Source organism: Curtobacterium phyllosphaerae (assembly GCF_049341865.1).
GTDB lineage: Bacteria > Actinomycetota > Actinomycetes > Actinomycetales > Microbacteriaceae > Curtobacterium > Curtobacterium phyllosphaerae.
The window spans coordinates 173,015-230,685 of the sequence record NZ_JBMPIU010000005.1 but is presented as its reverse complement, the minus strand read 5'-3'; the positions used below and the strand labels follow the sequence as shown (position 1 = coordinate 230,685).

At 71.2% G+C, this 57,671-nt stretch carries 49 protein-coding genes (2 of these 49 running past the window's edge); 5 read left to right on the top strand and 44 right to left on the bottom strand.

The window, feature by feature from the left end:
• The 9 genes from aroB to ACO0E0_RS11045 form a co-directional block, all read right to left on the bottom strand.
• Positions 1-323 carry the 5' portion of a 3-dehydroquinate synthase gene (gene aroB / locus ACO0E0_RS11085; protein ID WP_422871615.1) on the bottom strand. Its footprint begins 775 nt before the window's first position, so 323 of the gene's 1,098 nt are visible here — the first part of the coding sequence; it begins with the start codon at positions 321-323; its stop codon lies beyond the left edge, outside the window.
• Between the two features lie 11 nt (positions 324-334).
• A complete protein-coding gene (locus ACO0E0_RS11080; RefSeq protein ID WP_422871614.1) occupies positions 335-856 on the bottom strand; it encodes a shikimate kinase in 522 nt (173 codons plus the stop codon).
• Between the two features lie 62 nt (positions 857-918).
• A complete protein-coding gene (gene aroC / locus ACO0E0_RS11075; protein ID WP_422871469.1) occupies positions 919-2,154 on the bottom strand; it encodes a chorismate synthase in 1,236 nt (411 codons plus the stop codon).
• Between the two features lie 36 nt (positions 2,155-2,190).
• Entirely contained in the window at positions 2,191-3,492 is a 1,302-nt protein-coding gene (gene mltG / locus ACO0E0_RS11070; protein ID WP_422871468.1) for an endolytic transglycosylase MltG, read from the bottom strand.
• A gap of 416 nt (positions 3,493-3,908) precedes the next feature.
• Positions 3,909-4,397, bottom strand: coding sequence for a Holliday junction resolvase RuvX (gene ruvX, locus ACO0E0_RS11065; RefSeq protein WP_422871467.1), 489 nt, complete (start codon positions 4,395-4,397; stop codon positions 3,909-3,911).
• An 8-nt stretch (positions 4,398-4,405) separates the two neighbouring features.
• Positions 4,406-7,063 carry an alanine--tRNA ligase gene (alaS, locus tag ACO0E0_RS11060; protein ID WP_422871466.1) on the bottom strand — a complete coding sequence of 886 codons (2,658 nt, stop codon included), beginning with the start codon at positions 7,061-7,063 and terminating at the stop codon, positions 4,406-4,408.
• A gap of 112 nt (positions 7,064-7,175) precedes the next feature.
• Positions 7,176-7,370 (bottom strand): hypothetical protein, encoded by a 195-nt coding sequence (locus ACO0E0_RS11055; protein WP_422871465.1) that lies wholly within the window; start codon positions 7,368-7,370, stop codon positions 7,176-7,178.
• 182 nt (positions 7,371-7,552) lie between these two features.
• Positions 7,553-8,182 carry a 30S ribosomal protein S4 gene (gene rpsD, locus ACO0E0_RS11050; protein WP_422871464.1) on the bottom strand — a complete coding sequence of 210 codons (630 nt, stop codon included), beginning with the start codon at positions 8,180-8,182 and terminating at the stop codon, positions 7,553-7,555.
• 819 nt (positions 8,183-9,001) lie between these two features.
• On the bottom strand, positions 9,002-10,378 hold the full coding sequence (locus ACO0E0_RS11045) for a replication-associated recombination protein A (protein WP_422871463.1): 1,377 nt from the start codon (positions 10,376-10,378) through the stop codon (positions 9,002-9,004).
• A gap of 92 nt (positions 10,379-10,470) precedes the next feature.
• Between ACO0E0_RS11045 and ACO0E0_RS11040 the strand changes: the two genes are divergently transcribed.
• Together ACO0E0_RS11040 and ACO0E0_RS11035 are read left to right on the top strand one after the other, a co-directional pair.
• Positions 10,471-11,292, top strand: coding sequence for a peptidylprolyl isomerase (locus ACO0E0_RS11040; protein ID WP_422871462.1), 822 nt, complete (start codon positions 10,471-10,473; stop codon positions 11,290-11,292).
• 109 nt (positions 11,293-11,401) lie between these two features.
• The gene (locus tag ACO0E0_RS11035) at positions 11,402-12,634 is read left to right on the top strand and encodes a DUF349 domain-containing protein (RefSeq protein WP_422871613.1); all 1,233 of its coding nucleotides are present in this window, start codon (positions 11,402-11,404) and stop codon (positions 12,632-12,634) included.
• A gap of 240 nt (positions 12,635-12,874) precedes the next feature.
• Here the strand turns inward: ACO0E0_RS11035 and ACO0E0_RS11030 are convergent, their stop codons facing one another.
• The 5 genes from ACO0E0_RS11030 to ACO0E0_RS11010 form a co-directional block, all read right to left on the bottom strand.
• Positions 12,875-13,834 carry a bifunctional riboflavin kinase/FAD synthetase gene (locus ACO0E0_RS11030; protein ID WP_422871461.1) on the bottom strand — a complete coding sequence of 320 codons (960 nt, stop codon included), beginning with the start codon at positions 13,832-13,834 and terminating at the stop codon, positions 12,875-12,877.
• A 2-nt stretch (positions 13,835-13,836) separates the two neighbouring features.
• Entirely contained in the window at positions 13,837-14,355 is a 519-nt protein-coding gene (locus ACO0E0_RS11025) for a hypothetical protein (protein ID WP_422871460.1), read from the bottom strand.
• Between the two features lie 71 nt (positions 14,356-14,426).
• Positions 14,427-14,789, bottom strand: a complete 363-nt coding sequence (locus tag ACO0E0_RS11020; RefSeq protein WP_422871459.1) for a hypothetical protein — start codon at positions 14,787-14,789, stop codon at positions 14,427-14,429.
• Positions 14,786-15,733, bottom strand: coding sequence for a tRNA pseudouridine(55) synthase TruB (truB, locus tag ACO0E0_RS11015; RefSeq protein WP_422871458.1), 948 nt, complete (start codon positions 15,731-15,733; stop codon positions 14,786-14,788). Before truB ends, ACO0E0_RS11020 begins: the two co-directional genes overlap by 4 nt.
• 25 nt (positions 15,734-15,758) lie before the next feature.
• Complete coding sequence (locus ACO0E0_RS11010) at positions 15,759-16,235, bottom strand: nucleoside/nucleotide kinase family protein (RefSeq protein WP_422871457.1); 477 nt, start codon at positions 16,233-16,235, stop codon at positions 15,759-15,761.
• A 49-nt stretch (positions 16,236-16,284) separates the two neighbouring features.
• On the opposite strand from ACO0E0_RS11010, the gene ACO0E0_RS11005 reads away from it, so the two are divergent.
• Positions 16,285-17,190 (top strand): HhH-GPD family protein, encoded by a 906-nt coding sequence (locus ACO0E0_RS11005; protein ID WP_422871612.1) that lies wholly within the window; start codon positions 16,285-16,287, stop codon positions 17,188-17,190.
• A 4-nt stretch (positions 17,191-17,194) separates the two neighbouring features.
• Here ACO0E0_RS11005 and rbfA read toward each other — a convergent pair whose 3' ends face one another.
• The 11 genes from rbfA to ACO0E0_RS10950 form a co-directional block, all read right to left on the bottom strand.
• Positions 17,195-17,671: a 30S ribosome-binding factor RbfA gene (gene rbfA, locus ACO0E0_RS11000; protein WP_422871456.1), complete on the bottom strand. Its 477-nt coding sequence runs from the start codon at positions 17,669-17,671 to the stop codon at positions 17,195-17,197.
• A gap of 114 nt (positions 17,672-17,785) precedes the next feature.
• Entirely contained in the window at positions 17,786-20,623 is a 2,838-nt protein-coding gene (gene infB / locus ACO0E0_RS10995) for a translation initiation factor IF-2 (protein ID WP_422871455.1), read from the bottom strand.
• A 72-nt stretch (positions 20,624-20,695) separates the two neighbouring features.
• Positions 20,696-20,989: a YlxR family protein gene (locus tag ACO0E0_RS10990; RefSeq protein ID WP_422871454.1), complete on the bottom strand. Its 294-nt coding sequence runs from the start codon at positions 20,987-20,989 to the stop codon at positions 20,696-20,698.
• Between the two features lie 76 nt (positions 20,990-21,065).
• On the bottom strand, positions 21,066-22,058 hold the full coding sequence (gene nusA / locus ACO0E0_RS10985; RefSeq protein WP_422871453.1) for a transcription termination factor NusA: 993 nt from the start codon (positions 22,056-22,058) through the stop codon (positions 21,066-21,068).
• Positions 22,059-22,233: 175 nt separating this feature from the next.
• Positions 22,234-23,985, bottom strand: coding sequence for a proline--tRNA ligase (locus tag ACO0E0_RS10980; protein ID WP_422871452.1), 1,752 nt, complete (start codon positions 23,983-23,985; stop codon positions 22,234-22,236).
• 64 nt (positions 23,986-24,049) lie between these two features.
• Positions 24,050-25,198: a flavodoxin-dependent (E)-4-hydroxy-3-methylbut-2-enyl-diphosphate synthase gene (gene ispG / locus ACO0E0_RS10975; protein WP_422871451.1), complete on the bottom strand. Its 1,149-nt coding sequence runs from the start codon at positions 25,196-25,198 to the stop codon at positions 24,050-24,052.
• A 76-nt stretch (positions 25,199-25,274) separates the two neighbouring features.
• Complete coding sequence (locus tag ACO0E0_RS10970; protein ID WP_422871450.1) at positions 25,275-26,774, bottom strand: purine-cytosine permease family protein; 1,500 nt, start codon at positions 26,772-26,774, stop codon at positions 25,275-25,277.
• Positions 26,775-26,811: 37 nt separating this feature from the next.
• Positions 26,812-28,140, bottom strand: a complete 1,329-nt coding sequence (locus ACO0E0_RS10965; RefSeq protein ID WP_422871449.1) for a M50 family metallopeptidase — start codon at positions 28,138-28,140, stop codon at positions 26,812-26,814.
• 72 nt (positions 28,141-28,212) lie between these two features.
• Positions 28,213-29,406: a 1-deoxy-D-xylulose-5-phosphate reductoisomerase gene (locus ACO0E0_RS10960; RefSeq protein ID WP_422871448.1), complete on the bottom strand. Its 1,194-nt coding sequence runs from the start codon at positions 29,404-29,406 to the stop codon at positions 28,213-28,215.
• A 2-nt stretch (positions 29,407-29,408) separates the two neighbouring features.
• Positions 29,409-30,362, bottom strand: coding sequence for an FKBP-type peptidyl-prolyl cis-trans isomerase (locus ACO0E0_RS10955; protein ID WP_422871447.1), 954 nt, complete (start codon positions 30,360-30,362; stop codon positions 29,409-29,411).
• 170 nt (positions 30,363-30,532) lie between these two features.
• Positions 30,533-31,018, bottom strand: coding sequence for an OsmC family protein (locus ACO0E0_RS10950; protein WP_422871446.1), 486 nt, complete (start codon positions 31,016-31,018; stop codon positions 30,533-30,535).
• A 32-nt stretch (positions 31,019-31,050) separates the two neighbouring features.
• On the opposite strand from ACO0E0_RS10950, the gene ACO0E0_RS10945 reads away from it, so the two are divergent.
• Both ACO0E0_RS10945 and ACO0E0_RS10940 read left to right on the top strand, forming a co-directional pair.
• Positions 31,051-32,049, top strand: coding sequence for an asparaginase (locus tag ACO0E0_RS10945; RefSeq protein WP_422871445.1), 999 nt, complete (start codon positions 31,051-31,053; stop codon positions 32,047-32,049).
• Between the two features lie 350 nt (positions 32,050-32,399).
• Positions 32,400-32,951, top strand: coding sequence for a hypothetical protein (locus tag ACO0E0_RS10940; RefSeq protein WP_422871444.1), 552 nt, complete (start codon positions 32,400-32,402; stop codon positions 32,949-32,951).
• 118 nt (positions 32,952-33,069) lie between these two features.
• Here the strand turns inward: ACO0E0_RS10940 and ACO0E0_RS10935 are convergent, their stop codons facing one another.
• The 19 genes from ACO0E0_RS10935 to ACO0E0_RS10845 all read right to left on the bottom strand — a co-directional run.
• Positions 33,070-35,028, bottom strand: a complete 1,959-nt coding sequence (locus ACO0E0_RS10935; protein ID WP_422871443.1) for a zinc-ribbon domain-containing protein — start codon at positions 35,026-35,028, stop codon at positions 33,070-33,072.
• Positions 35,025-37,457, bottom strand: coding sequence for a transglutaminase-like domain-containing protein (locus ACO0E0_RS10930; RefSeq protein WP_422871442.1), 2,433 nt, complete (start codon positions 37,455-37,457; stop codon positions 35,025-35,027). Before ACO0E0_RS10930 ends, ACO0E0_RS10935 begins: the two co-directional genes overlap by 4 nt.
• Positions 37,454-38,896: a DUF58 domain-containing protein gene (locus ACO0E0_RS10925; protein WP_422871441.1), complete on the bottom strand. Its 1,443-nt coding sequence runs from the start codon at positions 38,894-38,896 to the stop codon at positions 37,454-37,456. Before ACO0E0_RS10925 ends, ACO0E0_RS10930 begins: the two co-directional genes overlap by 4 nt.
• Before the next feature lie 19 nt (positions 38,897-38,915).
• Complete coding sequence (locus ACO0E0_RS10920; protein ID WP_422871440.1) at positions 38,916-39,887, bottom strand: AAA family ATPase; 972 nt, start codon at positions 39,885-39,887, stop codon at positions 38,916-38,918.
• A 91-nt stretch (positions 39,888-39,978) separates the two neighbouring features.
• Complete coding sequence (locus ACO0E0_RS10915; RefSeq protein ID WP_422871439.1) at positions 39,979-45,828, bottom strand: Ig-like domain-containing protein; 5,850 nt, start codon at positions 45,826-45,828, stop codon at positions 39,979-39,981.
• Complete coding sequence (locus ACO0E0_RS10910) at positions 45,829-47,235, bottom strand: serine/threonine-protein kinase (protein WP_422871438.1); 1,407 nt, start codon at positions 47,233-47,235, stop codon at positions 45,829-45,831.
• 201 nt (positions 47,236-47,436) lie between these two features.
• Positions 47,437-48,267 carry a PP2C family protein-serine/threonine phosphatase gene (locus ACO0E0_RS10905; protein WP_422871437.1) on the bottom strand — a complete coding sequence of 277 codons (831 nt, stop codon included), beginning with the start codon at positions 48,265-48,267 and terminating at the stop codon, positions 47,437-47,439.
• Positions 48,264-48,944 (bottom strand): FHA domain-containing protein, encoded by a 681-nt coding sequence (locus ACO0E0_RS10900; RefSeq protein WP_422871436.1) that lies wholly within the window; start codon positions 48,942-48,944, stop codon positions 48,264-48,266. Before ACO0E0_RS10900 ends, ACO0E0_RS10905 begins: the two co-directional genes overlap by 4 nt.
• Before the next feature lie 42 nt (positions 48,945-48,986).
• Positions 48,987-49,544, bottom strand: coding sequence for a hypothetical protein (locus ACO0E0_RS10895; RefSeq protein ID WP_422871435.1), 558 nt, complete (start codon positions 49,542-49,544; stop codon positions 48,987-48,989).
• Positions 49,545-49,653: 109 nt separating this feature from the next.
• Positions 49,654-50,442 (bottom strand): YaaA family protein, encoded by a 789-nt coding sequence (locus tag ACO0E0_RS10890; protein WP_422871611.1) that lies wholly within the window; start codon positions 50,440-50,442, stop codon positions 49,654-49,656.
• Positions 50,439-50,717 (bottom strand): F0F1 ATP synthase subunit epsilon, encoded by a 279-nt coding sequence (locus ACO0E0_RS10885; RefSeq protein WP_422871434.1) that lies wholly within the window; start codon positions 50,715-50,717, stop codon positions 50,439-50,441. The genes ACO0E0_RS10890 and ACO0E0_RS10885 overlap by 4 nt, the downstream gene beginning before the upstream one ends.
• 2 nt (positions 50,718-50,719) lie before the next feature.
• On the bottom strand, positions 50,720-52,177 hold the full coding sequence (gene atpD, locus ACO0E0_RS10880; protein ID WP_422871433.1) for a F0F1 ATP synthase subunit beta: 1,458 nt from the start codon (positions 52,175-52,177) through the stop codon (positions 50,720-50,722).
• Between the two features lie 56 nt (positions 52,178-52,233).
• Entirely contained in the window at positions 52,234-53,136 is a 903-nt protein-coding gene (locus ACO0E0_RS10875) for a F0F1 ATP synthase subunit gamma (RefSeq protein ID WP_422871432.1), read from the bottom strand.
• Between the two features lie 49 nt (positions 53,137-53,185).
• A complete protein-coding gene (atpA, locus tag ACO0E0_RS10870) occupies positions 53,186-54,823 on the bottom strand; it encodes a F0F1 ATP synthase subunit alpha (RefSeq protein WP_422871431.1) in 1,638 nt (545 codons plus the stop codon).
• Positions 54,824-54,953: 130 nt separating this feature from the next.
• Entirely contained in the window at positions 54,954-55,745 is a 792-nt protein-coding gene (locus ACO0E0_RS10865; protein WP_422871430.1) for a F0F1 ATP synthase subunit delta, read from the bottom strand.
• Between the two features lie 2 nt (positions 55,746-55,747).
• Positions 55,748-56,302, bottom strand: a complete 555-nt coding sequence (locus tag ACO0E0_RS10860; protein ID WP_422871429.1) for a F0F1 ATP synthase subunit B — start codon at positions 56,300-56,302, stop codon at positions 55,748-55,750.
• 8 nt (positions 56,303-56,310) lie between these two features.
• Positions 56,311-56,547: an ATP synthase F0 subunit C gene (gene atpE / locus ACO0E0_RS10855; RefSeq protein ID WP_058729232.1), complete on the bottom strand. Its 237-nt coding sequence runs from the start codon at positions 56,545-56,547 to the stop codon at positions 56,311-56,313.
• 74 nt (positions 56,548-56,621) lie between these two features.
• The gene (atpB, locus tag ACO0E0_RS10850; protein WP_422871610.1) at positions 56,622-57,437 is read right to left on the bottom strand and encodes a F0F1 ATP synthase subunit A; all 816 of its coding nucleotides are present in this window, start codon (positions 57,435-57,437) and stop codon (positions 56,622-56,624) included.
• A gap of 158 nt (positions 57,438-57,595) precedes the next feature.
• Positions 57,596-57,671: the end of a Cg1360 family ATP-synthase-associated protein gene (locus ACO0E0_RS10845; protein WP_422871428.1), read on the bottom strand. Its footprint extends 476 nt past the window's final position; only the last 76 of its 552 coding nucleotides appear in the window; the start codon falls outside the window, past its right edge; the stop codon is at positions 57,596-57,598.

The following is a 57,671-nucleotide window of genomic DNA, read 5'->3' as shown; positions in this document are numbered from 1 at the left end:
AGCCCGATCACCGCGTCGGTCCTCGTGAAGTCGGCCTGCCCCATGATCTGCCAGCAGAACGCCGCGACCTCGACCCGCTTGCCGGCCTCGGCATCCGGGACCTCGGCGATGAGCGCCTGGTAGCCGGCCGCTCCGAGATCGTCGCGGAGCGCCTCGGCCCGGGCACCCATCGGCCCGGCGTGGACGATGAGCACCTTGGCGACGGTGCGTCCGAGCACTGCCGGGACGGCACCGAGCAGACCATGTCCGACCGACACCGTGTACCCGTCGGGGCCGCCGGAGCGCAGACCGCCGACGAGGATCTCGGTCGTCCCGGGTGGCATCTCGACGGTGTTCACGGTTCCTCCAGTGGGTGGTCGGGGTGGGCGGATCCCGCGGACGGCGCGTCCTGGCCGCGACGGACCCAGGTGACGACGTCGTCGACGACGTGCGACATCGGCCGACGTGACGTGTCCACGACGACGTGCGCGAGCGACGCGTAGGTCGCGGCGCGTTCGTCCGCGATCGTCGTCCAGGTATCGAGGCCACCGGACGCGAGCAGCGGCCGGTCGGTGCCCGCGATCCGTTCGGCGACGGCCTCGGGTGAGACGGTGAGCAGCACGACACGGCTGCCGGCCATCGCGGCACGGGTGTCCGGGTGCATGACGGCACCCCCGCCGACCGCGACGACCCCGCCGACGTGCAGCGCATCGGCGACGGCGGCGGCCTCGAGTGTGCGGAACGCGGGCTCGCCGCGCGTCGAGAAGATCGCGTCGATCGGTCCGTGCGACCGGACGATCGTCCGGTCCGTGTCCGTGAAGGGGACACCGAGCGCCTTGGCGACCCTCCGGCCGACGCTGGACTTGCCCGCACCCATCGGCCCGATGATCACCACGGCGGGGCTGTCGGCCGTGCCGGACACCGAGGTCGGGGTGGTGCTCACCAGGCGGACGTGTGGGACGCCGGAGCCGCGGTCGATGCCGCACGACGCGTCTGCAGCGTCGCCGGGATCGACGCGAGGTAGGCGTCCATGTTGCGCTTGGTCTCCACGACGTTGTCGCCGCCGAACTTCTCGAGCACCGCGTCCGCGAGCACGAGGGCGACCATGGCCTCCGCCACCACGCCGGCGGCGGGCACGGCGCACACGTCCGAGCGCTGGTGGTGCGCCGCAGCGTCCTCGCCCGTCGCGACGTCGATGGTGTGGAGCGCATGCGGGATCGTCGCGATCGGCTTCATGCCGGCGCGGACGCGGAGCACCGTCCCCGTCGACATCCCACCCTCGGTGCCGCCGGCACGGTCGGTCGTCCGCGTGATCTCGCCGTCCTCGCGGTACAGCTCGTCGTGCGCCGCGGACCCCCGGCGTCCGGCCGTGGCGAAGCCGTCCCCGACCTCGACGCCCTTGATGGCCTGGATGCCCATGACGGCGGCGGCGAGCCGAGCGTCGAGCCGGCGGTCCCAGTGCACGTGCGAACCGAGCCCCGGTGGGACGCCGTAGAACAGGACCTCGACGACGCCGCCGAGCGTGTCGCCGTCCTTCTTCGCGGACTCGACCTCGACGACCATCCGCTCGCTCGTGGTGGAGTCGAAGCACCGGAGCTGGTCGTCGTCGAGACGGTCGACGTCGTCCGGCATCGGCAGGGCGGCGTCGTCCGGGACCCGGACCGTGCCGACCTGCAAGGTGTGGCTGACCGAGCGGATGCCGAGCTCGGCGAGGAACGACTTGGCGACCGCACCGAGCGCGACGCGGGCCGCCGTCTCGCGAGCCGACGCACGCTCGAGGATCGGCCGGGACTCGTCGAAGCCGTACTTCTGCATGCCGACGAGGTCTGCGTGCCCTGGGCGCGGACGGGTGAGGGGTGCCGAGCGGCCACGCGACATGTCGGTGGTCTCCTCGACGGGTTCCGGGCTCATCACCTCGACCCACTTCGGCCACTCGGTGTTCCCCACGCGGATCGCGATCGGACTGCCGAGGGAGAACCCGTGCCGGACACCACCGGAGAGGTGCAGTTCGTCCTGCTCGAACTTCATCCGGGAGCCGCGCCCGTACCCGAGCTTCCGGCGCGCGAGGTCCGCGCGGACCTGGTCGTACGACACCGGGACGCCGGCGGGGAGACCCTCGAGCACGGCGATCAGTTCGGGGCCGTGGGACTCACCTGCGGTCAACCAATGAAGCATGGGTCCATCCTCCCACAGCGCCGGGATGCACCGACCTCACTGGTACTCGGGGTGCGCCCGGAGCCAGGCCTGGAACTGCTTCACCGCCACCTGGTGCTCGGCGTAGGTGTCGGAGAACGTCGTCTCCCCCGTGTCGAGGTTCACCGTGACGAAGTACAGCCACGAGCCGTCGGCCGGGTGCATCGCGGCGTCGATCGCGATGGTCCCCGGGTTCGAGATCGGTCCGGGCGGCAGGCCGAGGTGCTGGTACGTGTTGTACGGGTCGGACGCGTCGGCGCGCTCGGCGTCGGTGGTGGTCACCCGGTCGGTGTGTCCGGTGCCGTAGGCGACGGTGGCGTCGGACTGCAGTGGCATGTTCTGGTCGATGCGGTTCTGGAACACCCGCGCGACCTTGGGGTAGTCCGCGGCGAGACCGGCCTCCTTCTGGATCAGCGACGCGAAGGTGACGATGTGCGCGCGCTGGTCGACCGGGACCCCGGCGGCGTCGAGCTTGCCGTACATCGTCGTCACCATGTACTGGAAGTACTGCTTCGCGGTCCACGACGGGTTCACCGGGTACGTCGCGGGGAACAGGTAGCCTTCGAGGCTCGTGACCCCGGCGGGCAGCCCGTACGCGCCGACGTCGCTCGCCGCTGCCTGCACGTCGGCCTGCGACAGGCCCGCCTTCGCCACGAGCGAGGCCTCGACGTCCTTCAGCACCGCGCCCTCCTGGACGAGGATGGACGCGGTCACCTTGTTCTTGCTGTCCTGGAGCGCCGACAGGGCGTCCTTCGCGCTCATCTGCTTCCGCAGTTGGTACGACCCGGGCTGGAACTGGACGTCCGGGCTCGCCAGCAGGAGCTTGTAGAACACCTGGGAGCTCTTCACCACGTCGTCGCGCTGGAGGGTCTTCGCGACGTCGGAACCGATGTCGCCCTCCTTGATCGTGATCGTCGCCGTGCCGTGTCCGGACCCGGTGTAGTCCTCGGGCGCCTGGTGCCCGGTGAGCTTCGCCACGACGGCCTGCACCTTCGGTGTCACGAAGACCGCCGCGCCCGCGCCCCCGGCGAGGACCACCGCGACGATGACGATGCCGGCGACGAGCGCGCCACGGGAGCGCTTGCGGCGCGGCTCCCGGGGCGGTCTGGAGGCTCGGCCACGCCCGCCACGGCCCCCGCCTCCGTCACCGGGACCGCCCGACCCGCCGGGGCCGTCGCCCCCGGGACCACCGGTCCCGGAGCCGCTGCCGCTGCCGCCCGTGCCTCCGGGGGCAGCGGCGACACCGTCGGCCGACGCCGCACCAGCACCCGTACCCGCACCCGGGACGAGTTCGTGCAGCTCGACGTGCTCCGCGTCCATCGCGCCTTGCAGCACGGCAGGGGCACGACCGAGCCGGCCGCCGGAACGCGCTGGGCGGCCTGTGGTGCCGTCCGTGGCGGCCGCGGCACGGGCCTCCCGTCTGGTGCGCGGGCGATCTCCGGAACCCGACCCGACATGCGCGTCCGCCGGCGTCGGGTGCGACGGCACCGATCTGGCGTCCGTGTCGGTCCGGGAGTCGGTGCTCGTCCGGGGGTCGCTGCTCGTCCCGGAGTCGGTGCTCGTCCGGGGGGCGGCGCTCGTCCGGGGGTCTGCGCTGGATCGGGGGTCTGTGGGAGGCGGCACGTCCGCTGCCCGACGCCCGCGCGCGGGGTCGGACTTGGCGGCGTCGTTGCCGGGCGCGATGATGTCGTGCCAGTCCAGCTCGTCTGCCAACGGTCCTCGAAGTCTCTCGGGTTCTACGGGAGCGCCGACCCGGGTGGTCCGCCTCCCGCACGCTCTCGGTCGAGCGCATGTTGCAGAATGATAACAGCGGCGGCCTGGTCGATCACGGACCGGGACTGCTTGGTGTTCCGGCCCGCCTGTCGCATGCCACGCTGCGCCGAGACCGTCGAGAGTCGCTCGTCGACCATCCGCACCGGCACGTGTTCCGCAATCCGGGCCGCGAAGTCCCGAGCGTCCTGTGTCGACGGGGTGTCGTTGCCGGACAACGAGATCGGCAGCCCGACGACGATCTCGAGGACGTCGTACTCGGCTGCGATCTCGAGGATGCGCGGGACGTCGCGGTCGTCGTCACGAGCCACGGTCTCCACCGGAGTCGCCAGGAGGCCTTCCCGATCGCACACCGCGACACCGATCCGGGCGCGACCGACGTCGACGCCGAGCCGACGCCCGGGCCGGACGCGCGGCGCATCCGGGACGTCGGACACCGTCGGTCGGTCGGCCATCGGCGCGTTCAGCCGGCGACCCGAGCGGTGACCGCCCGGAGCGCCGCCGGGAGCGCCGCGACGTCGGTCCCGCCACCCTGCGCGAGATCCGGCTTGCCGCCACCGCCGCCGCCGAGGATGCCGGCGGCCTCCTTGGCGAGCGGACCCGCCTGGATGCCGGCACGCCGAGCGGCGTCGTTCGTGACGACGAGGACGACCGGCTTGTCGTTCACGACGGCGCCGAGCACCACGACCGCCGCACCGTCGCCGAGCTGAGCACGGACGCCCGTCGCGAGGCTCCGCAGGTCGTCCGAGGACTGGACACCGGACACCGACTCGGCGACGACGGTCGTCGAGCCGACGGTGCCGGCACTCTTGACCAGCGCCGGGATGCGCTGCTGCAAGGTCGCCGATTCGTACTCGGCGATGCGCTTCTCTGCTGCATTGAGGTCGGACAGGAGCGTGGCCACCCGTGCCGGGACGTCCTCGCGCGGCGCCTTCAGCGTGCTCGAGAGCTGCGACAGGATCGTCCGCTCCGTCGCGAGGTCCCGGAAGCCCTCGATGCCGACGAGGGCCTCGACGCGGCGGTTCGTCGAACCGACACTGCCTTCGCCGACGAGGTTCACCAGCCCGACCTGCGCGCTCGACGCGACGTGGATGCCACCGCAGAGCTCGCGGGACCACGGGCCGCCGATGTCGACCATCCGGACCGTCGAACCGTACTTCTCGCCGAACAGCGCCTGGGCACCGAGCGCGCGGGCCTCGTCGATGGGGAGCACGCGCGTGTCGACCTGCAGGTCCGAGCGGATGGCGGTGTTCACGACGTCCTCGATCTCCGAGCGCGTGTCGACCGAGATCGGCTGGCTCCAGGAGAAGTCGAGGCGCATGTAGCCGGCCTTGTTGTACGAGCCGGCCTGCAGTGCCTCCGGGCCGAGGATCTCGCGGAGCGCGGCGTTCACCAGGTGCGTCGCGGAGTGGGCCTGGGTGGCTCCGCGGCGGTAGTCCGGGTCGACGACGGTCGTCGCCGCGGCACCGACCGAGACCTCGCCGGAACGCACCTGGACCGTGTGCGCGAACAGGTTCGGCACGGGCTTCTGGACGTCGAGGACCTCGAGGTCGAACCCGTTGCCGATGATCGAGCCCTGGTCCGCGTCCTGGCCACCGGACTCGGCGTACAGCGAGGTCTCGGTCAGGATGACCTCGGCGATGTCGCCCACCACCGCCCGGTCGACGCTGACGCCGTCCACGATGATGCCGAGCACCGTCGACTCGGTGTCGAGGGTGTCGTAGCCGGTGAACACCGTCTCGCCGACCGCACGGAACGCGCTGTAGACGCTGAGGTCGGCGATGGCGCGCTTCTTGTTCTTGGCGTCGGCCTTGGCTCGGGAGCGCTGGTCGGCCATGAGCGTGTCGAACGCCGCGCGGTCGACGTGCAGGCCGGCCTCCTCGGCCATCTCCAGCGTGAGGTCGATGGGGAACCCGAACGTGTCGTGCAGCAGGAACGCGGTGTCGCCGCCGATCGGTGTGCCGCCGTCGTCCTTCGCGCGCTCGACCGCGACGTCGAGGATCGTGGTGCCCTGCGCGAGCGTGCGGAGGAATGTCTCCTCCTCGGCGTAGGCGATCCGGGAGATCCGCGCGAAGTCGGTCTCGACCTCCGGGTAGGCGGCCTTCATGGCGTCACGGGACGCCGGGAACAGCTCCGGGAACGTCGGTCGTTCGACGCCGAGGAGCCGCATCGAGCGGACCGTCCGTCGCAGCAGCCGACGGAGGATGTACCCACGACCCTCGTTCGACGGGCTGACGCCGTCGGAGATGAGCATCAGGGCGCTCCGCACGTGATCGGCGATGACGCGCATCCGGACGTCGTCCTCGTGCACGGCGCCGTACGCCTTGCCGGAGAGCTCCGCAGCGAGGTCGAGGACCGGGCGGACCTGGTCGATCTCGTACATGTTGTCGACGCCCTGCTTGAGGAACGCGACGCGCTCCAGTCCCATGCCGGTGTCGATGTTCTTGTTCGGCAGCTCCCCGACGATGTCGAAGTCGACCTTGGAGCGGACGTTCTCGATCTGGTACTGCATGAACACGAGGTTCCAGATCTCGACGTAGCGGTCGTCGTCGGTCACCGGCCCGCCGTCGATCCCGTACGCCGGTCCGCGGTCGAAGAAGATCTCCGAGCAGGGTCCCGCCGGGCCGGGCTGACCGGTCGACCAGTAGTTGGAGTCCTTGCCGAGCCGCTGGATGCGCTCGTCGGGCAGTCCGGCGATCTGCTTCCACAGGGCGATCGCCTCGTCGTCGTCCTCGTACACGGTGACCCAGAGGTCCGCTCGGTCGAAGCCGAGACCGCCGTCGGCTTCGCTCGTGGTGAGCAGCTCCCACGCGTACGTGATCGCCTGCTCCTTGAAGTAGTCGCCGAAGGAGAAGTTCCCGTTCATCTGGAAGAACGTGCCGTGGCGGGGAGTGCGCCCGACTTCCTCGATGTCGTTCGTGCGGATGACCTTCTGCACGCTCGTCGCGCGCGGGTACGGCGCGGGGACCAGACCGGTCAGGTACGGGATGAACGGCACCATCCCGGCGACGGTGAACAGCAGCGACGGGTCGTCCGAGACGAGCGACGCGGACGGGACGACGGTGTGGCCGCGGTTCCCGAAGAACTCGAGCCAGCGGCGGCGGATCTCAGCGGTCTGCATGGTGCTTCCCTGTTCAGGAGTGGGTGTGGTGCGCGTGCGGGTGGTCGTGCGGGTGCGCGGTGGTCGGGCGGGTGCGGGTGCTCGTATGGTGCGCCGTGGTCAGGCGTCGGGGTCAGGCGTCGGGGTCCGGGCGGGCCCGGAGCTCCGCCTCGCGCGACCGGTAGCCGTCGAGGATCGCGCTCCGGAAGGCCTTCGTCCGGGTGTCGAGCTCGACGAGGAACCGCCGCCCGCCCGTCGTGGCCGTGACCCGGGAGGCGACGAGGGCTCCGATGACGACGCCGACAGCGACGAAGAACACTGGTTTCACGCGGAGCCTCTCCCTCTGGCGCACGACCCCCGTGCACGCCCGACAAGCCTACCGCCAGCACCACGCGCCCATCGGTAGCCGTCCACAGGTGGTGATCCGGGCCTCCCGTCCGTCCGGGACGCGGCCAGGAACGACCGAAGGCGGCCCACCGGAGAGGTGGACCGCCTTCGGGCGAACGGGACTCAGCGAGCCGCGTAGTACTCGACGACGAGCTGGACTTCACAGGTCACGGGGACCTCGGCGCGCTTCGGGCGGCGCACGAGGCGGGCCTGGAGCTTGTCGATCTCGACCTCGAGGTATCCCGGGACCTTCGGCAGGATGTCCACGTGACCACCGGCGGCGGCGACCTGGAACGGCTCCATCGACTCGGAACGGGCCTTGACGTGGATCATCTGGCCCTCCTTGACGCGGAAGGACGGGCGGTCGACGAGCTTGCCGTCGACGAGGATGTGACGGTGCACGACCATCTGGCGAGCCTGCGCCGTGGTGCGGGCGAACCCGGCACGGAGCACGAGGGCGTCGAGACGCTCCTCGAGGAGCTCGACCAGGTTCTCACCGGTCAGGCCCTTGGCCTTGCGGGCCTCTTCGAAGACGATCCGCAGCTGCTTCTCGCGGATGCCGTACTGGGCGCGCAGACGCTGCTTCTCACGGAGACGGACGGCGTAGTCGCTGTCCTGCTTGCGGCGGGTACGACCGTGCTCGCCGGGGCCGTAGGGGCGCTTCTCGAGGTAGCGGGCCGCCTTCGGCGTCAGCGGGATGCCGAGCGCGCGCGAGAGGCGGGTCTTGCTGCGTGAACGTGACTTGGTAGACACAGGGTCCTTTTCTGTACTGAATGAACGGATCGTGGCCCGCCACCGTGCGCACACGGGGACCAGGGACGCTCGCGTCGCGAGCACCACGAAGGAATTCAGAGGGATGAGCCTGTGGGATCGGACGGCTACAGTCCGAACCTCTGACACGAGTCTTCAACAGCAGCCGCGCGTGAGGACCTGGTCGTAGGCCCGTCAACGATAGCAGGAATCGCGGGGCGTCGGGGAACCCGGTGGCGGTCGGCGTGCGTGCGCGTGTGGTCGGCCCATGCACACGCATCAAGCGACATCGTTGCCGGAAAACGACGTCGCAATCGGGCGGGAATGTCGCCCCATGCCCATGCATCCTGTGCGGACGCATCGAGGGACACCACTGCGCGAAAGCGACGTCGCAACCGGGCGGGAATGTCGCCTCATGCCCACGCATCGAGCGACACCGTCCTCGTGAGCACGACGTCCTAGCAAGGCGGGAATGTCGCCCCATGCTCACGCATCCTGTGCGGACGCATCGAGCGACACCGTCCCCTGAGCACGACGCCTTAGCGAGGCGGGGATGTCGCCCCGTACCGAGACGCCCCATGCGCATGCATCGAGCGACATCACGGCGCCAGAACGACGTCGGAAAGCCGGGGCGATGCCGGAAAGCCGGGCGATGTCGCTCCATGTCGGCGCATGATGCGACCTCCCGGCGGGCGGACCCACACCGGACCCACACCGGACCCACGGAGACCCCGCGTCGAGTCCCGGACGCACGACCGCCGCCGGTCTGGAGGCACGGATCGCGCTGGACCCGAACGGCCACGAACGCGCGGGGCCGGCTGACTACTCCCCGCGGATGATCCGTCGGAGACGTTCGAGCCGCGGGCCGACCTCGCGTTCGTTGCCGTTCGCGGTCGGCGAGTAGTACTCGGTCCCGTCCAGTGCTTCGGGGAGGTACTGCTGCCGCGCCACCCCGTGGTCGGCGTCGTGCGAGTAGACGTAGCCCTTGCCGTGGCCGAGCCGCTTGGCACCCGGGTAATGGGCGTCGCGCAGGTGGTTCGGCACCACACCCATCCGCCCAGCCCGGACGTCGGCGATCGCGGCGTCGATGCCGTTGTAGGACGCGTTCGACTTCGGCGCGGTCGCGAGGTACACCACCGCCTCGGCCAGCGGGATCCGCCCCTCGGGCATCCCGATCAGCTGCACGGCCTGGGCGGCGGCGACGGCGATCGGGAGCGCCTGCGGGTCGGCCATCCCGATGTCCTCGGACGCCGAGATGATGATGCGCCTGGCGATGAACCGCGGGTCTTCGCCGGCCTCGATCATCCGGGCGAGGTAGTGCAGGGAAGCGTCGACGTCGCTCCCCCGCACGGACTTGATGAAGGCGCTGATGACGTCGTAGTGCTCGTCGCCCTGCCGGTCGTAGCGGAGCAGGGCGCGGTCGACGGCGACGGCGATCGTCTCCGCCGTGATCACCGGGACGGTGTCGTCGTCGTCGTCCTGCGCGGCCGCCGCGGACTGGGCGGCGGCCTCGAGCGCGGTCAGCGCCCGCCGTGCGTCACCGGAGGCGAGCCTGATGAGGACGGCGCGGGCTTCGTCCCCGAGGACCACCGAACCACCGAGGCCGCGCTGGTCCTCCACCGCTCGGTCGACGAGCAGCCCGAGGTCGTCGTCGGTGAGCGGCTTCAGCGTCAGCAGCAGGGACCGGGAGAGCAGCGGCGAGATGACCGAGAACGACGGGTTCTCGGTCGTCGCGGCGATCAGGATCACCCAGCCGTTCTCGACCCCCGGCAGGAGCGCATCCTGCTGGGCCTTGCTGAAACGGTGGATCTCGTCGAGGAAAAGGACGGTCGTGGAACCGTAGAGGTCGCGGTGGGCCAGGGCGCGCTCCATGACCTCACGGACGTCCTTGACCCCGGCCGTGACCGCGCTGAGCTCGACGAACTCCCGCCCCGACGACCGGGCGATCGCCTGCGCGATGGTGGTCTTGCCGGTACCGGGCGGACCCCAGAGGATCACGGACACACCGCCCGGCCGTTCGGCGTCGCCGGTCGCGAGCGAGACCAACGGCGATCCACGGCCGAGGAGATGCCCCTGCCCCGCGATCTCGTCGAGCCCGGTGGGCCGCATCCGCACGGCGAGCGGTACGGACCCGGTGGCGAGGCCCCTGGCGGACCCACTCGTGGGTGCCTGCTGCTCCCTCGATCGACCCGCTGCCATGTCGGCCACTGTATTCGCCGCCGCCGACACCACCCGCATGCGCGTTCCACTACCATGCCGCAGGGACCGTCGCACGAGAGGCAGATCGACACGTGGCACCGAAGAACCAGGCCCGGCAGGCCCGCGAAGCGCGCGAACGCCTCCGGCTCTACCAGGCCCGCCAGGGACTGCACGACCGTCGGCGCAAGCGTCGCGTCCGGGACAACATCGTGGCCGCGGGCGTCCTGGTCGTCGTCGCCGGGCTCGCCACCGGGTCGCAGCTCGTCCACGCCAGCCAGAGCACCCCCGCCGCATCGGCGTCCGCGTCGGCGTCCGCGGGAGCGACCCCGTCCAGCACGCCGAGCCCGACCGCGACGGACGCGGACACCGGCGACGTCCCGAGCAAGTCCATCGCCGACAACGCCACTTGGGACGGCACCCTGACACTGAACAAGGTCGTCACGCTCGGCATCGAGCTCGACGGCGCGAAGGCACCCCAGGCCACGAGCGTCGAGATCGACCTCATCCGCAAGTCGTTCTACGACGGCACGAACTGCCACCGCCTGTCCGTGTCCGAGGGCGCGAAGTTCCTGCAGTGCGGCTCGGCGAACGGCGACGGCACGGGCGACGCCGGGTTCCAGTACGGCCCGCTCGAGAACGTCCCGTCGGACGGCTCCTACCCCGCCGGCACCATCGCGATCGCCCGCGGCTCCTCGCCGTACTCGCAGACGACCCAGTTCTTCATCGTCTACGGCGACACCACGCTCGACGGCTCGACCGGCGGGTACACCGTCGTCGGCAAGGTGACGAGCGGGCTGGCGGACCTCGAGCGGACGATCACGTCGAAGGGCATCGCCGCGGCCGGGGACGACGGTACGGGCGAGCCGAAGGTCCCGACGACGATCACCGGCGCGACCATCGCCGAGAAGAAGTGACGGAGTTCTCCACAAGCGGTCGTCGCACCGCTCGGCCGGTGCAATAGGCTTGCGTCCTGACCGGCCGACGGCGACGTCGGTGAGCACGACCACGATCGAGGCGAGACCTGTGGGAACTGACGAAGCAACGACCTGGGGGCGGGTGGACGAGACCGGGACGGTCTACGTCCGCTACGGCGAGTCCGAGCGCGCCGTGGGCGAGTACCCGGACGCGAGTGCCGCAGAAGCCCTGGCGTACTACTCCCGCAAGTTCGCGGACCTCGAAGGCCAGGTGCGGATCGCCGAGCAGCGCGCCCAGCGGGGAGCGTCGGCCACCGACATCGGTCGGACCGTCGAGCACCTGCAGGCGACACTGGCAGACGCGAACGTGGTGGGCGACATCAAGTCCCTCGAGGACCGGGTCGCCGTGCTCGGCGAGCAGGTCGGTTCGCTCAGTCGGGAACAGGCCGCCAAGGCGGAGGAAGCCCTCGCCGAAGCCCTCGCTCACCGGCTGGCCCTGGTCGAAGAGGCCGAGGCCCTCGCCGCGGTGGACCCCGCCCGCGCGCAGTGGAAACAGATCACCGCGCAGCTCGACGACGTCTTCGCCCGGTGGCAGGCGCACCAGCACGACGGCCCGCGCATCCCCAAGAACGACGCCAACGACCTCTGGAAACGGTTCCGCACCGCGCGCTCGACGGTCGACCAGCACCGGCGCGCGTTCTACGCCGAGCTCGATTCGCAGCACCGTGACGCCCGGACCCGCAAACAGGAGCTCGTCGACCGGGCCGAGGCGCTCGCGCCGAACGGTGCGGACGGCATCACGGCGTACCGCCAGCTCCTCGACGACTGGAAACACGCCGGTCGCGCCGGCAAGCGCTACGACGACGCACTGTGGGCCAAGTTCAAGGCCGCCGGTGACACCCTCTTCGCGCAGAAGCACCAGGAAGTCGCGGTCGAGAACGAGGAGTTCTCCGCGAACCTCGTCGCGAAGGAGTCCCTGCTTACCGAGGCCGAGCCGCTGTTGCAGCTGACCGACCGTGTCGCGGCCCGCAAGACGCTCACCGACATCCAGCGCCGGTGGGACGAGATCGGCAAGGTCCCCCGCGACGCGGTCCGCCGGATCGAAGACCGTCTCCGCGCGGTCGAGAGCCACGTCCGCAGCATGGAGGACGACCACTGGAAGCAGTCCGACCCCGAGCGCAAGGCCCGGGCGACCGGGCTGGCGAGTCAGCTCGAGGACGCCATCGGCAAGCTCGAGGCCGAGCTCGCCGCCGCGGAGGCGACCGGTGACGCCCGCAAGATCAAGGACGCCCGCGAGGCGCTCGACGCCCGCCGCATCTGGTTGGACGCGCTCGGGTCCTGACGCGCTCGGGTCCTGACCCGCACGGGTCCTGACCCGCTCTGGTCCTGACCTGCGCGCGAGGGTCCGGGGGACGGACAGACGGGAGGTCCGGTGCCAGCTGGTACCGGACCTCCCGTCCGTCACATGTCCCGCGGGTCCGTGTCCCGTCCGTCCGTGCCCCGTCCGTCCGTTTGCCGCGGGTCGGTGTCCGGCGGGTCAGAGTCCTGCGGGTCAGTGTCCTGCGGGTCAGTGTCCTGCGGGTCAGCGCTGTGTGACGCCGAGCACCATCCGGATGTCGCGATCGTCCTGCTGCATCTGCGCAGCGAGCTCGGCCATCGACCCGAACGCCACCATGCCGCGGACCCACGCCGTGAACAGGACCGAGATGGTGTCCCCGTACAGGTCGATGTCGACGTCGAGCAGATGCGCCTCGATCTGCTTCGCCGGGACGCCCTCGAACGTCGGGTTGTTGCCGACCGAGACGGCGGCCGGGTAGAGCGTTCCCTCGTGGAGCACCCGTGCTGCGTAGACGCCGTCCGCAGGGACGAACCCCTCCGGCGCCGGGTCCAGGTTCGCGGTGGGGTAGTTCATCGCCCGCCCGCGTTCCTTCCCGTGCACGACCGTGCCGCGGACGGCATGCTCCCGACCGAGGAGACGTGCAGCCTCGGCGACCCGTCCGTCGGAGAGCAGCTCCCGGATCCATGTGCTCGACACGCGGCGCTCACCTGCGGGTCGGACGTCGTCGACGAGGTCGACGTCGTCGATGAGTCGGACCTCGAACCCGTGCTGCTCCCCCATCCGGCGGAGCAACTCGACGTCGCCCAGTCCCTTCGCCCCGAACCGGAAGTCGCTCCCGACGAACAGCAGCCGCGCGGCGAGCGTCTCGACGAGCACGCGGCGGACGAACTCCTCGGCAGCGAGACCCTGCAGCTGCTCGTCGAACCGCAGGAGCAGGGTGGCCTCGACGCCGGCGTCCCGGAGCAGCTCGCGGCGTTGGGTGACGCTCGTCAGGGCGGGCGGGACGTGGGACGGGTCGATGACGGTGAGGGGGTGACGGTCGAAGGTGACGACGGTCGGGACGAGATGGTGCTCGGCTGCGGCGCGTTCGAGACGACCGATCACGGCGCGGTGTCCGACGTGCACGCCGTCGAACTTGCCGATCGTGACCGCACTCGGCCCGAAGCCCCGGGGAACGTCGAGGAGGTCCTCGTAGTACTCCACGCCTACTCCCCTGTGACCTGCGCCGGAGCCGCGGCGTCCGGACCGGCGGACCCGGCGCCGTCGGCCGGCGTCCCGGCCGTGGCAGCGCTGGCGGCAGTGCCGTGGGAGCCCGTGGACAGCGCCGCCGTGCGGTGGAACCGGAGCAGCCACCAGAGGCCGGCGATCGGCAGGACCAGCGGCACCCAGTAGTACCCGGCCCCGAACCCGGACCAGACGGTGTCGTCGGGGAACAGCCCGTGGTCGAACAGCGACAGGGACCCGATGACGAGGACGCCGACCATCTCGAAGCTGATCGTGACCCACGCCACGCGGTACCACGCACGGCCCGGGACGATGAGGGCGATCATCGCGACGATGTACACCACCGCGGAGACGGCACTCAGCGTGTAGGCGAACGGCGCGTGGGAGAACTTCTCGATGATCTGGACGACGCTCCGCCCCGTCGCTGCTAGCGCGAGGATGCCGTAGACGGCGATGAGGACACGACCGATGCCGGTCGCGCGGGAGGACTTGGTCGCCATTGTCCCGATTCTACAGACCGGGAGGCCCCTCCCGCGTCCGGCGAGGAGCGCGCGACCGGCGACGGACGACGTCAGTGGGCGAACCAGATCTCCTGCATCCGGTACACCATCACCGCGACCGTGAGGGCTCCCGCGCCGAGGACGACCGTCGACCACCGCGAGCGGTCCACGAGCGCCCAGACGACGGTCGCCGGCGGGACGAGGAGCACCGAGACCGCGTACACACCGAACGTCAGCGCACTGCCGGACGGCGGGTTCCCGACGGCGGGCTGGACGAGGGCGACGACGCCCTGCGCGAGGAGGAGCAACTCGATGAGGACGAGCGACCCGACCGTGTAGTCGTTCGGCTTCCAGCCGATGAGACCGACCACGACCGCGAACACGCCCGCGACGACCGCGAACCCGACCTGGACCCAGGTGAACCAGTCGATCACCGAGGGACCTCCGCCTGCGGGGCCGGGAAGTTCGTGATGACCCGGAGCTGTCCGCGACGCACGGCGACGAGTCCCACGAGCCGGTCCGACCGGGACGCGATGGCCGCCACCGGGCCGTCGGTGTCCGGGAGCTCGACGGCCACCCGTTTGCCGTCGGTCAGGTCCTTCGCCGCCGGAGCGTCGAGCACCACGGTGGGGAACAGCCGGCGCGCGACGTCGCTCGGCTGGAGTGCCGCGGCGACGACGTCCACCGAGTCGTCCTCGAGGTCGACGGCGTCGTCCACCGCGAACGGACCGACGGCGGTACGACGGAGCGCAGTGAGGTGCGCACCCGTGCCGAGGGCGGCGCCGACGTCCCGGGCGAGGGCGCGGACGTAGGTGCCGGAGGTGCAGGACACCACGACGTCGACGTCGAGCACGGGGATGCTCGACCCGTCGACGTGGGCGGTCATCGCGCGGCGACCGAGGACGTCGAAGCGGGTGACCGTGACACGCCGCGGTCGAAGCACGACCGTCTCACCGCTCCGGGCCAGCGCGTACGCCCGGCGGCCGTCCACCTTGATGGCGCTGACGGTGCTCGGGACCTGGTCGATCGGACCACGCTGCGCACCGACCGCTGCGTCCAGGGCGTCGGCGGACACGGCGTCCGGCAGCACTCCTGGCCACGCGGTGGGGGTGCCATCGGCGTCGTCGGAGTCCGTCGTCACGCCGAGCCGCATCGTGGCCGTGTACGTCTTGTCGAGTCCGACGAGGTGGGTGAGCAACCGGGTCGACGGTCCGATGCCGAGCAGCAGGAGGCCCGTCGCCATCGGGTCCAGTGTACCGGCGTGCCCGATCTTCCGGGTCCCGAACCGACGCCGCGCGATCGACACGGCACGGTGGCTCGAGATGCCCTGCGGCTTGTCGACGAGGATGATGCCACTGGGGGCTGCCGGATCGAGCACCGCAGCAGGTTAGCAGCCGCCTCGGTCAGCAGGCGTCGTTCCAGTTCCGGCGCGGATGGTCCGGATCGGCGACGTCGAGGACCGCGGAGGCGTGCGCCTTCGGGTCGTCACGCCGGAGGTAGTCCGCGAAGGCCTGGTCGTCCGTCACCTGCAGCTCGGGGTCACGCTCCGCCCACAGCGACCACCGCCAGAGCGGACGCAGCCGCTCGGCGAGCAGCTTCTCGCCCGTGACGACGAGCACGCCGGCCGCCGTGCCCGTGGTCCGGAACGGATCGACCAGTTCGGCGCGGATCGTGTCCGGGTCGGTCGCGGTCGTCGCGGCGCGGAGGGCCGGGACGCCATCGGCCCCGAACGCCCGGACGAGACCGTCCGCGATCCGTTCGAGGTCGACGCCGGGCTGCCCGTCCACCGCGATCACGGTCCGCGCCGTGCCCTGGTTCGCCGCGACCTCGGTCGCGAGCGCTGCCATCGTGTCGGTCTCCTCGGGTGCCCAGCGTGCCATGGGTCCACCGTAGGCTCTCCTGGTGGACCCTGCCCGTGCCTCCCGTCCGATGCCTGCCGACCCGACGGCGGACGCGGACCTCCCCGACATCGCCACGCCGCTCGTCGCCTGGTTCCGGGCGGAGGGCCGCGACCTGCCGTGGCGGCGGCCGGGATTCCCGGCCTGGGGCACCCTCGTCAGTGAGGTCATGCTGCAGCAGACCCAGGTGGCTCGGGTGATCCCGCGACTCGAGCAGTGGCTCACCCGCTGGCCGACCCCTGCCGCACTCGCCGCCGACCCGCCGTCCGAGGCCGTCCGCGCGTGGGACCGTCTCGGGTACCCGCGACGCGCGCTCGCACTGCACGCCGCTGCGACGGCGATCGTCGAACGGCACGGCGGCGAGGTGCCCTCCGACGTCGACGACCTGCTCGCGCTCCCCGGGATCGGCGACTACACGGCGCGCGCCGTCGCGGTGTTCGCCTACGGCCTCCGTCACCCGGTGGTCGACGTCAACGTCCGACGGGTCCTCGCGCGCGCCGTGCTCGGCCAGGGCGAAGCGGGTCCGGCCTCGGCCAAGCGCGACCTCCCACTGATGGCGTCGGTGCTGCCGGAGGACCTCGCGGACGCGGCGGCGACGAACGCAGCCGCGATGGAGCTCGGCGCCCTGGTCTGCGTCGCCAGGGCGCCGGCCTGCGACGCCTGCCCGATCGCCGATCGGTGCGCGTGGCGAGCCGCCGGGTACCCGGCGCACGACGGGCCGCGGGCTCCGCGTCAGGCAGCGTTCGCGGGCAGCGACCGGCAGGTCCGCGGACTCATCATGGCCGAACTGCGGGCGAGCGACGTCCCGGTGACCTTCGACGAGATCGCGATGGTCTGGCCGGACGCGGTGCAGCGAGACCGGGCGCTCGGGTCACTCGTCCGCGACGGACTCGCGACCGGCGACGACCGCGCCGGGTACACGCTCCCGGGCCACTGACGGCTCAGGCGACCGACGGTGCCTCGCCCTCGGACTCGGCCGCGTCCGCATCCTCGTCCTCGTCCTCGTCGCGCCGGTACGGATCGGCATCGCCGGCGTACTCCGCGCTCGACGCCAGGGCGTGGTTCGACGCGTCACGGGACTTCGCCTCGTTGAGGAGCGCCTCGATGTGCGCGGCGTTCTCCGGCACGGCGTCGAGGAAGAACTCGAGCGACGGCGTCAGTCGAGCGGTGATGTTCTTGCCGACCTCGCTCCGGAGCATGCCGGTCGCGGACTTGAGCGCCGCGGCACTGTCCTGGCGCTCCTCCTCGGTGCCGTACACGGTGTAGAACACCGAGGCGTGCTGGAGGTCGCCCGTCACCTGGACGTCGGTGATGGTCACGAACCCGAGCCTCGGGTCGCGGATGCCCTTGTCGAGCCGCCTGGCGATGATCTGCTGGATGCGGTCCGCCATCTTGCGAGCGCGCTGCGGGTCGGCCATGGGTCCTCCTGGAGTCGAACGGAGTGGGGCGGTGCCGGACGGGCACCACGCCCGAGGAACGGGGGCGGGGCCCCGCACGACGTCATCGCGTGCGGAGCCCCGGAGTGCCGTGCATCAGTCGCGCGGCTTCTCGACCATCTCGATGGTCTCGATCTCGTCGCCGATCTGGATGTCGTTGAACTTGCCGAGACCGATACCGGCCTCGAAGTCCGTACGGACCTCCGTCACGTCGTCCTTGAACCGACGCAGCGACTCGATCGCGAGCCCGTCGGCGAGGACCACGCCGTCACGGATGACGCGCGCCTTGGCATTGCGCGTGATCGTGCCGGAGCGGACGATGACACCGGCGATGTTGCCGACCTTCGAGGAGCGGAACACCTCGCGGATCTCGGCGACACCGGACTGGACCTCCTCGTACTCGGGCTTGAGCATGCCCTTGAGGGACTGCTCGATGTCCTCGAGTGCCGAGTAGATGACCGAGTAGAAGCGGATGTCCACGCCTTCTCGGGCAGCGCGCTCGCGGGCCTTCGTGTCCGGACGGACGTTGAACCCGATGATGATCGCGTTGTCGACCGTGGCCAGGTTGACGTCCGACTCCGTGACCGCACCGACACCGCGGTGGATGATCCGGAGCTGCACGCTGTCGTCGACCTCGATCTTGAGCAGCGACTCCTCGAGTGCCTCGACGGCACCGGAGACGTCACCCTTGATGATGAGGTTGAGCGCGTCGACCTTGCCCTCTTCGAGCGCACGGGTGAAGTCCTCGAGCGAGATGCGCTTGCGGGCCTTGGCCAGCTGGGCGTTGCGCTCGACGGCTTCGCGCTTCTCGGCGATCTGCCGGGCAGTGCGGTCCTCCTCCGTGACGAGGAACGTGTCACCGGCGCGGGGCACCGACGACAGACCCTGGACCTGGACCGGACGCGACGGCGTCGCAGCGAGCACGGGCTCGCCGTTCTCGTCCATCATCGCCCGGACGCGGCCGTACGCCGTGCCGGCGACGATCGCGTCGCCGACGTGCAGCGTGCCGGACTGGATGAGCACCGTCGCGACCGCACCGCGGCCCTTGTCGAGACGCGCCTCGATCGCGATGCCGCGGGCGTCCTTGTCGGGGTTCGCGCGCAGGTCGAGCCCGGCGTCCGCGGTGAGCAGGACGGCCTCGAGGAGTCCGTCGATGTTCGTGTTGTTCCGCGCGGAGACGTCGACGAACATGACGTCGCCGCCGTACTCCTCGGCCACCAGGTTGTACTCGGTGAGCTGCTGGCGGACCTTCGCCGGGTTCGCGCCTTCCTTGTCGATCTTGTTCACCGCGACCACGATCGGCACGCCTGCGGCCTGCGCGTGGTTCAGGGCCTCGACCGTCTGCGGCATGATGCCGTCGTCGGCGGCGACCACGAGGATCGCGATGTCCGTCACCTGGGCACCGCGGGCACGCATGGCGGTGAACGCCTCGTGGCCCGGGGTGTCGATGAAGGTGATCGGACGCTCGATGCCCTCGTGCTCGGTGACCACCTGGTAGGCACCGATGTGCTGGGTGATGCCACCGGCCTCCCCCGCGACGACGTTCGCGTTGCGGATCGCGTCGAGGAGTCGGGTCTTCCCGTGGTCGACGTGGCCCATGACGGTGACGACCGGCGGGCGCACCTGGAGGAGCGACTCGTCCTCGTCCTCGAGCTCCTGGTCGAGGTCGATCGAGAAGCCCTCGAGGAGCTCCTTGTCCTCGTCCTCCGGGGACACGATCTGGATCCGGTAGCCGAGCTCCTCGCCGAGGACCTCGAAGGTCGCCTCGTCCAGGGACTCGGTCGCCGTGGCCATCTCACCGAGGTGGAACAGCACGGTCACGAGGTTGCCGGGCAGGGCGTCGATCTTGTCCGCGAAGTCCGAGATCGAGGCACCGCGGCGCAGACGCACCACGGTGTCGCCGTCGCCACGAGGGACCTGCACGCCGCCGATCGACGGAGCCTGCCGCATCTCGTACTCGGCGCGCTTCGTCCGCTTCGACTTGCGGGCACGGCTCTTGCCGCCGCCACGGCCGAACGCACCGGCGGTGCCACCACCGGGCCCACGGCCACGACCGCCGCCACCGGCCGGACGTGCCGGACCGAAGCCCGGACGCTGGAAGCCGCCAGCGGCACCGGGAGCACCGCCACCGGGACGCTGGAAGCCGCCGGCCTGGCCACCACGGCCGCCGGGGCCGCCGGGACGCTGACCGAAGCCGTTCGGACGAGCACCCTGCCCGGGGCCGCCCGGACGCGGAGCTCCCGGACGGGGTGCGCCGGGACGCGGGGGCTGGGGGCGCGGGATGCCACCGGCACCGCCGGACGTTCCGCCGGGACGCGGCATGCCCTGGTTCTGCGAGAACGGGTTGTTGCCCGGACGCGGCGGGCGGGAGCCCATGCCCTGGCTGGAGGAGTACGGGTTGTTGCCCGGACGTGCCGAGGACGGCTTGGGTCCGCCCGGCTTCGCCGCCGCCGTGGGCTTGGTGCTGGTGCCCGGCTTGACGGCGTCCGTCGTGTCGGCGCTGTCCTGCGGGACGGCGGAGGACTCGGCGGCCTTGGCGTCGGCGGCCGCCTTGCGTGCGGCCTCGGCCTGGGCCTGGCGCTCGGCGACGGACAGCGGGGCTGCCGGGCGCGGGGCGTCGTCGACGGACTCGGCGGGGGCTGCTGCCTCCGGTGCCTCGACCGGAGCGGCCGGCGCGGGAGCGGCCGGACGCGGTGCTGCGGGGCGGGGCGTCGTCGACCGGGGCGCGGAGGCCTTGGTCGTGGACGCTGCCGGGGAACCGGCCGGCTTGGCGCCGGTGGCTTCGAGTGCCGCACGGAGCTTCCGTGCGACGGGAGGCTCGATGCTCGAGGACGGGCCCTTGACGAACTCGCCGAGCTCCTTGAGCTTCTCCATTGCGGTCTTGCTGTCGACGCCGAGCTCGCTAGCGATCTCGTGTACGCGTGGTTTCGCCACAGTTCTCCTTCTCGAGCTCCGCCCGAGAAGGGAGGAGCTCATTGGGTGATGGGTCTCATTTCGAGCCGCTCATCAGTTGTCCATAAGCCGTTCAGCCTGTTCTGTCGTGTCGGACGGGTCGAGTGCACGGATGTGCTCCCGGACCGCCGACGTGTCCGGTTCGCGATCGAGCCGCAGCGCACGGCGGAAAGCCCTGCGGGAGACGGCCGTCTCGTAGGCATCGACCGTCGGAGTGAGCCACGCCCCCCGGCCCGGCATGACTGCCTTCGGATCCGGCACGACCTGGTCGCCACGGGCGACGACACGGAGGAGGGAGGATCGGGGTGCGCGACGACGACTGCCGATGCACGTTCTGACGGGGACCACTCTACTCCCACCTTCCGACGACCGCGATCCCGGCGCGCCTCGGACGCATGCCCGGGGTGTGACCGGCTCCGATCCGCTACTCGCCCTCGAGGATGGAGTCGGGCTGGATGTCGATCCGCGCGCCGGTGAGCTTGGCCGCGAGCCGGGCGTTCTGGCCCTCTTTCCCGATCGCGAGCGACAGCTGGTAGTCGGGCACGAGGGCGCGGACGGCCTTCGTCGACTGGTCGATGACGAACGACGAGCTCACCTTGGCGGGCGAGAGCGCACTCCCGACGAAGGTCGCGAGGTCCGGCGACCAGTCGACGATGTCGATCTTCTCGGCGCCGAGCTCGTTCGTGACGGCGCGGACCCGGGCGCCGAGCTCGCCGATGCACGCGCCTTTGGCGTTGACGCCCGGTTCGTTCGCCTTCACGGCGATCTTGGTGCGGTGTCCGGCTTCGCGAGCGAGCGACACGATCTCGACGACCCCGGACGCGATCTCCGGGACCTCGAGGGCGAAGAGCTTGCGGACCAGCCCCGGGTGGGTGCGCGACACGGTGATCTGCGGGCCCTTGTTCCCCTTGCCGACGCTCGTGACGTAGACGCGGATGCGGGACCCGTGGTCGTACGACTCACCCGGTACCTGCTCCTCGGGCGGCAGGATCGCCTCGACCGTGCCGAGGTCGACGAGGACCATGCGCGGGTTCGGACCCTGCTGGATGACGCCGGCGACGATGTCGCCCTCTTTCCCACGGAACTCGCCGAGCACTTTCTCGTCGCCGATGTCGCGGAGGCGCTGGTTGATGACCTGCTTGGCTGCGAACGCGGCGATGCGACCGAAGTCGCTCGGCGAGTCGACCGCCTCGCCGACCACGGCGCCGTCGTCGTCGCGCTCCGGGACGAACACCGAGACCTGGCCGGACTTGCGGTCGAGTTCGACGCGCGCCTGCGGGTCGACGTCGTCACCGTGCTCGGTGGTGTGCTTCTGGTAGGCGGTGAGGATCGCCTGCTCGATGATCGTGACGAGTTCGTCGAACGGGATCTCCCGCTCACGCTCCATGAGCCGCAGTACGGCGAGATCGATCTGCATCGAGGGGACCTCCGGTGTTCAGATGAAGTGACCCGCACGCTCGGTGACCGCGCGCAGGCTGCAGACGATCGTACCGCAGGCTGCCGGACTGCAGGACAGACAGACGGGAGGGACGGCGCCTGCTGGCACCGTCCCTCCCGTCCGTCCCTGGGTCGCGTTCGCGACCGCGACCCGGTCAGATCGCGCGGACCGCCTCGAGCACCTCCGCGACCGGGAGCTCACGGCGCGCACCCGCGGCCCGGTCCCAGAGTTCGACGACACCGTCGCCGGCGTTCCGGCCCGCCACGACGACCACCGGCACGCCGATCAGCTCGGCGTCGCCGAACTTGACGCCGGGCGAGACCTTCGGCCGGTCGTCGTACACGACGTCGTACCCGGCACCCTCGAGGTCGGCGACGATGCCCGCCGCGACCTCGAACGCCGTTTGGTCGTTGCCGGTGGCGACGACGTGCACGTCGAACGGGGCGACGTTCGCCGGCCAGATCAGCCCTCGGTCGTCGTTGTGCGCCTCGGCGATGATCGCCATGATGCGCGTGATGCCGATGCCGTACGACCCCATCGTCACCGTGGCGAGCTTGCCGTTCTCGTCCTGCACCTTGAGCCCGAGCGCCTCGGCGTACTTGCGACCGAGCTGGAACACGTGGCCGATCTCCATGCCGCGGGCGGTCTCGAGCGGGCCCGAGCCGTCGGGTGCGGGGTCGCCCGCTCGGACGTCGGACACGTCGGCCACGCCGTCGGCGGTGAAGTCGCGGCCGGCGACGAGTCCGGACACGTGCTGGCCCGGCTCGTTCGCGCCGGTGATCCACGCGGTGCCGTCGGCGACACGGGGGTCGACGAGGTACCGGAGGCCGGTCGCGCTGTCGGACCCGAGCACCTGCGGGCCGATGTAGCCCTTGACGAGGCCCTTGTTCCGGCCGAAGTCGGCGTCGCCCGCGGGCTCCACCTCGGCCGGGGCGAACGCGACCTCGGCGCGCTTGAGGTCGACGTCGCGGTCGCCGGGCAGGCCCACGACGACGACCTCGCGCGTGCCGTCCAGGTGGGTGAGCGCGAGGACGACGTTCTTCAGCGTGTCCGCCGCGGTCCACTCCCCGGTCGGTCGCGGCGCGGCGGCGTTCGCGTGCTGCACCAGCGAGTCGATCGTCGGGGTGTCGGACCTCGGGAGGAGCACGGGCTCGGGCTGGCCGTCGATGGGCACGGGATCGGACGCCGGGGTCACGTAGGCCTCGACGTTCGCCGCGTACCCGCCGGCGCTCCGGACGAAGGTGTCCTCGCCGACCTCGATCGGGTGCAGGAACTCCTCGCTGCGGCTGCCACCCATCGCGCCGGCGTCGGCCTGGACGATGACGTAGTCGAGCCCGAGGCGCGTGAAGATCTGCTCGTAGGCGTCCCGCATCACCTGGTAGTTGCGGTCGAGACCGGCGTCGTCGATGTCGAACGAGTACGCGTCCTTCATCGTGAACTCCCGTCCGCGCAGGAGCCCGGCGCGGGGACGGGCCTCGTCGCGGTACTTGTCCTGGATCTGGAAGAGCGTGACGGGCAGGTCCTTGTAGGAGCCGTACAGGTCCTTCACGAGCAGCGCGAACATCTCCTCGTGCGTCGGGGCGAGGAGGTAGTCGGCGTCCTTCCGGTCCTTGAGGCGGAAGATGCCGTCGCCGTACTCGGTCCAGCGGTTCGTTGCCTCGTAGGGTTCGCGCGGCAGCAGCGCCGGGAAGTGGACCTCCTGGGCGCCGGCGGCGACCATGCCGTCGCGGACGATCTGCTCGATCCGCGCCTTGACCCGCAGGCCGAGCGGCAGCCAAGCGTAGATGCCGGGAGCCTGGCGCCGGATGTAGCCCGCGCGGACGAGCAGCTTGTGGCTCCGGACCTCGGCCTCGGCCGGGTCGTCGCGGAGCGTGCGGAGGAAGAGGTGAGAGAGCCGTGTGACCACGGAAGCAGCCTACCGGTGGCCGGCGCGGCGGCCGGCGCGTGCCGGGCTCCGCCGGATCGGCGCACTAGGCGGTGACGACCTCGGGGGTGCCCACCTCGCCGGGGGGCATTTCGTCGGCGAGCCGGTTCGCCTCGGCGATCAGCGTCGCGACGATCTCGGACTCCGGCACCGTCTTGACGACCTCGCCCCTGACGAAGATCTGCCCCTTGCCGTTCCCGGACGCGACCCCGAGGTCGGCCTCCCGGGCCTCCCCCGGACCGTTCACGACGCAGCCCATCACGGCGACGCGGAGCGGGACGGTCATGCCTTCGAGCCCCGCGGTGACGTCGTTCGCGAGCTGGTAGACGTCGACCTGCGCGCGCCCGCAGCTCGGGCAGGAGACGATCTCGAGCTTGCGCTCCCGGAGGTTCAGCGACTGCAGGATCTGGAGGCCGACCTTGACCTCCTGCGCCGGGGGTGCGGACAGGGACACGCGGATGGTGTCGCCGATGCCCTCGCCGAGCAGGATGCCGAAGGCGGTGGCGCTCTTGATCGTGCCCTGGAACTCCGGCCCGGCCTCGGTCACGCCGAGGTGCAGCGGCCAGTCGCCCCGCTCGGCGAGCAGCCGGTAGGCCTTGACCATGATCACCGGGTCGTTGTGCTTGACCGAGATCTTGAAGTCGTGGAAGTCGTGCTCCTCGAACAAGGAGGCTTCCCACACCGCGGACTCGACGAGCGCCTCCGGGGTGGCCTTGCCGTACTTCTGCATGACGCTCGGCTCGAGCGACCCGGCGTTGACGCCGATGCGCAGGGACACGCCGGCGGCCTTCGCGGCGGCGGCGATCGACCCGACCTGATCGTCGAACTTGCGGATGTTGCCCGGGTTCACGCGCACCGCGGCGCACCCGGCGTCGATCGCCTGGAACACGTACTTCGGCTGGAAGTGGATGTCCGCGATGACCGGGATCTGGCTCTTCTTCGCGATGATCGGCAGCGCGTCCGCATCGTCCTGACTCGGCACGGCGACCCGCACGATGTCGCAGCCGGAGGCGGTCAGCTCGGCGATCTGCTGGAGCGTCGCGTTGATGTTCGTGGTCGGCGTCGTCGTCATGGACTGGACGCTGACGGGTGCGTCCCCGCCGACGAGGACCTTGCCGACCTTGATCTGCCGCGACTTGCGGCGCGGGGCGAGGGTCTCCGGGACCTTGGGCATACCGAGATTGACTGCAGGCACGTCCGTCAGCCTACGCGCCCGGACGGGAGGCCCCCGCGCTCGACCGACGAACGCGCAGCCCGCGCACACGCCGGGGTCAGCGCAGCTCGACCGCCGGGACGTTCGCGATCGACTCGGTCACCGGGAGCGCCTCCTGGGCCCGGACGGCACCGCGGGTGGACAGCAGCGTCCCGACGAATCCGACGACGAGCGCGACGAGGACGCCGAGGTTCGCGAAGGCCCAGCCACCGGCGCGACCTCCGAGCCCGAACGGGCCGAGCAGGTACCCCTGCCAGTTGAGCCACGACGGCACGCCGTAGGTGTTCGTGACGAGCCCCCACCCGAGCGCCGTCCCGAGGACCACCAGTCCGACCGCACCCCAGCGGACGTCCCCGTACCGGCCCGTGGCGTCGTGCAGCTCCCCCTCGGCGTAGGCCCGGCGACGGAGCAGGACGTCCGCGAGGAACACCCCGCACCACGCGGCGACCGGCACGCCGAGCGTGACCAGGAACGCCTGGAACGGGAAGATGAAGTTCGGCGCGGCGAACACCACCGCGATCGCACCCGCCACCATGACCACCCCGTCGACCCCCGCGGCGACGGGCCGCGGGATGCGGACGCCGGCGCTCAGGAGCGCGAGTCCGGACGAGTAGATGTCGAGCGTCGCCCCACCGACCAGTCCGAGGATCGCGACGACCGCGAACGGCACGAGGAACCACACCGGGAGGATCGTCGTGAGCGCGCCGATCGGGTCCGCGCCGATCGCCTTGCTCAGTCCTGGCGAGGACCCGGCGATGAGCAGCCCCACGACGATCAGCACGACCGGTGCGAGTGCACCGCCGAAGGTCGTCCAGCCCACGACGCCGCGGGTCGCCGCCGAGCGCGGGAGGTAGCGCGAGTAGTCCGCCGCCGCGTTCACCCAGCCGAGTCCGAACGCGGTCATCACGAAGACGAGTGCGCCGATGACGTTCTGAGCACTCCCGGGCGGCAGTGCCATGACGCGGGTGAGGTCGATGTGCGGCGCCGCCAGCACGACGTACACGACGGTCAGCACGCCGGTGATGACGGTGATCCAGGCCTGCATCCGCATGATGACGTCGAACCCTGCCACACCCGCCCCGACCACGAGCGCAGCCACCACGACGAGCGCGACGACCTTCGTGAGGACCCCGCCGTCCCACCCGAGCTCGGTGAACACCGTCGAGGTCGCGAGCACGGCGAGCGACGCCAGTGCGGTCTCCCACCCGACGGTGAGGATCCAGCTGAGGAACGACGGCAGCCGGTTCCCGCGGACACCGAAGGCCGCACGACTGAGGACCATCGTCGGCGCGGACCCGCGCTTGCCGGCGATCGCGACCACCCCGCAGAGGAGGAACGAGAACACGACGCCGATGACGGAGACGATGGTCGCCTGCCAGAACGAGATGCCGAACCCGAACACGAACGAGCCGTAGCTGAGGCCGAGGACCGACACGTTCGCGGCGAACCACGGCCAGAACAGCTGCCGCGGGCTGCCCTTCCGGTCCGCTTCGGCGATCGTGTCGATCCCGGTCAGTTCGATGCCGGTCCCGCTGCGTTCCGCAGTGCGCTCGCTCATCCCGGAAGCGTAGCGCCGGACGCGCCCGGGCGCCGCGTCAGCCGAAGACGCTCACCGGACGCACGATGTCGGCGTAGATGAGCAACAGGCTCATGCCGCCGAGGAGGATCACGACGCCGAAAGTGAGTGGCATGAGCTTGGCGAGGTCGATCGGGCCGGGATCCGCCCGCCCGGAGAGCTTCGCCGTGTTGCGCTTGACCGCCTCCCACAGTGCCCCAACGATGTGTCCGCCGTCGAGCGGCAGGAGCGGCACCATGTTGAGCACGAACAGGCCGATGTTCAGGGCGCCGAGGAGCGAGAGGATCGTGTAGATCTTGTCGATCACCGGGACGCCGCTCTCGGACGCCACCGTCCCGATCGCGCGACCGACGCCGACGACGCTGACCGGGCTGTTCGCGGCCCGCGCCTGGGTGCCGAACGCCGCGTTCCACACCGCGACGAGTCGCTGCGGCAGGTTGATGATGAGGGACGCCGACGCCTCGGTCTGCTGCCACACCGCCGGGAGCACGGCCGCCGGTGACTGCCGGACGAGGGACGCGCCGATCGAGACGCCGACCACGCCGACCTGCTCGGTCTTCGTCGAGCCGTCCGCGTTCTTCACGACCGTCCCGTCGGCCTGCAACACGTCGCGGGTCGCCAGCGTCGGCGTCACGTCGACGTGTCGCTCGGTGCCGGCGCGGAGGATCGTCAGGTCGACCGGTCTGCCCGCCGACTCCTGGAACAGCGTCGTCAGCGAAGCACTCGTCAGCTTCGACCGGCCGTTCGCGGCGAGGACGACGTCGCCGGGCTCCAGGCCCGCGCGCTTCGCCGGGGACACCGCGTCGCCCGGCGTGCACGTGTCCGTCGACGACGTCGGGAGCACGCACGCGGACGTCGCCGCGATCGATGTCGTGTAGGCACCGAAGCCGCAGAGGAGCACGCCGAACACGACGATGCCGATGACGAGGTTCACGACCGGGCCGGCGGCCATCACGACGATGCGTTTCCAGGGCGTGAGTCGGTAGAACGCGCGCTCGTCGCCCTGTTCCGCGATCTGCTCGGCGCTGACCTGCCGGGCATCCTGCACCATCGCGCTGTAGAACCCGGTGTTCGTGATCGGGGAGGGCTTGCCGGACGGCCGCGGTGCGAGCATGCCGACCATCGAGATGTACCCGCCGAGGAGGATCGGGCGGATGCCGTACTCGGTGTCGCCGCGCGTGAACGACCAGATCGCCTTGCCGAACCCGAGCGAGTACTGCGTCACCTTGACGCCGAACAGCTTCGCGAAGGTCAGGTGGCCGAGTTCGTGGAGTCCGATCGAGACCAGGAGGCCGACGATGAACACGACGACGCCGAGGACGAAGAGCAACACGGATTCCGGGGTCACCCGGAGATCGTACGGGACACGACCCTTCCGGGAACCGAGCGGTTCCTGAACGGCCGGGAGGCTCGGATCCTGTCAGCGGGCGAGGTGACGGTCCGCGGTCTGCCGTGCCCAGGACTCGGCAGCGAGGACGCCGGGCAGGGACAGCTCCCCCGCCGCGTGCTCAGCGACGACCCGCTCCACGGTGTCGACGATGTCGAGGAACCCGATCGCGCCGGCGTGGAACGCGGCGACGGCCTGTTCGTTGGCAGCGTTGAACACCGCCGGGAAGGTGCCGCCCTGCTCGCCGACCTCCTTCGCGAGCCGCACCGCGCCGAACGCGTCCTCGTCGAGGGGCTCGAACGTCCACGTGCTCGCCCGGGTCCAGTCGAGCGGGACCCCGATGCCCGGCACGCGGTCGGGCCAGCCGAGGCCGAGCGCGATCGGCAGGCGCATGTCGGGCGGCGATGCCTGGGCGATGGTCGAGCCGTCCACGAACTCGACCATCGAGTGCACGATGGACTGCGCGTGGACGGTGACGTCGATGCGGTCGTAGGGTACGTCGAACAGCAGGTGCGCCTCGATCACCTCGAGACCCTTGTTGACGAGCGTCGCCGAGTTCGTGGTGACGACGAGTCCCATGTCCCAGGTCGGGTGCGCCAGGGCCTCCGCCGGGGTGACGTGCTCCAGCTCGGCGCGCGTCCGGCCGCGGAACGGACCGCCGGAGGCCGTGAGGACGAGGCGACGGACCTCGGTGCCGGTGTCGTCCCGGGCGCCGTCGGGGTGTCGGGCGCCGTCGTGATGCCGGGCGCCGTCGGGGTGTCGGGCGCCATCGTGGTGTCGGCCGGCGCGGAGGGCCTGTGCGATCGCGGAGTGCTCGCTGTCCACGGGGACGATCTGCCCGGGTGCCGCGGCCCGCTGCACGAGCGGACCCCCGACGATGAGGCTCTCCTTGTTCGCGAGGGCGAGCGACGCGCCGGTCTCGAGTGCGGCGAGGGTCGGGCCGAGTCCGACCGATCCGGTGATCCCGTTCAGGACGACGTCGGCCGCGACGGACCGGACGAGGCGCTCCGACTCGGCCGCGCCGAGCGCGACGTCGGCGACCCCGAAGCGTTCGGCCTGCGCGGCGACGAGGTCCCGGTTGCGGCCCGCGGTCAACCCGACGACCCGGAACCGGTCCGGGTTCCGGGCGACGACGTCGAGTGCCTGCGTCCCGATCGAGCCGGTGCTCCCGAGCACCACGACGTCCCGCCGACGCTCGGACGTCCTGGCCGACCGGGTGGCGGTCATGCTCAGCCCTTGGCGAGGATGTCGACGACGAACACGAGGTCGGCGTTCTTCGGGATGTTCGAGCCCTCCGGGGGGTTCGCGCCGTAGCCGTCCGCCGCCGGGATCACGATGAGGACCTGCGAGCCGACCTTCTGGCCGACGAGTCCGGTGACGAACCCGGCGATGAGCTGACCGTCGGCGACGGTGAACGTCGTCGGCTGGCCCTTCGACCAGCTGGAGTCGAACACCTTGCCGGTCGAGAACACGACGCCGGTGTACTGCACGAGCGCGCTGTCGCCCTTCGCGATGGTGTCGCCGTCACCCTGCTTCAGCACCTCGGTGGTGGTCTTCGTCGGCGCCGCGGCACTGCCGATCGTGATCTGCGGCTCGCCACTGGCCTTGTCCTTGACCGTCGGCAGGGACGGGTCCTGCTTCTGCGGCGTCCCCGTGGAGTGCGTCGCGACGGTCTCGATGATGTCCGCGACCACGACGATCTGCCCGGTCGTCTGGAAACCGAGGGACTTGCTCGGGCCGATGATCGCGAGACGCGACCCGACCTTGGCGCACCCGAGGGCATTGCCGAAGCCCGTCCCGCCCACGGAGAGGACCTGCGGGTTCCCGGAGTCGAACCCGACCGAACCGAGCTTCTGCGCCGTCGAGCCCTGGTACACCGAGTACGAGACCTTGACGAAGTCGCCGTCGGCGAGCCCCTTGCCGGATCCCTTCACGGTCTCGGTGGACTGGACCGTGCTCGACGACAGGCCCTTCTTGAAGGTCACGGTCGGGGCGGTCGTGCCGCCGAAGTCGCCCGTGACCTTGATCGCCTTCGAGGACGAGCCGGAGCTGGGGCACGCCGCGGTGGTCGCGCTGGCGCTCGGCGAGGTCGAGGCGTCCCCGGAACCGGAGCCCGAACACGCGGCGAGGCCGAGGACGACCGACGGGACGAGCAGGAACGGGAGGAGACGCAGACGGTTCACGGGGGCCTTCGGATCGATGACGTGCGCACGGTCCGCTCGCGGCGGCGGACCGTCACGATGGCGACCGAGGGACGCGTGACAGTCTGCCGCACGTTCCGCCGCACGTCGCCCATGCATCTGCTGTACGCGTGCGGACGCCGGCCGATCGCGGTGCGTCGGCCAGGGTGCCGTCAGTCGGAGACGGCGGTCGCGGCGACCCGGATGTCGGGCGTGTGGTGGACCGGGAACGCCATCGAGGCGGCGATGAAGCACAGGCGGTTCGCCTCGGCGTGGGCCGCCATCGCGTCCGCGGCCCGGTCCGTCTCGAGGATCGTCACGACCGGGTGGAGCACCACGCCGGTCATCCGGCCGCTGTGGTCGGGGTCCACCTCGAGCTCGCCGATCGCGCGGTCCTCGTAGTCCACCACCGTGAAGCCCTGCTCGGTCGCGACGTAGAGGTAGCTCATCATGTGGCACTGGGCGAGTGCGGCGACGAGGAGCTCCTCGGGGTTCCACCGGGCGCGGTCGCCGCGGAAGACCGGGTCCGCCGAACCCAGCAGGTCGTGCTTGCCGGCCGCACGGACGACGTGGTCGCGGTCGTAGTCGCGGTAGCCGCTCGTCCCCGTCCCCCGGTTCCCGGTCCAGGTCACGGCGACCTCGTAGTGGTGGTCGAACATGGGGGCCTCCTGGTCGTCGATACACTCCCATCATGACCGGAACCGACGCCGTCCGCACCGATCGTCACCCGCTCACGGCAGACGGCTCGGTCGAGTTGGCGGTCGTCGAACGTTCCGGGTTCGACGAGAGCCGCCACATCGGTGCCGGGGTCGTCGTGGACGCGGATGGCCGCGTGGTCGACGCCGTGGGCGACGTCGCCGCGAGCGTGTACCCCCGCTCGACGATGAAGCCGTTCCAGGCGATCGCGATCCGTCGTGCCGGGGCGTCGTTCGCGGCCGAGGAGCTCGTGCTCACCACCGCGAGCCACGCCGGTACCCCGGCCCACCAGGCGATCGCCGAGCACATGCTGGGACGGTTCGACCACGTCGAGGAGGACCTCGGTTGCCCGCCTGACATGCCGTTCGACCGGGAGACCGCTCGGCGGATGCCCGGTCCACGTCGGCTCGCGATGAACTGCTCCGGCAAGCACGCGGGCATGCTCGGCGCGTGCCGGATCAACGGGTGGGACGCGTCGACGTACCTCGAGATCGGGCATCCGATGCAGCAGGCCGTCGTCCGCACCGTCGAGGAGTTCACCGGCGAGCAGGTCGACGTCGTCGGCACGGACGGGTGCGGCGCGCCCGTGTTCCCGCTGACGCTCCACGGACTCGCGAAGGGGATCGCCCGCGTCGTCGGCCCGGACGACCCCGCCGGCGTCGCGCTCACCGATGCCGTGCTCGCGCACCCATGGGCGATCGACGGCGTCGGGCGCGCGAACACGACGACGATCGAGCGGCTCGGGATCCTCGCCAAGCTCGGCACCGAGGGGGTCATGGTGATGGGCGTGCGAGGTGCGGGCGCCGTCGCGGTCAAGGTGCTCGACGGTTCTCAGCGCGCCGGCACGCTCACGGCGCTGACACTGCTCGCCCGTGCGGGGTTCGTCCCCGCCGACGAGGTCCGAGCGGTCATCGCCGCCACTTCGGACACGGTGCTCGGCGGCGGCACGCCGGTCGGTCGGGTCCGCGTCGGCAGTGGACTCGCCCGGAGCTGATCGACCACGGCCCGCCGCGGCAGCACCGGGACGAACAGCAGGCCGGCCGTCTCGGCGTCGCGACCCGGCGCGAACTGTCGTGCCGGGTGCGCCGCGCGGAGATCGTCGACCAGACACCGGCCGCGCTCGAACCGGATGCGCACGCCGATCCCTGCTGGTGTCGGCTCGCTCCGGTCGCGGAGCCGCACCACACCTGCGAGCGGCCGTCTGGGCCCGCCGGTGCGTTCCCAGAACATGGCCGCTGCCGTCCCCCCGGTCGTCGTGCGGCCGAGCACGGTCGTCGGAGCGACTGCGCGGTGGCCGCGGACCGCGCAGCGGCCCGGGACCGCGAGGTGGCCAACGACCTCGCGGTGACCAGGGACGTCGTTGCGAACTGGGACCGCGTGGCGACCAGGGACCGCGCGGCTGTCCGGGCGCGCGTGGGGACCTGGCAGTGCGTCGGGGCCTGGGGGTGCGTGGCGACCTGGGACTGCGAGGCCCGCCAGGACGAGGTCGTCGCCGACCACCCGCAGCTCGACCCCCGGGTTGCTCCGCTCCGCCAGGTCGTGCACCAACGCCCCGAACACCGCCCGGGCGACGGGATCGTCCCCGATCACGGCGATGCCCGCCGCCGCGTCCCCGAGGACCGGTCCGAGTGCTGCGCGCGGTGCGCGGACCCCGCTGACGAGGTCGTCGAAGCTCGGTGCCAGGTCGCTCGGGCCGACGTACCCGAGCACGACGGGGACCCGGATGGGGCCGGTACCGCTCGGGCTCGGCCACTGGCCTGGGCTGCCGCCCGCGCCGATGCTGCTGCTGCCGCCGCCGCTGACGTCACTGACGTCGTCGACGCCGCCGCCGCTGCCGACGCCGGCGCCGCCGCCTCCGCCGCCGCCGAGAAGCGCGACTGCCGGCCGTCCCCGTGACGAGTGCGTGATGTCCATGGCACCCAGCGAAGCGCCTCCCCTGCCCATGACCGACGTGGCCCAGCCGCGCTGTGGAGCAACGACCGATGTGCGGGACTGGGGAGGAGTCGCGGCCGGACTACTGCACGAGGAAGAACTGCTCGCCGATGTCCACGCGGGCCCCTCGTTCCACGCGGTACCGGCGACCGGGCTCGCACCGGCGGATCGACCCGTCGACGTGGCGGACGACCGTCCCGTTGCCGGATGCCCGATCGGACACCCAGAGGTCGTCGCCGTCCCGTCCGAGTTCCAGGTGCGTCTTCGACACCGACTTCCCGGTGTCGACGATCGTCACGAGGTCGTCGAAGTGCTCCTCCGCGGTCGGGCGAGGCAGCCGTCCGACGAGCGCGGAACCCCGGACGCCGACACGCTCGCCCGTGCTGAAGTGCAGGACCATCGGGGTGCGATCCGGCGCTCGGGCGACGATGCGCGTCGCGTCGACGTCCTCGCCGTCCGACTCCGCGCCGTCCGCCTCCACGCCGTCCTGCGGCACGCGCTCCTGCGGCACGTCGTCCGGTTCCTCGGCGCTCGTGGGGACCGGTGCCGTGACCGGCCGGACGGCCGGGGCAGCCCCGGCACCATCCTCCGCAGCTGCGGCAGGTGCCGCACCCCCGTCCGGCGTCGTGCGCGGTTCGCCGGACTCAGACTGCGCGCGCGGATCCCCCGAGGACGCTCGACGGCCCGCCCACGCGACGAGACGTTCGCGCGCTGAGGGGGTCGCGCCTCCCGGAGCGGGTGGGACGGACGGTTCGTCCGCCTGGGACGCACCGTGCGCCTCCACGTCCGGCTCCCGGTCCGTGTCCGTTCCGTCGGCGGGCTCGACCGCCGGTCCGCCGAGCGCAGCGTCGTCGTCGGTCACGGACCAGTCCGGCCGCGCGAGCGGCAGCGGCACGACGGGTCCGGTGTACGCGGCGGTGACCGCGGACACGACGGCGCCGCACTCCTCGCAGAAGATGTCGTCCGGCTCGAGCAGGTGGCCGCAGACATGGCAGGTCGCCCCCTGCGCGCTCGGTGCGACGAGCGAGGCGGTGCGTGGGGCACGGTTCGGAGTGACGAGTGGCGGGACGATCGCAGTGTCACCGGGACGCGGCGCGTCGGCGTCCGGGCTCCCGGGGTCGGACACCCGGGAACCGTCGTCGGCACCGCGCGCACCGCCTCCTGCCACACCGGCCGGGATGACCGAGGCCTCGTCGTCCGAGGTGGCCGGCGCCGTGGCGTCGGGACGAGCGCGCGCGTCCGGGACCGCACCCGCCGCGGTCGCCTCGGTCGACGCACTCGGCCCACGGTCGATCCACCAGCTCGGAGCGGTGGGCGCCGAGGAGGGTGCCGGCGCGGCGGACGGGAGCTGGGAGCCGCTCGGTGTCCCGTCCGGGGCAGCTCGGCCCGGGACAGCTCGGTTCGTCTCGGCACGGGTCGGCCGTGCCGAGGAACCCCAGACGGGCGCGGTGTCCTCAGCGGCGGACGGAGCCACACCCGCGGCGCCAGCCCCGTCACGAGCGATGGCGTCGGCACTGCCACGGGCACCGGTGTCGGCACCGACACCGGTGCGGTCCACTGGGGCCGCCGGATCGACGTCGGGGCCGAGCCGGGGCTGCCGACGCGGCTGCATGCTGGACCCGCCGGACGGTGGGCTCGTGGGGAACGCGTCGGGGTCGAGGGGCGGTTCCTCGACCACGCGACCGGTCCAGTCGCCGAGCCCGGACCCCGAGCCGTGCACGTGCGTCGGAGCCGTGCGCGGACGGAAGTCGGCGGACTGCCCCTCGGCGGGGGCGGACGCCGGGCCGGCGTCCGCCCGGTCGCCGGTGAGCCACGCGCGGGTGGCGGGGTCGAGCGTCGACTCCGGCAACCACGCCTCGGACGCCGGGTCCCGGTGGACCCCGCGGGGTCCTGGAGCCCGGAGCGGCGGTGGGGTCGGCGCCGCCGACCGGCCGGGCGTCGACGTGCGACGAGCGGCGGTACCGGTGACGGCACGGCCGCACTCGCCGCAGAAGATCGCCCCGTCCGGGAGCGGTGATCCGCAGTGCTCACAAGTGATCACAGGTGACCTCCGTCCTCGTTCGGTCTCCGGACATCGTACCGAGCCGTCGTCCGGCCGCCGAACGCCGGGCGACGGCCGCGGAGCGACCGGGTCGAGGTCGCGCTGCGGAAGCGCTCCCACCGGGTGCGTCCAGTGCCGAGCTCGGCGATCGCGGCATCGGTCGCCGACCACATCCGCTCCGCCGTGTGCGCGTCGGTGTCGTTCGGCCCGAACACGGCATGGTCTGCGAGCGCTGCCAGGCCGGTGCCACCGCTCCCGGGCGCCACGTGGGCGACCTCGCGCCGTGTGGCGGACGTGCCGACCGGCACGCCTCGGTCGAGGAGCACGTCCCGGTACTCGTCCCACGCGCCCACCACGCGCGCGCGGCCGGTCGGCGCCCGCGCGCGTCGGCGGCGTCGGATGCGTTTCACGGCCACGATGACCGCGAACGGCAGGAGCACGAGTGCGACGAAGGCCAGGGTGCCGATCGCCCACGGCAGCGCGGCCAGCAGGATCTGCAACCAGAGCGGCGTCATGGGTGGCGTGTTGCGGTCCGCCTGCGGCGGGCTCTGTGTGTCCCGGTCCTGATCGGCGGCCGGCGGCGGCGGGACGACCGTCTCCGGGCGGGTGACCGGCTGCGGGGTCTGCTGCTGCTCGGCGGGGATCTCGCGGACCGGCGGGTTCGGGTCGATCGTGACCCAGCCGTACTGCGCGGTGTCGACCTCGATGCGGGCCGTGATGTCGCTGCCCCGGAACGTCGTCGTGTCCGCGGCGACGTCGTCGGTGGCACCGGTGCCGCTGCCGCTCGTGCCAGCACTGCTCGCGGTCGCCGATCCGGTCCCGGCGAACCCGAGCACGACCCGCGCCGGGAACCCGATCCGTTCCGCCATCAGCGCCGCCGCCACCGCGTACTGCTCGCCGTCGCCGATCATCAGCGGTGCGGTGAGCAGCTCCTGGATCCGGTCGGCACCGTGTCCGGACCGGCTCGGGCGCTCGTCTCCGACGCCGTGGCTCACGTACCCCGCCGCGCGGAGCGCCGTGATCATCGTCGTCAGCTTGCGGCCCGCTCCGGAGACGTCCTTCGTGTAGGCCTGCACCGTGTCGCCGACGGCCTCCGGCACATGGGTCGGCGTGGGCACGATCGCCGGACCCGGCCGGGCGCCGGCGAGCTGTCCGGAGGTCGGCTGGTCCGGGACGACGGCCGACAGCCGGTAGGAGGTGCCGCGCCCCACGCCGCCCACGACGGCAGCGGTGGCCGTGCTGCTGTTGTAGTAGAACGCGCCGCGCTCGTCGGCCGCGTCGGCTCCGGTGAACGAGACCTGCTCGAGATCGCCGACGGTCGGGATCCAGACGCCGTGGTACCCGAGGAGCTGGACGGACACGTCGACGTGGTCGCCGCGGACGTCACCGACGTCGACGGAGGTCGGCACCCGGCTGAACGTGCTCGAACCGCTCGCCCCGGACGACCCGCCGACCGAGTAGACGACGCCGTCGTAGGTGTCGAGGGTCGCGATCCGGACGAAGCCGTCCTCCGGCAGGCCGCTGACCCGGAGCTGGTCCCGGTTCGCCTCGTCGGACTCCTCGTACGCGCGGAAGCCGCTCAGCGGGCTGACGTAGTCCCGCGGATCGAACTGCCTGACGACGGTCGACCGAGCAACCTCACGGTCGCCCTGCGGCGCAGCCAGCACACCGAGACTCGTCGCGACGACGCCGGCGGCCGCGATCGTCGCGGTCCCGACGAGCGCCGGCCGGAGGATCGCGCGAGCGAACCCCACCCGGCCGCCGACCGTGCTCGCCACTGCGACGGCGCGGCGGACGTGGCGCGCAGTGAGCGCCCACACGAGTGCGAGGCCGACGAGCACCACGCCCGAGACGACGGGGTACCCGAGCGCGGTCGGTCCGACGACGATCGCCTCGGCGAACACGACGAAGGCCGGGATGCTCGCCAGTTCCTGCCGTCGGCTCCGGGTCGCGACGCTCACCGCCACGACCGTCGCGACGAGCGCCGATGCGAAGTAGGGGACGAGCAGCGACTCGTAGTCGCCGACCGGCAGGCTGATCGTGACGAGGCGTTTCCAGCCGAGTGCCACGGCGGAGGACAACTCGAGGACGCCCGACGGGGTCGGGAGCATGCCGTCGGCCGCCGACGGCACGGCGACCGGGACTCCGAACACCACGAACCCGACGACGGTGGCGAGCAGGACGAACGGGGCCGGGAGGCGCGTCACGGACCCGCCGAGCGCGATCACGCTCCCGACGACCACCGCGGTGATGCCGGCGACGAGCATCGACGGCGACCGGTAGACCGGCCACCACGCGACGCTCGCGACGCCGATCAACAACCAGACCGCGAGCGTTCCGCCCACGAGACGGGACACGCCGACGCCGCGCCGGCGAGCGACGCGCTCGGAACGACGAGTGGTGTGCCCGGTCGTCGGTGCCGCGCTCATGCCACGGCCGATCGGTGCAGCGCGTGACGGAGGTCGTCGAGGTACCCGATCGTGATGACGGTCAGGCCCGGGACCTTGACGAACCGCGGTGTGGCCTCGGCCTCGCAGATCACCGCGACGACCTCCACGCCGAGCGGGAACCGGGTCGCCGCCAGCCGCAACGCCGGGAGCCCCACGGTCGAGCCGACCACCAGGAACGCCACGGAGATGCCGGCGCTGTCCGTCCCCGCGATCCGGGCGACCTCCGCGATCGGCAGGCATGCGTCGGCGAGACCGACGGTGGCGAAGTCGTCGAGCAGGCGGGTCGGGGTCACGGTGGCCAGTGCGTGCACGGCGTAGACCGGGCGCTTCGCGAACTCGGGCGTGCGCTCCGAGACCACGACGCTGACGTCTCGTCCGTCGCGGATGGCCCGCGCGCCGAGGGAGGCCGCTGCGCTCACCGCGAGCTCGAACTCGTCCTCGTCCGCGAACTCCGCACGCCCGAGTCCGAGTGCGACCACGAGGTGCGACCGACGCGTGTCCTCGAACTGGCGGACCATGAACGCACCCGTCTTCGCGGTGGACTTCCAGTGGATCGTCCTGGGGTCGTCGCCCGGCTGGTACTCCCGGATGGCGTGGAACGCGATGTCCGATGGTGAGAGGTCGCGGGTCGCCTGCCCCTCGAGGTCGCGCACCAGTCCCGTGCTGGTCGACGGGATCGCGATCGTCCGGGGATGCACGATGACCTGCTCCCGCGTCGTCCAGATGAACTCGCGCCGGACCAGCCCCACCGGGTCCGCGCGGACGCCCGTCACCGGTCCGACGTCGAGCACCCCGCGGCGCTCGGTCGGGACCGGGACCTCGCGGACGACGTCGTGCTTCGGCGCGATGCTCGGGAGGGGGACGTCGACGAGACCGGCCCCGACGGGCACCTCGACGCTCGCTGCGACGGTCGGGATCCGGCCCGGGTTGCTGGCGATGAGCGTCAGGCCGGCGGGTTCCCCGACGGCGACGCGGTGTCTCGGCAGCTCCATGCGGATCAGGAGACGCGACCGGCCGACGAGGGCGATGGCAGCGACGACGACGAGCAGCGCTCCGGCGAACCCGACGACCACGACCTCGCCGAGGTGGAAGCGGTACCCCAGCACGAACGCCCCGAGCGTCAGCGCGGCGACGGACCACCCGAGGCCCGTGACCACCGCAGACACCTCCTCCCATGCTCCACGGCAGGCCCGGAGCACGGTCCGCCAGATCCGGACGACCCCGACGACGGTGTCCGCGGCCATGCCCTCGCAGTCGCCGACGATCCGGGTGCGGACGTTCGTGAGGCCGGCGACCGTGCGCTCGGAGGTCGGACGGCCACGCCGCGACGACCGGACGGACCGGCGCCGGGACCGCGTCGACGTGTCGCCCGGCTGGCGTTCGACCCGGCGCTCGTCGGGGACCGGACGGTTCGTCATCGACGCGTCCGACCGCGGTTCACGGTGCGACCCGATCGGCGGGCGGTGGGGTGTCGACGAGCAGCTGTGCGATGACGCTCGAGGTGCTGACGCCGTCGAACTCGGCCTCGGCGTCCAGGATCAGGCGGTGCGCGAGGATCGGCTCCGCGAGCGACTTGACGTCGTCCGGCGTGACGTAGTGGCGTCCGCTCACGGCGGCGAGGACGCGTGCCGCGCGGATGAGTCCCATCGCACCGCGGACGCTCACGCCGAGCCGGACCTCGCTCGCGGCGCGCGTCCCGTCCACGAGCCGAGCGACGTAGTCCGCGATCACCGGGTCGACGTGGACGGTCCGGGCCAGCGCGGCCATCTCGGTGATCGTCGCCGCGGGGACGACGCTCGCGAGCGGGACCGCCGCCGAGGGAGCGGATGCCGTCTCGAGGATCTTGACCGTCGCTGCGTGGTCCGGGTACCCGATGGACGTCTTCATCAGGAACCGGTCGAGCTGCGCCTCGGGCAGGCGGTAGGTGCCGGCCTGTTCGACCGGGTTCTGGGTGGCGATCACCATGAACGGTGCGCCGAGACGATGCGTGACCCCGTCGACCGTGACGGCGGACTCCTCCATCGCCTCGAGCAGGGCGGACTGGGTCTTCGGGCTCGCGCGGTTGATCTCGTCCGCGAGGACGATGTTCGCGAACACGGGCCCGCGGTGGAACTCGAAGTCCGCGTGCTTCTGGTCGAACACGCTGATGCCGGTGATGTCGCCCGGGAGCAGGTCCGGGGTGAACTGGATGCGGGTCGTCGACCCCTGGACGCTCTGGGCCAGGGCTCGGGCCATGCTGGTCTTGCCCGTGCCCGGGACGTCCTCGAGGAGCAGGTGGCCCTCGCTGAGCATGGCGGTGACGGCGAGCCGGATCACGAACGTCTTGCCGAGGAGCACCTGCTCGACGTTCGTGACGATGCGACCTGCGACGTCGGCGAACCAGGTGGCCTGCTCCGGGGTCATGCTCATGCGGGTGTCGTTCCTCGTGTGTCGGGGGTGCGTCGGGACGGCGGTCGTCAGGACGTCGGGACGAGTCTGGCTGTTCTCGGCCGGGCGGACGTCATTGCTTCACTGTCTGCGTGTCGGAATCGACGTAGTTGCTGTCCCCGATCGTCACGGAGGTGTCCACCGAGATCGACGTCCAGTCGGTCGGCAACGTGTCGCCCTTCTGCCACGCCGTGGTGCCGTCGTCGTGCTTCGCGCTGCACTGCAGCCCGAGTGGTCCGGAGCAGACGGTGATCGCGTAGGTGTTCGTCCCGGACGGCGAGTTCACCGGGTCGGCGAACGCGATCGTCCCGCTCGCGCCGGAGAGCGAACCGATGCGCGCCGTGACCGGACGCACCGCCCCCACCGCGTCGTTGGTCGTGCAGTAGTCCGCGGTCGAGGTCCGACAGGCCGTGACGGTCACGGCGAGCGGGGCGCCGTACCGCGCGGGCGTGATCACGACCTTGCCTCCGGTCGTCTGGAGCGACGAGCCGTCGGACAGCGTCACGACGTAGTGGTCGACGCTGCCGGTCGCCGCGAAGGCCTGGACGACGACGTCGAAGTCGCCGCTGTCGTCGGAACGCCAGGTCCCGGTGCTGCCCCCGACGTTCTCGATCGACGCCTCGGCGGTCGGGGTCCCCGGCGGCGTGTAGCTCCGGACGTTCTGCGGCGTGCTCGCCGTGCAGAAGATGCCGTTGTCGGCGTAGGCGACGTACTGGTAGTCGCCGTCCCCGCCCACGGTGTCCGTCACGGTCGCACCGGTGAAGGTCTTGGACGAACCCGCCGTGCTGCACCCGCTCGGCACGGTGGTGTTCGGATCGAAGCGCGCGATCGTGAAGGTCGTGGCGGGACCACCGGCCCAGTCGCTCTCGGCGGCCCGGGCGGACACGGACGTCTGCCCGGCGCCGTTCGCGGTGCCCGTCACGGTGATCGTCGGCGTCGCCGGGGTCCCGACCGCCGCCGCCGGGGACGACGTCGTCCGGTTCCAGTCCGCGTCCGACACCACCAGCGCGCTGTTGGTCGCGTAGACGGTCGCGGTGTACTGGCCGCCGGGCTGGAGGCCGTCGAACGCCACCGAGGTCGTCGACGGGCCGACGTTCTGGGTCTGTGTGCCGGTCGGACCGTTGAGCGTGACGACGTACCCGCTGATCGCCGACCCGGGACTCGGCGTCGGCACGGCGTTCCAGGCGGCGACGATGCGGTTCGGGGTGTCCTTGCCGGCGGTGGCCGTCACCGACGTCGGCGCGCCGGGGATGTAGTCCGCGCTCATCAGCGAACTCGACGCGGACGGGTCCGAGCTCCCGATGGCGTTCACCGCGACCACGGTGAACGTGTACCGCTGCCGCGGATCGAGGTCGGCCAGCGTGCACACCGTGCTCGCCCCGCAGTCGTGCGTGTACGTGCCGCCGTTCGACGGACGGCCGGTGACGACGTACCGACTGATCGGCGAGTTGTTCGACGCCGGCGCCGTCCAGGTGAGCGCGACGGTCCCGCCCGTGTACGAGCCCGTCCTGCTCGGCGCGCTCGGCTGGTCGGGGACGTCCTGCACAGAGATGGTGACGTCGCCCCAGACGCGGCGGTCCGGGTCACCGGTGGCGTCCGCGACCTGGTACTGCAGATGGGTGTCCGCGGGCTGGGCCGAGCTCGACACCGAGACCGTGAGCCGGGACCGATCGGAACTCGGCGTGACGCTGAGGCCGGCCGGGATGCCGCCGTCGAGCCCGCGGATCGCCACGACCTGCAGCGGCTCGCCCGGGAACGGGTTCGTCGCGGCGTCGTTGGCGAGGACGTCGATGGTGGTGGTCGAGCCGCGCTTCGTCACGGCGAGGTCGGCGGCGGGCTGGACGAGCGGTCGGGTGGAGCCGACGACGGCGATCGAGACGGTGCCCGCCTGACCCTGGTTCGCGTCGTCCGCGACACCGATCCCGACGCCCGCGGTCGACCCCTTCGGGGTGCTGTCCGCGACCCGTACCGTCAGCTGCTGCCCCGACACGGTCGCGGTGGTGCCGTCGTCCGGCCGCGAGAGGACGGAGTAGGTGAGCTCCCCCGTGTCACGCGGGTACGGGTAGTTCGTCAGCTTCGTGAGGTCGAACGTCCGCGTGTCGCCCGGCTGCATCTCCACGCTCGTCCCGGTGAACTGGGGAGGCTGGTTGGCGCGCGGCAGCACCCGGATCGGCAGGACCAGCGTCGCGGTGCGGCCCTTGCCGCCGTTGGCCGACGAACCGTCGGTGACCTCGAACGAGATCGAGGCGTTGCCGAAGTACAGCTTGGCGGAGGTGAACGTGAGTGTGGAGGAGTCCACCACGAGGTCGCCGCCGCTCGCGTGCGTCGCCTTGACGGTGCTCGGGTCGGTGATGCGGGCGGTCGAGCCGTTCGCGGTGACGACGTACCGCGACAGCGGGATCTGGATCGACGACTCGCTCTTGACGCTCAACGCGGGCGCCGTGCGGTTCAGCTGTGGCAGCGCGTCGGCGAAGCCGGGCACCTGCACGAACGCGTACGAGACGATCTCGGGGTGGTCCTTCCGGGCTACGGAGAACGGGATGGTCTGGCCCGCGTCCGCGATGGTGACCTGGATGCGGCCACTCGGCGTCACCTTCGCGTTCTGGGTGTACCCGTCGACGAGACCGACCTGCAGCTCCGACGTGGAGCCCTCGGCGAAGAAGACGTTCTTCAGGACGTCCACGTTCACCGTCCTGCGGTGCAGGATGTCGACGAGGTCGAGGATGCTGTCCGACACCTCGGGCCGGAGTGGCTGTGCGTCCGTGTCGACGGTCACCGTCGCGAACGCCGTGCTCATGCCACCGGTGGCGTTCTGCACCGTGTAGAGCACCGCGAAGTCGCCCGACCTGGCCGTCGGAGGCGGCGTGATGCGGACTTCCTGGCCGTGGACGATCGTCGCGCGGACACCGGAGCCGTTCGGCTGGACCCTGGTGACGGTGAGCTCGCCGCCGTCCGGGTCCGAGTCGTTCTCGAGCACGCGGACCGTCACCGTGCCACCCGGCCGGATCGTGACGTGGTCCGGTTCGGCCACCGGGTTCGACGCCTGGTTCGCCCGCGGCGCGATGCCGACCCGGATCGTGCCGGTGGCGCGGGCGCCGAGCGCATCGACGATCGTGTACGTGAACTCGTCGGTCCCGGCGGAGTAGTTGCCCGCCTCGTAGACGAGCGAGTTGCCGGTGACCGAGCTGACCGAGCCCTTGTCCGGGTTCGACGCGACGCCGACGAGCTGGACGGAGTCGCCGTCGGGGTCGATGCCGGACACCGGGACGGTGACCCGGACGGACTGGCCGGCGATCACGCGCGCGGTGATGGTCTGCGGGACCGGCGGGGCGTTCGTGGCGGCGTCCCGTTCCCGGACCGCGATGGACACGACGGCGTCCGCGTGCTGGCCGTCCGGGCCGTCGACCCGGTACACCGCGGTGTAGTTCCCGGGCGTCTGCGGCGCGAGGTAGCGCAGCTCGTCACCCGAGACGAAGAGCAGGCCCGCACCGCCCGGGACGTTCTGGACGAGGTCCGGCTCGAGCGTAAGCGGTTCGCCGTCGGGTTGGGAGTCGTTCGCGAGGACGTCGATCGAGGTGACGTCCCCGACACGCACGGTCGCGCTGTCCGGTTGCGCCACGGGCGGCTGGATGTGGTCCGGCTGCGGGATCTCGATCACCGTGACGCTGCCGACCGCCGACGCCAGGCCGTTGGTCTCGTCGTAGGTGAAGGAGACCGCACCCGCGAGCGGGGCGGTGAGCGTGACGCGGACCGTGTGCTGGTCGAGCACGGTGGCCTCGACGCCGGAGCGCGGTGGGATCCCGTTCACGCCGGTGACGAGCAGGACGCCACCCGCCGGGTCCCGGTCCGTCGCGGTCACGTCGGTGTCCTTCGTGGACAGGGTGTGCACGAACACGGTCTTCGGCGTCGTCACCGGAGCTGTCGACGCGTCTGGCGGCGCGAGGACGGTGACCCGGACGATGCCGGTGGCGGTCTTCGTGCCGTCGGTGACGGTGTACTCGAGCTGGTGGTCCCCGAGTGCATCGCTCGTGAACACGAACGTGCCGGCGTCGTAGCTCGGCGTGACGACGGCCCGCGCGATGCTCGGCACGCTCGTCAGGGTCACGGTGCCGTTCCCCCCGCGAACGTGGTCGAGGGGACTGACCGTCAGCGGCTTGCCGGCGTAGGCCGGGACGGCGAAGGCGTCGGCGACGAGGGGGACCTTGCCCTGGCCGGAGACGGTCACGTCGAGCGTGCCCCGGCCCTGGTCGCGGCCGTCCGAGACGACGAGCCCGACCGTGCGCTTGCCCGTCTCGCCGCTCTTGTCCTGGAAGTCGACGACCCCGTCGGGCGTCGTCGACACGGCGTCCCCGTCCGGCGCGGTCGCCGAGACCAGGTAGACCGGGTCGCCGTCCGGGTCGACCCAGTCGGAGAGCACGTTCGTCGAGACGTGACCGTTCTGAACCGACACGGCGTTCGTGTTCCGCACCTGCACCGGCGCGGAGTTCTCGTTCGGCTGCTTGATCGACACGGTCACCTTCGCGGAGGCGGTGCCACCGTTGCCGTCGCTGATCGTGTAGTCGAACGAGACGGATCCCGTGGCCTCGGCGTTCAGCGCGATCTGCAGCTCCTGCTGGTCGTCGATCATCGCGACGGAACCGATGCTCTTGTCGATCCCGGTGGTGCTGTCGATGACGATCGGATCGCCGTTCGGGTCGTAGTCGTTGAGCAGCACCGGCAGGACGGTGGTGCGGCCCGGGCGCGCACCGAGCGAGTCGTCGACCGCGACGGGCGGCTTCTGCTCGGTGTCGACCTGGGCGTCGTCGTCCGAGGTCTGCTCCTGCTGCTGCTGACGGTCGTCCCGCTGGATCAGGTCGTCCCAGTTGTCGATGAGCTGTCCGCTGCGGTCGATCGCCCAGGTGCGGCCGGAGTCCGGGTCGTTCGCCACCACCGTCGAGCCGTTGTGCTGCACTGCGAGCTCGGCGCCGCCCGGGACGTTCGAGAGCCGCTGCACGGCACGACCGTCGCACGTGTCGATCGCCTGGCCGCCGGCCCAGGCCGCGTACGTGCACGCGCCGTCGACGAAGGGCCGTGCCGCGTTCCCGGAGACGGGCAGCGACTCCGCGGTGACCGCGCCCGACGGCGACACGCGGAGCAGGCCCGCCGCGCTCGCCACGACGACCGACGACCCCGACTCGGACGACCGTTGGAGCGCCGCACGGCCCGACACGCGGTCGCCGAGGGCGATCGAGCGACCGTCGACGTGGAGGACGTCGTCCGTCCGGTCGAGCACCGCGACGTGCGACCCCACGGCCGCGACCTGGAAGTCGTGCCGGCGCGGCATGGTCATCGTCGTCGACCCCGACACGGACAGCGACGAGCCGACGTCGACCAACGACGCGGTCCCGGTCCGCGGCGAGTAGACCGCGACCGTGGAGTCGTCCGCGTCGAAGACTGCGTCGGCCCCGAGCGTCAGTTCCGGCTTGGACGACGCGTCGAACTGCCCGAGGTCCGCCGTGCCGGCCGACCACAGCTCCCCGGTGTCCCCGTTCCCGATGACCGCGGTGGACCCGGCGAAGAAGACCTGCGGCGACCCGGACGGGAGCGTGACCGGGTCCCCCAGGGTGGCGTCGGCGGTGTCGACCCGGGTGATCGTCGCCTTGGTCTCGTCGACGCTGTACACCGTGCCGCCGTGCTGGACCACGCTCAGCGTGTCGGTGGCGGCCGCGATCGCGGTGTTCAGCTGGAGCACGCCGGTGTTCACGCGACCGACCGCACCGTACTCGGCGCTCGGCACCCACACCGTGCCGTCGCCGAGGTCGACGCGCTGCGTGTGGTACCCGCTCGACACGACCGCGGTCGTCGCGACGACGGCGCCGACGAGCACGGCGACCGCACCCGTCAGGACGGCCGACCGATGTCCGCGGACGAACTCGCGGAACACCTAGTCGCTCCCGATCGTGACGCACTTCTGCGCGCTCGGGTCGCCGTTCTTGCCCTGCCGGTTGACGGTCACGGTGATGCATTCCTCGTCGCCGCGTGCACCCGTCACGACGAACGTCGTGCCGGACTGCTGGCTCGTGCCGTCGCTCGAGGCGATGAGGTAGGTGTCGTTCGTGTCGAGGCCCGGGTCCGCCCACCGGAACGTGACGGAGGTCCCCGACACCCCGGCCTTGATGTCCGAGACGGTGGGGATCGCGGAGGTGCCGGTCCGGGTGACCAGCACGCCGACGGTCACGCCGAGGGCCACCACGACGGCACCGGCGACGATGCTCGCCCAGAGCAGCGTCGCCCGGCTCTGCGGCCGACCTCGGGTCACGGAGCCGGTCCGGTGCACGGTGCCGACGCTCTGCGCGGCGTTCGCGACGACACCCCCCTGGGTCGGTCGACGGGTGCGGCGCCGCCGTCCGTTCGACGCCGGTACGGCATCGCGGAGCACGGTGCGCTCGGCGGTGTCCGGGACGGTCGCCCGGGCCCAGCTCTCGACCGCGACGTCGGCCCCGGTCTGCGACAGTCCGAGCTCGGCCTCGACCTGCTGCAGACCACGGACGAACTCCATCACCGTGGCCGGACGGTTCTCGGGACGACGCGCCATCGACGTCGCGAGCAGCCGCTCGAGCGAGGCCGGGACGTCGCTCCGTCCGGTCGGCTTGACGGTGCCCCGGTCGATGCGCGCCATGAGGTCGGAGGCACCGTTCTTGCCACCGGGGACCTCGAACGGACTCCGGCCGGCGAGCAGGGAGTACACGGTCGCCGCGAGCGAGTAGACCTCGGACTGGATCGAGCCGCGGGACTCGTCCATCAGGACCTCCGGGGCCGACCAGGGGATCGACATGCCGATGGGCTCGTCCGGATCGGCTTCACCCAGGGTGGCGGCGATGCCGAAGTCGGACAGCACCGGGTTGCCGTACGCGGTCTGCAGGATGTTCGACGGCTTGATGTCGCGGTGCAGCACGCCTTCTCGGTGGGCGGTCTCGAGGGCCGCCCCGATGCGGATGCCGATCGCGACGGCGTCCGAGACGGCGATGGGCTCGCGGCGGTAGCGCTCGCTCAGCGACGAGGAGCAAAGCTCCATGACGAGGTACGGTCGGCCGTCCGACGAGACGCTCGCCTGGAACACCGTGAGGATCGAGGGGTGCGTGCTCAGTCGGGCCATCAGGTTGGCTTCCGAGGAGAACATCTGGCGGACGCGGTCGTCGACGACCTCGTCGAGGAGCACCTTGACCGCGACCTGTCGGCGAGGCATGTTCTGCTCGTACAGGAAGACGTCGGCGAAGCCGCCCGAACCGAGCACGTGCACGTGCGTGAAGCCCGGGATGACAGGAGGAGGGGACGGCAGGCGTCGAGCCATGTCATCTCCTTCCGACCAGGCGCTCCGGAGCCGCGCTGGCGATCGCGGCCCGACAAGTCTACGGAGCGCCGAGGACGTCCCGACCCGCCCTGTGGAGAACTCCGGCGACCGGCTCCCCCAGTTCGGGGGTGACGCGGGGTCGGCTCGCGCGGTCGCGGACCTCGCGTGACCGGTCGGCGCCCGGGGCTCGGGCGTGCCCGCTCAGATGGCTTCGTGGCGCGGCAGCGTGTCCTCGACGTCGCGGAGCGCGGGGACGGCATCCACCCGCAGCACGACGACCGTGACGTTGTCCCGGCCGCCGGCCACGATGGCGTCGCCGACCAGACGTTCTGCGAGGCGCTGCGGATCCGGTTCCTTGGCGGCGATGCGGGAGATGCCGACGTCGCCGATCTCCTTCGTCAGGCCGTCCGAGCAGACGATGTAGCGGTCGCCGGCGTGCAGCGGCAGCGTCCAGAAGTCCGGCTGTGGCGGCTCCCCGAACCCGACGGCCCTGGTGATGACGTTGCTGTCCGGATGCGACTCGGCGTCCTCGGAACGGAGGAGCCCGGCGTCCACCATCTCCTGCACGACCGAGTGGTCGACCGTGACGCGTCGCATGGAGCCGTCCTCGATCCGGTAGGTCCGCGAGTCCCCGACGTTGAACACGAGCATCGCCGGGACCCCGGCGGTCGCGACGAGCGTCAGACCGGTCACCGTCGTCCCGGCACCGATCGCGTTGCCGCCGGCCGCCCGCTCGATGTCGACGGTCGCGACGGCGAGTGCGGCCTCGATGTCCTCGCGCGACCCGAACGGTCCGCGGGACACCGAGCCGAGCCGCCGGACGACGGCGTCACTCGCCCGGTCGCCGGCCAGGTGACCGCCCATGCCGTCCGCGACCACGAAGTACGGGGCGTCGATGAGGTAGCTGTCCTCGTTGTGGTCTCGTCGACGACCGACGTCCGTCGCCGCGCCCCACGAGAGGGTGACGGCAGCACCGCCGGCGCCCGGCACGGGGATGGAGAGCGCCGATGCTGGTCGGCCGAGTTCGGTCACGGAGTTGGTCTCTCTGCGTTGGGGAAGCCCGTCCCTGCGTCCGGGAAGCCTGCGGCGGGGTCGACGTCGACGGTCCTGCGCCGCAGATGCGGTGACAGGATCTCGATCGCGTTGCCGTCCCCGATGTCCACCACCGTACCGGTGAGGACGACCATCGTGGCACCGGCGCGCATACGGAGTGGCGGCGCGCCCGGCACGCGGACGAACGTGCCGTTCGTGGAACGCATGTCCTCGACCACGACCGCCGCACCCTCGGCGTGGATCGTCACGTGGGTGGCGGACACCTGACCGGTGGGCGAGGGCACCGCGAGCATGAGCGGCTCGGACCCACGTGGGATCCGCGGTCCGGCGGGGCGGCGACCGAGGACCACCGGCCGGTCGAGTGGTACCACCCGATCCCCCAGGCGGATCGACGCGACGCGACGCTCCGGAGCGGCGGGCTCGACCGGGGATGCCGGACGACCCGACACGGCGCTCCCCGCACCCGACCGCCGCGGCCGGATGACCGTGTCGGCGAGGGGGTCGCCCGCGCCGTCGGTCGGGACGGACGTGCCGATGGGCCGGAGCACGGTGTCCGCCAGGTCCTCGGCCTCCGGCGAGACGGCACCTGGACCGGTCCCGGACGGGATCGCCCGGCGCGGCCGGATGACGGTGTCGTCCACGTCGTCGTCCGGCATGTCGGTCCCCCCTCGGTGGTCCGTCAACCGTAGACGATCCGCTCAGTCCGGTTCCACCGCCGTCCACGCCGGACGGCGTCCGAGCCGACACCACCGCTGGACGAGCAGCGCCAACGGATCGGTGGGATCGATGTCGAGCGCATAGGAGGCACGCGTGAGCGCCTCCGGGCACCGTCGCGTGCCCCAGGAACACCACGCCGCCACCGCCAGCGCGCCGGCGACACCGCCCGGGTCGTCCGCGGCGCGCCCGCCAGAGGTCGCCCAGCGCTGCCACGCCGCGACGCACCGGTCGCCGGCGGTCCGCAGCACCATCGCCGACGGCGCAGTGCCCGCGCCCGTGAGCGCGTCCGGGAGGACCCAGGTCACCAGCTGGACGTCCGACGCCGCACCCACCGGCCGGCCGACGTCCGCCACCAGGGCCAGCCGCGTGCGGAGCGCGGTGCACGCGGTCGTGATGGCGACACACTCCCCGCTCACCAGCGGACCCCCCGATGGTCGGGCGAGCGCCCGTGCCGCCGCGCCGAGCGTCACGCTCGCCGCGATCTCCCGTGGGTACCGCCGGTGTCCCTGCCCGGATGTCGTCGTTCGCGAATTCGTCATGGCGGCATCGAAGCGCAGGTGGGGCCTCCAGGCCGGTCGTCGCAGTCCGCCTGTGGACGGACGGCGCGCCGACTGCGTTGTGCAGGAACGACCCGCCGCCCGCCCGCGATCAGCGGGCAGTCGGCGCGAGGCTCTCCGCCACGAGCTCCCACACGCCGTCGACCTCGTCGACGACGACCCCGACCGACCGCGCCCAGTCCCGGAAGGCCGTCATCCGGTCCACCTCGGGGCGCGCGGTGCCGAGCAACCGTACGAGCCGCCCCTTCGCGGTCTTGTTCCAGTGGTTCAGCGCCCGTCGGCGGCCGTCCGTCCCCTCGCTCACGACGCGCAGCGGCACAGCGGCGTCGAGCGGTCCGAGTGCCCGGTACCCCTCCGATCGCAGGTCCAGCACCAACCCGCCCGCCGTCCGCCGTTCGAGCACCGGCGTCACCGCCGCCGGCCAGAGCGTCGCCAGCCGCAGGGCACCGAGTCGCGAGTCGTGCGACAGTCGGTACGCGGGGAGCCGATCACCGGCGGCGACCGGCCCGAACATGGCCGACTGCACGACCACGTGGTCCGCCCACCACGCGGTGGTTGCTGGATCCGCCCCCGCTGCCCCGAGGGGGTCGTAGAGCACACCGGTGTACCGCTCGACGGCCGGGAGGCTCGGGGCACCCTCCAGGACGAGGTTGCGGAACCGCTCCCCGACGGACCTCGGACCCAGCTTCAGCGCCCGCCGCGCGGTCGCCTCGTCGGAACTGACGGAGCGGGCCGCGGCAATCGCCGCGACCCGCTCTCCGGTCAGCTCCGGGAACGCGAGCGCCCCCAGGTCGAACGGTCGGTCCTCGTCGCCGCCCTCCCGCTTCGTCTCGGACGGCGGGAGGAGGACGGTGAGCGACGTCCGGTGGTCCTCGGTCAGCCGCGGCCTCCGGCGGTCGCCAGCGCGGCCTGCCGCGCCACGATGGTCACGGTGTCGTGCTCCACGGACAGGAATCCGTCCTCGGCGTCCGCGGCGACGGTCGAACCGTCCGCCCGCGTGATGCGCACCTGACCCTGCGCGAGGATCGCGAGCATCGGCTCATGCCCGGCGAGCACGCCGATCTGGCCCTCCGTCGTCCGCGCGACGACCATGGTGGCGTCGCCCGACCAGATCTCCTGATCGGCCGAGACGACGCTCACGGTGAGACCAGCCATGATCAGCCGTTGTCCTTCTGGATCTGCGACCACTTCTCCTCGACGTCGGAGATCGAGCCGACGTTGAAGAACGCCTGCACGGCCACATGGTCGAACTCGCCGTCCGCGATCGCGGAGAACGACTCGATGGTGTCCTTCAGCGGCACCGTCGAACCCTCGACGCCGGTGAACTTCTTCGCCATGTAGGTGTTCTGCGACAGGAACTGCTGGATGCGACGGGCCCGCTCGACCGTGATCTTGTCCTCTTCGGAGAGCTCGTCGACACCGAGGATGGCGATGATCTCCTGCAGCTCCTTGTTCTTCTGGAGGATCTGCTTGACACGGGTCGCGGTGCGGTAGTGGTCCTCGCCCAGGTAGCGCGGGTCCATGATCCGCGAGGTCGACGCCAGCGGGTCAATCGCGGGGTAGAGACCCTGCGACGCGATCTCGCGGGAGAGCTCGGTCGTCGCGTCGAGGTGCGCGAACGTCGTTGCCGGAGCCGGGTCGGTGTAGTCGTCGGCCGGCACGTAGATCGCCTGCAGCGAGGTGATCGAGTGACCACGGGTCGAGGTGATGCGCTCCTGGAGCACACCCATCTCGTCCGCGAGGTTCGGCTGGTACCCGACGGCGGACGGCATCCGGCCGAGGAGGGTGGAGACCTCGGAACCGGCCTGCGTGAAGCGGAAGATGTTGTCGATGAAGAGCAGCACGTCCTGCTTCTGGACGTCGCGGAAGTACTCCGCCATCGTCAGGGCGGAGAGCGCGACGCGGAGACGCGTTCCCGGCGGCTCGTCCATCTGCCCGAACACGAGGGCCGTCTTGTCGAAGACCCCCGCCTCCTCCATCTCGCCGATGAGGTCGTTGCCCTCACGGGTGCGCTCACCGACACCGGCGAACACCGACACACCGCCGTGGTCCTGCGCGACGCGCTGGATCATCTCCTGGATGAGGACCGTCTTGCCGACACCGGCCCCACCGAAGAGGCCGATCTTGCCACCCTGCACGTACGGGGTGAGGAGGTCGATGCTCTTGATGCCGGTCTCGAACATGGTGGTCTTCGACTCGAGCTGGTCGAACGCCGGCGCCTTGCGGTGGATGGGCCAGCGCTCGGTGATCTCGATCTGCTCGCCCGGCTTGTTCAGCACGTTGCCGAGCACGTCGAAGACCTTGCCCTTGGTGACGTCGCCGACGGGCACCGAGATCGGCGCGCCGGTGTCACGGACCTCCTGGCCACGGACCAGACCGTCCGTGGGCTTCAGGGAGATCGCGCGGACGAGGTCGTCGCCGAGGTGCTGTGCGACCTCGAGGCCGATCTCCTGCTCCGAGTCACCGATGACGATGGTGGTCTTGAGCAGTGCGTAGATGTCCGGGATCGCGTCGTGCGGGAACTCGATGTCGACGACGGGGCCCGTGACACGGGCGATCCGGCCGACTCCGGGCGCCGACGACGTCTCGACCGCGGTGGTGGCGGTGTCGGTCATGGCTGGTGCCTTCCTGGGTGGTGTTCAGACCTGCTGGCGGCGTTGGCCGCAGCGGGTTACTTCTTGGGGCCGGACAGGGCGTCGGCGCCGCCGACGATCTCGGAGATCTGCTGCGTGATCTCCGCCTGCCGCGCGTTGTTCGCGAGACGGGTGAAGTCCTTGATGAGCGTGTCGGCGTTGTCGCTGGCGGACTTCATCGCACGCTGCCGCGCGGCGTGCTCGGACGCGGCCGACTGCAGCATCGCGTTGAAGATCCTGCTCTCGATGTACACCGGGAGCAGCGCGTCGAGCACTGCGTCGGCGTCCGGCTCGAACTCGTACAGCGGCAGGGGCTCGTCGTCCGTCGGCTCGTCGATGCCCTCGACGACCTCGAGTGGGAGCAGGCGGACGACCTGCGGCTCCTGGGTCACGAGGCTGACGAAGCGGTTGAAGACGATGTGGATCTCGTCCACGCCACCCTCGGCCGTGTCCTGCAGGAACTTCCCGACGACGGCGTCGCCGATTTCCTTGGCCGTCGCGAACTCGGGCTGGTCGGTGCCGCCGATCCACTGCTGCTCGGAGCTGCGCTGGCGGAAGGTGAAGTACCCGACCGCCTTGCGCCCGACGAGGTAGTGGACGACGTCCTTGCCCTCGCTCCGGAGGAGCGCCCCGAGTTCCTCGCTCTGCTTCAGCACGTTCGAGGAGAACGCACCGTTCAGCCCGCGGTCCGACGTGAAGACCACGATCGCGGCCCTCGTCGAGGACTCCGGCTCCGTCGTCAGCACGTGGTCGATGTTCGAGAACGTCGCCACCGCCGACACGGCGCGCGTCACGGCCCGTGAGTACGGACCGGACGCCGCCATGCGGGCCTGGGCCTTCTGGATCCGCGACGCCGAGATCAGCTCCATGGCGCGCGTGACCTTCTTCGTGGTCTGCGCAGAGCGGATCCGCGACCGGTAGACCCGGAGTTGTGCTCCCATTGGTGTCCTTTACGAGGGGTTGTCGGTTGCGATCAGCGGGGGCAGCGGCTCAGCGCCGACCCTTGACGATCTGCTCCTGGTCGACGTCATCCGAGTCCGCCGCGGCGAACTGCTCCGACCCGACCGACGCGAGCGGCTTGCCCTCGCCCGTTTGGAAGCCCTTCTTGAACTCGTCGATCGCGCTGCCGAGCTCGGCCACGGTGTCGTCCGAGAGCTGGTTCGTCTCGCGCAGCGTGTCGAGCACCGAGCTGTTGCGCTTCAGGTGCTCGAGCAGCTCGTGCTCGAAGCGGAGGACGTCCGGGATCGGGACCTCGTCGAGCTTGCCGTTCGTGCCGGCCCAGATCGAGACGACCTGCTCCTCGACCGGGTACGGCGAGTACTGCGGCTGCTTGAGGAGCTCGGTCAGGCGGGCGCCACGGTCGAGCTGACGACGCGAGGTCTGGTCGAGGTCGGACGCGAACATCGCGAACGCCTCGAGCGACCGGTACTGCGCGAGCTCGAGCTTGAGCGTGCCGGAGACCTTCTTGATCGACTTGACCTGGGCGTCACCACCGACGCGGGACACCGAGATGCCGACGTCGACCGCGGGGCGCTGGTTCGCGTTGAACAGGTCCGACTGCAGGAAGATCTGGCCGTCGGTGATCGAGATCACGTTCGTCGGGATGTACGCCGAGACGTCGTTCGCCTTGGTCTCGATGATCGGGAGACCCGTCATCGACCCGGCACCGAGCTCGTCGTTCAGCTTCGCGCAACGCTCCAGCAGGCGGGAGTGCAGGTAGAAGACGTCACCCGGGTACGCTTCGCGTCCCGGCGGACGACGGAGGAGGAGGGACACGGCCCGGTAGGCCTCGGCCTGCTTCGAGAGGTCGTCGAAGATGATGAGGACGTGCTTGCCGCTGTACATCCAGTGCTGCCCGATGGCCGAACCGGTGTACGGGGCGAGGTACTTGAAGCCGGCCGGGTCGGAGGCCGGGGCGGCGACGATCGTGGTGTACTCCATCGCACCGGCGTCTTCGAGCGCACCCCGCACGGAGGCGATCGTCGAACCCTTCTGACCGATCGCGACGTAGATGCAGCGGACCTGCTTGTCCTCGTCGCCGGACTCCCAGTTGGCACGCTGGTTGATGATCGTGTCGATCGCGATGGCCGTCTTGCCGGTCTGGCGGTCGCCGATGATGAGCTGACGCTGGCCGCGGCCGATCGGGATCATCGCGTCGATGGCCTTGATGCCGGTCTGCATCGGCTCGTGGACGGACTTGCGGGCCATGACACCGGGAGCCTGCAGCTCGAGGGCACGACGGCTCTCGGCTGCGATCTCGCCGAGACCGTCGATCGGGACGCCGAGCGGGTCGACGACGCGACCCAGGAAGGCGTCGCCGACGGGGACCGACAGGACCTCGCCGGTGCGGGTGACCTCCTGGCCCTCCTCGACGCCGGCGAACTCGCCGAGCACGATGGCGCCGATCGAGTCCTCGTCCAGGTTCTGCGCGAGTCCGAGCGTGCCGTCCTCGAAGCGGATGAGCTCGTTCGCCATGACGCCGGGGAGTCCCTCGACGTGGGCGATGCCGTCGGCCGCGTCGGTGACGTGCCCGACCTCGGCCGTGGAGGCCTTCGTCGGCTCGTAGTTCGAGACGAAGTCCTTCAGGGCATCACGGATCTCATCGGGGCTGATGGTGATGTCTGCCATGGGATTTTCCTTGTTGGTTTCCGGAGCCGGAGCCCCGAGGGATGGTGTGCCCTGCGACTGTGTCGTGGAGGTGGTGGTGGGTCGAGACTACGGCCGGGGTCCGTCCGCGTGTCCAGCCGCCACCGGGTGCTCAGCCGAGCTGCAGCTTGAGCTCGCTGATGCGGCTGCTCACGGTGCCGTCGATGACGTCACCGCCGACCTGGACGCGGACGCCACCGAGGACGGCGGGCTCGACGACCTGGTTGATGGTGATGTCTCGGCCGTACCGGGTCGCGATGCCACGGGTGATCTGCGCGACCTGGCCGTCCGTGAGCGGCGCCGCGGTGATCACCGTGGCGACGAGCTTGTCCGCCTGGTCGGCCACGATGCGGCTGGCGTCGCGGACGATCTCGCCGATGCGACGACGACGAGGCTGCTGCACGAGGTGCGACAGGATCTCGATCGTCTGCGTCGAGGCCTTGCCCGCGAGCAGTCGGTGCACGAGCGCCGACTTCTCGGCGGGGCTCCCGAGCTTGGTGCCGAGCGCCAGCTCGAGGCCGGCGTCGGAACGGACCGCCGTCTCGAACACGAACAGCTCGGCCTCGATCGAGACGTCCTGTGGAGCGCTGGCGGCGACGACGCGGATGCCGGCGTCCTCGATTCCGGCGAGCAGGTCGCCCTGCGACGACCACCGCGAGGCGACGACCGCGGTGAGGACCGCGCGCGTCGACAGCGACCGGCTCGCGAAGACCCGGTCGACGATGCCCTTCTTGCCGACGGCGTCAGCGGTCGGGTCGGCGAACACGGTGAGCAACTGCGGCGACGAGGCGATGATCCGCCCCGACTCCAGGATCTCGACACCGGTGCCCAGATCGGCGCTGCCGCCGAGGTCGGCGAGCACCGCCCTCGTGGACGTCAGTGCTGTTCTGGTGGCACTGCGCATGCTCAGTGCTCCGCTCCGGTCGCCGTGCTGTTCGACTCGAGGTCGGCGAGGAACCGGTCGACCACGGCGGTCGCCTTGGCGTCGTCCTTGAGGCTCTCGCCGATCACGCCGGACGCGAGGTCGATCGCGAGCGAACCGACCTCGAGCCGGAGCGACGCGAGGGCGCTCTGGCGCTCGGCCTCGATCTGGGCCTGCGCGTTGGCGGTGATGCGCGCCGCGTCCGCCGACGCCTGCTCGCGGACCTCGTTGCCGATCGCCGTGGCGTCGGCGCGGGCCTGTTCGCGGATGCGGGACGCCTCGGCACGGGCCTCGGCGAGCTGCTTGTTGTACTCGTCGAGCGCGGCCGATGCCTGGGCCTGGGCCTGCTCGGCCTTCTTGATGCCGCCCTCGATCGCGTCGGTGCGCTCATCGAGCATCTTCGTGATCCGGGGCGTCACGACGCGCCAGAACACGACGAAGATGATCACGAAGGCCACAGCGGACCAGATGACGTCGTACAGCGGCGGGAAGAGCGGGTTGTGCGTCTCCTCCGCCGCGATGATGAGTGCGCTCTGCATCAGGAGCCTTACGCCGTGAAGATGAAGTACGTGGCGATGCCGATGAAGGCGAGTGCCTCGGTGAAGGCGATACCGATGTACATCAGGGTCGTCAGGCGACCCTGGAGCTCGGGCTGGCGGGCGACGGACTCGATCGTCTTGCCGACGACGATGCCGACGCCGATGGCCGGGCCGATCGCCGCGAGGCCGTAGCCAACCGTCGCGATGTTGCCGTTGATCTCCGCGAGAACGGTCGTTGCGTCCACGTGTTTTCCTTCCTGGGGGTGGTGCTCGGCGGTTGCCGGGCACCGGGTGAGGTGCTGGGGGTTTCGGTGTTCTTCTAGTGCTCGTCGGCCAGCGCGAGCTGGATGTACACGGCGGTCAGGAGCATGAATACGTAGGCCTGCAGCAGCGCGACGAGGATCTCGAAGAAGCTGAACGCGATGCCGAAGGCGAGTGTCCCGACGCCGAAGAGCTTGAAGAGCCCGTCCGCGTCGAAGAAGAAGAACTGCGTGGCCGAGAAGAACAGGACGAGCAGCAGGTGCCCGACGACCATGTTCATCAGCAGTCGGAGCGTCAGGGTGATCGGGCGGAGGACGAACGTCGACACGAACTCGATCGGGGTGACGATGATGTAGAGCGGCCACGGGACGCCCGGCGGGAAGAACGCGTTCCTGAGGAACGTCCCCGGGTGCTTGCGGAGTCCGGCGTAGATGAACGCGACGTACGCGATCACGGCGAGGATGAGCGGCATCGCGATGCGGCTGGTGCCCTGCAGGTTGAACCCGGGGATGAGCCCGGAGAGGTTCATGAACAGGACGCCGAAGAAGATCGACGCGAGCAGCGGGAGGAAGCGCTTGCCGTCCTTCTCACCGAGGTTGTCGAACGTGTTCCGACGGACGACGTCGAAGCCGTACTCGATCATCGCCTGACCGCGGTTCGGCACGAGCTTCAGCGCGCGGGTACCCACGAAGGCGAACACCAGGAGGACGGCGACCGCGACGAACCGGATGATGACCACGCGGTCGATCTCGAGTGGCGTCCCCGCGAAGAAGATCGGGTCGGGGAAGAACTCGTTGATCGACGGCCCATGGAAGGTGGCGGCGGTCGTGCTGCCCGCTGCCGCATCGGTGTGACCCGCTGCGGTGAGGGACAGAGGAAGAGCGTGGGATAGCAGCGCTGTCTCCTGTGTCGAGCGCACGCACGAGGCGCACGATGAGTGGACTGAGTGGAGGCGACCCGGCCGGAGTGCAGGCTCCAGGCGCGGACTTCCAGAAGCCTATCAGGTGTCGGAGGCTCCGAGAGTTCTCAGGCTCACGGTTCCGCACGACCCGCGTCCGGTGCACCGGCACCGGGCGTGCCGGCTCCGGGCGTGCCGGCCCCGGGCGCG

Coding starts and splice junctions, on each gene's coding strand:
- ACO0E0_RS11080 (WP_422871614.1), bottom strand. CDS start 856: ATGGGTGCGGGCAAGTCCAGCGTCGGCCGGAGGGTCGCCAAGGCGCTC.
- aroC (WP_422871469.1), bottom strand. CDS start 2,154: ATGCTTCATTGGTTGACCGCAGGTGAGTCCCACGGCCCCGAACTGATC.
- mltG (WP_422871468.1), bottom strand. CDS start 3,492: ATGGACGCGGAGCACGTCGAGCTGCACGAACTCGTCCCGGGTGCGGGT.
- ruvX (WP_422871467.1), bottom strand. CDS start 4,397: ATGGCCGACCGACCGACGGTGTCCGACGTCCCGGATGCGCCGCGCGTC.
- alaS (WP_422871466.1), bottom strand. CDS start 7,063: ATGCAGACCGCTGAGATCCGCCGCCGCTGGCTCGAGTTCTTCGGGAAC.
- ACO0E0_RS11045 (WP_422871463.1), bottom strand. CDS start 10,378: ATGGCAGCGGGTCGATCGAGGGAGCAGCAGGCACCCACGAGTGGGTCC.
- ACO0E0_RS11025 (WP_422871460.1), bottom strand. CDS start 14,355: ATGGCGACCAAGTCCTCCCGCGCGACCGGCATCGGTCGTGTCCTCATC.
- ACO0E0_RS11010 (WP_422871457.1), bottom strand. CDS start 16,235: ATGGCACGCTGGGCACCCGAGGAGACCGACACGATGGCAGCGCTCGCG.
- ACO0E0_RS11005 (WP_422871612.1), top strand. CDS start 16,285: ATGCCTGCCGACCCGACGGCGGACGCGGACCTCCCCGACATCGCCACG.
- rbfA (WP_422871456.1), bottom strand. CDS start 17,671: ATGGCCGACCCGCAGCGCGCTCGCAAGATGGCGGACCGCATCCAGCAG.
- nusA (WP_422871453.1), bottom strand. CDS start 22,058: ATGCAGATCGATCTCGCCGTACTGCGGCTCATGGAGCGTGAGCGGGAG.
- ACO0E0_RS10970 (WP_422871450.1), bottom strand. CDS start 26,774: ATGAGCGAGCGCACTGCGGAACGCAGCGGGACCGGCATCGAACTGACC.
- ACO0E0_RS10960 (WP_422871448.1), bottom strand. CDS start 29,406: ATGACCGCCACCCGGTCGGCCAGGACGTCCGAGCGTCGGCGGGACGTC.
- ACO0E0_RS10950 (WP_422871446.1), bottom strand. CDS start 31,018: ATGTTCGACCACCACTACGAGGTCGCCGTGACCTGGACCGGGAACCGG.
- ACO0E0_RS10945 (WP_422871445.1), top strand. CDS start 31,051: ATGACCGGAACCGACGCCGTCCGCACCGATCGTCACCCGCTCACGGCA.
- ACO0E0_RS10930 (WP_422871442.1), bottom strand. CDS start 37,457: ATGAGCGCGGCACCGACGACCGGGCACACCACTCGTCGTTCCGAGCGC.
- ACO0E0_RS10925 (WP_422871441.1), bottom strand. CDS start 38,896: ATGACGAACCGTCCGGTCCCCGACGAGCGCCGGGTCGAACGCCAGCCG.
- ACO0E0_RS10920 (WP_422871440.1), bottom strand. CDS start 39,887: ATGAGCATGACCCCGGAGCAGGCCACCTGGTTCGCCGACGTCGCAGGT.
- ACO0E0_RS10910 (WP_422871438.1), bottom strand. CDS start 47,235: ATGGCTCGACGCCTGCCGTCCCCTCCTCCTGTCATCCCGGGCTTCACG.
- ACO0E0_RS10900 (WP_422871436.1), bottom strand. CDS start 48,944: ATGCCGGACGACGACGTGGACGACACCGTCATCCGGCCGCGCCGGGCG.
- ACO0E0_RS10895 (WP_422871435.1), bottom strand. CDS start 49,544: ATGACGAATTCGCGAACGACGACATCCGGGCAGGGACACCGGCGGTAC.
- ACO0E0_RS10885 (WP_422871434.1), bottom strand. CDS start 50,717: ATGGCTGGTCTCACCGTGAGCGTCGTCTCGGCCGATCAGGAGATCTGG.
- atpD (WP_422871433.1), bottom strand. CDS start 52,177: ATGACCGACACCGCCACCACCGCGGTCGAGACGTCGTCGGCGCCCGGA.
- ACO0E0_RS10875 (WP_422871432.1), bottom strand. CDS start 53,136: ATGGGAGCACAACTCCGGGTCTACCGGTCGCGGATCCGCTCTGCGCAG.
- atpA (WP_422871431.1), bottom strand. CDS start 54,823: ATGGCAGACATCACCATCAGCCCCGATGAGATCCGTGATGCCCTGAAG.
- ACO0E0_RS10865 (WP_422871430.1), bottom strand. CDS start 55,745: ATGCGCAGTGCCACCAGAACAGCACTGACGTCCACGAGGGCGGTGCTC.
- ACO0E0_RS10860 (WP_422871429.1), bottom strand. CDS start 56,302: ATGCAGAGCGCACTCATCATCGCGGCGGAGGAGACGCACAACCCGCTC.